Here is a 57,671-nt window from a genome sequence, read left to right as displayed (position 1 = left end):
TTATAATTGCTATTATATGTAGTACGTATGGCGGAGGAAAGTTAATCATTTATCCGAAAGTCGAATCTTTTTTATTTCAGCAATACGATGGGATGATGTTTGTCGTATTTACGATGTTTATTAGTTTACCAATCATAATGGAAGGAAGGGAATGGATATGGTGGCGCATGCAGAAATAAACAATTTATCATTTGTATATGCTGATGAAAACGAAAAAGCGTTACAGCATATTTCTCTTTCTATTCAAAAAGGAGAGTTTATTGCACTTGCCGGAGGGTCAGGATCTGGAAAGACGACTTTATTAAAACATTTTAAAAAGGAATTACTTCCAATCGGTAAGCGTAATGGAGATACATATTATGATGGTACTTTATTAGAAAATGTACCGGATTTGTTATCTGCCCAAGAAATTGGTATGGTATTTCAAAATCCAGAGAATCAGCTCGTAATGGATACGGTCATTCAAGAATTAGCATTTTCTTTAGAAAATATCGGGTTACCATCACATATTATTCAAAAGAGAATAGCTGAACTTATTAGCTTCTTAGGATTTCAAGATTTATTGCACCAATCTGTTCATACGTTATCTGGCGGGCAAAAGCAGCTCGTCAATTTAGCTGCGGTATTAGTTATGCAGCCGAAATTATTATTACTAGATGAACCAACGGCGCAATTAGATCCAATTGCTGCGAAAGAATTTTTAGGGTTGTTAAAACGTATTAATGAAGAACTTGGCATTACGATTGTTTTAAGTGAACATCGTTTAGATGAGGTGATACCACTTGCTACGCGTGTTATTTGTATGAATAATGGTCAAATCGTGTATGACGGTAGTCCTAAAGCGGTTATAGCGAATATGTGGGAAGTAGAAAAGTTCCGTCCATTTATTCCGCAAATTCCAAGATTGTTTTTAGAGTGGAATGCGAAAGATATTCCGTTTACAGTGCGAGAAGCACAAATGAAAATGAATAATTTTTCAGTGATGTCATATGTAAACGAGCCAGTAGCACAAAGTGAAAAGCAAGAAGTCATTTTACATGCAGAGCATATTTCTTTTCAATATGAAAAAAACAGTCCGCTTATTTTACGAGATTTAACAGTTTCGATTGAAAAAGGGAAATGGGTGGCTCTTGTTGGGAAAAATGGTACGGGTAAGTCCACACTGTTAACGATTTTAGCTGGATTACAAAAAGCGAGAAGAGGGAAAGTAAAGTGGAATGGGAAAGTGATACATAAAATTGATTCGAAAGAACGATTTAAAAGGATCGGGTATGTATCACAGCATCCGTATTATCATTTTACATTTGATACAGTGTGGGATGAGGTTTATGAACGAGCGCGTGAATTATACGGAGAACAAGGAAAAGAAATAGCAGAAGATAAGCTAAAACAGTTTTGGTTGTATTCGCTTAAAGAGCGCCATCCGCATGATTGTAGCGGGGGAGAGCAACAATTACTCGCGTTATGTACAACATTATTATCAAAGCCAACTTTATTATTACTAGATGAACCGACAAAGGGATTAGATCCGTGGAAGAAAGAAAGAGTAGGAGAGCTATTTAGGAAATTGCAAAAAGAAGGGACAACAATTGTAATGGCAACGCATGATATTGAGTTTGCAGCGAAATACGTGGATCAATGTATGATGTTATTTGACGGAGCAGTTAATATGAATGATGCACCGAAAGAATTTTTTAGTGGTAACTTCTTTTATACAACATCTATTAACCGATTCATTCGAAAAAAATTGCCATATGCATTAACGTGGGAGGATGTGTACGAAGCGTGTCCAAACGATATGTTGCATTCATAATATGTATTTTTGCAGTAATAATAGGCACATTACTCTTTACTACACTTATCATGGACGGTTATTACCTGTTAAGTAGTTTGTTTTTATTAGTTGTTATTATGTTACCTTTCTATATCCGTTTTGAAAGGAAGGCATTTGTTTCACGTGAAATTGTTCTCGTTGCCGTATTAGCGGCAATTGCAGCAGTTAGCCGCGTACCATTTTCTATTTTACCAAGTGTACAACCGACTTCTTTTGTAATTATCGTTTCTGCAATTGTGTTTGGAAGCGAAACTGGATTTATGATCGGGGCAACAGCGGCCATCGTATCTAACATTTTTTTAGGACAAGGTCCGTGGACACCGTGGCAAATGTTTTCATGGGGTATGATTGGTTTTATAGCAGGCTTACTTCGCAATACATTTTTAATGAAAAAGTTATGGGGGAGACTACTATATGGGTTCTTCGTGGGCTTTTTATTTGGCTGGATCATGAATTTCTGGGGGCTTCTCGGTTTTATACGTGAAGCAACGTGGGAAGCTGTCATTTCATATTATATAGCAAGTTTTTATTTCGATTTGAGCCATGCGATTTCGAATGTTGTGTTCTTACTATTATTTAGTACTTCTTGGATTACGATTCTTACAAGATTTAAAAGGAAATACGGCATATTAGATAAGCATAACATGGCATAGAAAAGCATACTCATATAAGGTAGGGTCGCGACTTACATATTCGTTTGCCTCTTTCATGCTTCTTACATATTGTAAGGAGCATTTTTTATTTGTCAAAAAATCGATTCAATATACGTCGGCTATTATATAAAATTATTTGTATAATAATAGGTGAGAACTATTTTCAAAAGGGAGGTGTATAGTTAATGAAGTTAGTTATTCCGAAGCAACATGGTGCATGGGCCATGCTTGTTATACCATTTCTATTAAGTGTTATTCTTGGGAAACCTACTATGTATCATATCCCATTGTTTTTAGCTTGGTTCTTTATCTATTTAGCTACGTATCCATTTCTTATGTACATAAAACAAAAACGAAAAAAAGAGTATTTACATGCTTCGATTGTATATTTTATCATCGCTTTCGTATTTGGGATGATTTCTCTATTATATGAATGGCGCATTCTTTTATTCGTAGCGGTAATGATTCCCTTATTTATAGTAAATATGTATTACGCTCGTCAAAAGAATGAAAGAGCATTACTAAATGACATTAGTGCAATTATTGTTTTCTGTATAGGTGGTTTAGTTAGTTATTATTTTTCAATGAAGCTTCTAGATAAAACAGCAGTATTTATTGCGCTTATTTCATTTTTATATTTTTTAGGAAGTACGTTTTATGTGAAAACGATGATTCGTGAGAAAAATAATCCGAAGTATCGTTTTATATCTTGGGGTTATCATATCGTGTTAACGATTATCGTATTTGCTATCAATCCGTGGTGTTCTCTTATTTTTATACCAAGTGTCATTCGAGCAATTATATTGTATGGCAAAAAAATTTCAATTATAAAAGTAGGGATTTTAGAAATTGTTAATTCTGTATATTTTTTAATCATAACGGCAATAATTATGAAGTATGCCATTTGAAAAAGCTTCCCATCAATTGATGGGAAGTTTTTTCAATCTTGTTCTAAAATGTGAACGGTGTAATCGCAGCGTTGAATAGCTTGTTCGATCGCATAAAGGGATTGCTCAATACGAGCGCGATTAAAATCTTTTTCAACAGTCTGTAGTGCTTCTTCTAAACAATGTTTTGCTTCTTGTAACGATTGAAAAGAATCTTGTACATATCCGCGAGCATTTTGATGCATTTCATAATCCTCCTTGAATACTCATATATATATAGTATGAACAGTAAGGAAAAAAATATAATTTGTTATATTTGTTTGACAATTAAAGTGAAATTACGTATAGTAGGTTTTAAGTGAATATTTTCTTATCCAGAGAGGTGGAGGGACTGGCCCGATGAAACCCAGCAACCGCGATGCAGGTGCTAATTCCAGCAGAACATATTTGTTCTGGGAGATAAGACGAAGATATATACGTAACTTCTTCTTATCGGAGAGGTTTTTTTGTTGCAAAAAAACCGATTACGAAAATTTATATTAAGAAGAAAGGGGTTGCGCATTACTGTGACACTCGAAAAATACGTAAAACTGCGTAGTACAGTTTATGAATATATGATAGAGCAAGATAAGCCGATATCATTGTTAGATATTCAAGAACATATCGTTTCGCATCATGAAGGAAAATTCACGAAAAAGATGTTACATCAATTTTATTTATCAAGGCTATTAGATGAACTGAAACTGGATGGGAAAATTACATTAGCTGATGAATATCTCTATACTGAAAAAGGGGTATTTTATAAGGCGAGAAAAGGGAGCTAAGCTCTCTTTTTTTTGAAGTATGTAGAGTAAAAGACTGCTTAAGCAGCCTGATACAGGGAATGGTGTTGAGTGTGTAGTGTCAAAGATTGAATGTGCCTGAAAGAGGCACTTCATATCGGCTGCAAATGAAAAGAGACACCTTCGCCGAATAGGTGTCAGTCGTTTTGTCACATAGACTTGCTATTTGACAGTTATTAGAATAACATGCAGGGGTTGTGGAAGTCAAAAGGGAATTAAAGGAAGCGGTGCTATTATGTACGCTTACTTATTACATGATATAACGAAATGGATTCCTAAATACATTATGGATAAAGGTTATGAATATTATGAAGAAGGACATGTAGAAGATGTTGAAATACAAGACAAAAAAGTATTTGCTTTCGTTACTGGAAATGCAGGAAACTATGAAGTGATTATTGATCTTGAAGATTTTACAGAAAGTAGCTGCGAGTGTCCGTATGAGAATCTTTGCAAGCATATGGCGGCAGTTGTTTATGATATTCAAGATGCTGGTGAGAGTAAGGTGAAAGAGAAACTGAAAGATTTAGAAAAGGAAGAGTTAATCACAGTATTAAATCGTTTGTTGCAAAGTTCGAAAAACGTGCAAATTGTAGAGAAGATGTTAAAGAAGGGGAAACTTTAACTTATAGAGGGAGTTGTTTGGCAGTGAATGTACTAATTGTATACGCTCATCCTAGTCCTTCAAGTTTTAACGCGGCGATTTTAAAGCATGTGCAAAAAGGACTACAGGAAACAAATCATTCAGTTACTGTACTTGATTTATACAAAGAACAATTTGATCCAGTCCTTGTTTTTAATGAAGAGAAGAAAAGGCGTGATTTAGTAAATGAAGAAGAAACAGCTCGGTACAGAACGTTAGTGGAAGAAGCGGATACTCTTCTCTTCATTTATCCAATATGGTGGTGGGGGATGCCGGCTATTTTAAAAGGGTTTATTGATCGCATATTCGTAGCTGGATTTGCTTATAAATATGAAGGTGCTCTGCCGAAAGGGTTATTGAAAGGTAAGAAGGCGTGGGTAATTAATACATTAGACTCACCGTTATGGTATGTCGCACTATTATATCGATCAGCAGATTGGATTATGATGAAGAGAGGTGTTTTACGTTTTTGCGGAATTCGCGATATAAAACGGTCAGTTTTTCAATCTGTGAAAACGAGTAAACGAGAGAAGCGGGAAAAGTGGTTATTACAAATAGAAGAAAAGGCTCGTACATTATGAATGAAATGGAACGTATTATAAAATGTTGTGGGTATGATAACGAACTTTTACGAACGTATATTACGTGTTTACTTCAATTGAAAAAATGTAGCGCAATATTTCAGCAAATTCAAATAGAGTTAAGAAATGATTATTTAATAAGGGGAATTTGTGAAAGAGAAGTTGATGAAGTAGTACGGGGAAGTAAGGAATATGAAATACATTTTCTTCCTAAAGTATTACAGTGGAATTTCTTGAGGGAAAATCCACATCTGATTGAAAAAGTATGTGAAGATTTTTTTTCATGCGAGGCATTACTTCTTACGGATATAGAGTGGAGAGGTATTATAAATTGCATGGGAAATAAATAATTTATTATGTAAAAAAGCTAGTATAAAACTAGCTTTTCGTTTAAATAAATAGGAAACATAGACTTATGATAAATCCTGCATATAGTAAGTTGACAACGCAAAATCCCATAATATCACGAGCGCCTAAACTGGCTATCGCTAATGCCGGTAATGCCCAGAAAGGTTGAATTAAATTCGTCCAAGCATCGCCCCAAGCAATTGCCATTGCTGTTTTTGCAGCAGGTACACCAAGTTCAGCACCAGCTGGAATCATAATTGGTGCTTGCACTGCCCATTGACCGCCTCCTGATGGAACGAAAATATTAACGATGCCAGCACTTAAAAAAGTAAAGAGCGGGAAAGTCGTTTCGTTTGAAATGCTAATAAAGAAATTAGAAATAGCTCCTCCAAGTGAAAGTCCTTCACTATTTGCTCCAATCATCATCCCCATAATTCCTGCATAAAACGGAAACTGAAGTAAAATGCCAGAAGCACTTTTCGTAGAATCTGAAAAAGCACGAATATATTGAATTGGAGTGCGGTGAAAAATAAGACCAGCAATTAATAACATAAAAATCACGATATCGAGAGTAAGGTTAAAACCTTTCGTATAAAAGTAATTGAAAATATAAATGAGACCTAACAATCCAACGCAAAGTGTAATAATGATACTATTTTCCATTTTTTCAGCGAACGTATTTTTTTCTACTTCTTGAGCCGCAGCTTCCTCATGGAACACGCTAGGATCCACTGTAATCGTATGCTTTTCATCTGGATGCATCGCCTTATTAATGAGAGGCATCGTAACTAAAAAGATAATAACTGGAACGAGAGCGTATGGTGAGAATAACGTTTCAGTTATAGGAATCGCTTCTTTAATACTTCCAGCTGTCGTTTTGATTAACGTTTCGCCGCCTGTTGCTAACGTAAGAGGAATAGAAGCAGAAAGCCCCGCATGCCAAATGAGAAATCCAGAGTAAGAAGAAGCAATGGCTAGTCTATAATCTAATCCTTCAAGCTGCCTCGCTACTTCCTTTGCGTATAAAACAGATACAACAATACCAAATCCCCAGTTTATGTATGCCCCTAGTAAACTTACGATTGAAATGGCAATAATACCTTGTCCATTCGTTTTTGGTAGTCTTGCCGCTTTCGTTAATCCTTTTTTAATGAGAGGAGCGTTTGCTAAAGCAGATCCTGTCACGAGTACAAGTGCCATTTGCATAGAAAAGGCAAGAAGTCCCCAAATGCCATTACCCCAGTGATTAATCATTTCCACAGGTGTTTGATGCGTTGCAAACATGCCGAAGAAGATAACAAAAACAGTTAATAAACATGATAAAATAAACGGCTCTGGCAAGAAACGTTGCACTAAGGCGACGCAACCATTAGTAAAAGAACGAAACAAAATAGATTAACCTCCTTATGTATATTTATTACAATTATTCGAGGTTGATTCGTTCATAACCTTTTAGAATTAGAAAATTCTGATATTTTTAGAGGGATTGAAATATTGTCAAGAAGAGTAGTACCATCATCATCTGACAGAAAAAGTTGCTTTTCCTCAATATGAAATATTGCATATAAAAATGAATTGATGCAAATGCAAAAGCTTATTATAATGAAAGCATAAATATACAACACATCTTAATACAGCAAAGAGGAGGAAGTAATATGGAAATCGCAATGGCAGTATTAAAATTTTTAGGTGGAGTAATTCCGTTAGTTCAAGAACTTTTAAAAGCGTTTATGTAAGTTTATTAGTTAGCTATCATGTATCCATCATTATTATATCTTACTAAAAAAAGAATGGGGTGATTTTTCTGAACATTAAGAAAAATACCAAGAGAAGAAAGTTCCTTACATGTTTATTAGTTAGTCTATGCACTCTTAATTATTCATCTATTTCTTTCGCAGAAACACAAGCGGGTAATGCAACTGATATAACTAAAAATGCTAGTAGCATTGATACTGGTATAGCAAGCCTTAAATATAATAATCAAGAGGTTTTAGCTGTAAATGGTGATAAGATAGCGAGTTTTGTTCCGAAAGAAAGTATCAATTCAAATGGTAAATTTGTAGTAGTGGAACGCGAGAAAAAATCACTTACAACATCACCAGTCGATATTTCAATTATTGATTCTGTAGCAAATCGCACGTATCCAGGAGCTGTACAACTTGCTAATAAAGCTTTTGCAGACAATCAACCGAGTTTATTAGTGGCTAAGAGAAAACCTTTGAATATTAGTATAGACTTACCTGGCATGAGAAAAGAAAATACAATCACTGTCCAAAATCCGACATATGGTAATGTGGCTGGAGCAGTAGACGATTTAGTATCTACTTGGAATGAAAAGTATTCTACAACACATACGTTACCTGCAAGAATGCAGTATACAGAATCTATGGTTTATAGTAAATCACAAATCGCAAGTGCTCTTAATGTTAACGCTAAATATCTTGATAACAGTCTAAATATTGACTTTAATGCGGTTGCAAATGGAGAAAAGAAAGTGATGGTGGCCGCATATAAACAAATATTTTATACTGTAAGTGCTGAACTACCTAACAATCCATCTGATCTCTTTGATAATAGTGTTACTTTTGGTGAGTTAACTCGTAAAGGAGTAAGTAATTCGGCTCCACCTGTTATGGTTTCAAATGTAGCTTATGGTAGAACGGTTTATGTAAAATTAGAAACAACATCTAAGAGCAAAGATGTACAAGCTGCTTTTAAAGCTTTACTTAAGAATAACAGCGTTGAAACGAGTGGACAGTACAAAGATATTTTTGAAGAAAGTACCTTTACTGCTGTAGTATTAGGCGGAGATGCAAAAGAGCATAACAAGGTTGTTACAAAAGATTTCAATGAAATCCGAAATATCATTAAAGATAATGCTGAATTAAGTCTTAAAAATCCAGCATACCCAATTTCATATACAAGCACTTTCTTAAAAGATAATGCAACTGCTGCTGTTCATAACAATACAGATTATATCGAAACGACAACTACAGAATATTCAAGTGCTAAAATGATACTTGATCATTACGGTGCTTACGTTGCTCAATTTGATGTATCTTGGGATGAATTCACATTTGATCAAAATGGAAAAGAAGTACTAACACATAAAACATGGGAAGGTAGTGGCAAAGACAAAACGGCTCATTACTCTACAGTTATCCCTCTTCCACCAAATTCAAAAAATATAAAAATCGTTGCAAGAGAATGTACAGGTCTTGCATGGGAATGGTGGAGAACAATTATTAATGAACAAAATGTTCCGTTAACAAATGAAATAAAGGTTTCAATTGGAGGAACAACATTATACCCAACTGCTAATATTAGTCATTAGGTTGGAGCAAAGCGCCCTGGTTATAGGGCGCTTTTTTACTTGTTTGAAAGAATATCGGTGTTTTTAGATGTATCATAATCAATTCGCAAATCTTGTAATCATATTTTTTTATGGCTGTATCAATGTTATTAATGATTGCATTCCCCATTATTAAATCCCCATAAATGTAGCCTATCTTAGGTTGATAGTGATGCATGGTGCCTCCATGTATATAAATGCATTTTGTCGAAATTATTAAAAAGGGGAATTTTTCTATTTGAAGAACTAATAATTGATTGTCAATATGTATTAGAAATCTCAATCTAAACTAAAGGAGAACAAAATGGGACAAAACAATAAGGGCTTTTCTGAAACAGGATTGCGCAAAATGCGCAATATATTGGCGCAGCATGTCGATTCTGGAAAGATTCCTGGGCTCGTCGCCTTAGTCAGCCGAAACGGCGAGACGCATGTCGAAGCGCTTGGAACAATGAGGCATGATGGTGGTGCACCAATGCGTCGGGACACGATTTTTCGATTGGCGTCCACTAGCAAGCCAATCGCAGTTTCACCAGTAATGGTTCTGCTCGATGAGTGCAAACTGCATTTAGACGACCCAGTAGACAAATGGCTACCGGAACTCGCCGACCGGCAAGTGTTGAAACAGCCCGATGGCCCGCTAGAAGAGACCGTCCCAGCACGGCGTCCTATCACTGTACGAGACTTGTTGACCTCCACATTCGGGCTCGGAGTGGATCTCACGTTGATGGGTTCTCCAATCATGAACGCGTTCTTTGAGAGTGGGATATTCGACACGCCAGGGCAGGATATGCCCGATCCAGATGAGTTTATGCGTCGCCTAGGTGGACTTCCGCTAAGCTATCAGCCCGGAGAGCGGTGGCAGTATCATATCAGTATAGAAGTAATCGGCGTTCTTGTTGCCAGGGTCACGGGTCAGACGTTCGAGTCGTTCTTGCACGAACGCATATTCGATCCGCTAGGAATGAAGGATACTGGATTCTACGTACCTCAGCTCAAGATTGATCGGCTTCCACCAGCCTTCAACCCCAATCCGCAGACAGGTGAATTCATCGTGTGGGATGAGGGGGCGGATGGACGTTATAGCAAACCTCCAGCATTCCAAGCAGGCGGTGGTGGACTGCTTGGAACCGTCGACGATTATCACGCGTATTTGCAGATGCTTTTGAATAAAGGGATGCACGGTACTAAACGGATCCTGTCTAGGCCCGCAGTCCAGCTGATGACCACCAACCGTCTTACTCCGGAACAACAAGTATACCGAGACGATTTGGCCAAAAATAACGTCCATTTGTCGTTCGGACAAGGGATCCAAGGTGGCTGGGGCTTTGGGATGGCGGTGCGTACCTATCTTGGAGACTACGCGTCTATTGGTCAATTCGGCTGGGATGGTGGAACCGGTACTTCAGCTTACGCTGATCCAGATAAACAGTTTATTGGAATTCTGTTCACCCAGGTTGGGATGTCCACTCCGGCCCCATCGCATCTTATCCAAGACTTCTGGACTATGGCCTATCAAGCAATCGAAGACTAGGGTACGTTTAAAGGAAAACCCCAAGACGGATAGATAATCATAGGCTTGATGGCCACGATCAACACCATGGTTAAAAGTTAGGATAGGACCGTGTTGGAAGTACTGCGGTAACAGTTGGGCATTGTAAATAATAGCACAACAAAAAATCCTCTTGGATGCAAGATGATTTTTTTATTGGGAATAGTAAGGACGAGAGGAGGTGCATTACATATGGGAAAAGGTAGAAGTAATAATGCTGGTAAAAAGCAACCGAATTTCGATGATTCATCTAATTTCGCTAAACAAAGCCAACCGACAGAAAAGAAGAAGAAGTAAAAAAAGGATCTCTCTTTATCAAGAGAGATCCTTTTTTAATATATTGACGTTTCGGCACAACATATCGATTGCTCAACCAAATAGTCATTATAGTCATTCATGCAAGGCTTAAACTCCTTCGAATGGAAGTTAATTTAATATTATTGTCCTGCTTTTTATAATGCTTCTTCACGTTTACCTTATTTAAAAAGCCAATAAAAAAAGACACGTTTCCTAAATAAACGAGCTCTTAATGGAGTATTATCTTTATTTTGAGCATTTAATAAAATTCTCCAATTTATATTTTACTCTAATAGTCTATGAAATTTAAGTAATTAAATGTAAAATTTATATAGAAGTTAAAAATATCGGTTACGTTATTCTACAATCGGGTCAAATTATAGAGTAAAGGTTGTACTATGGCTAAAAATATTGATAAACACGAGGAGAGGATTACATTGACTATTTATGAGCAATTCATAGAGGCTCTTAAAGAAAAGATAGGCGATACTGTAACATCTGCAGAAATAAAGGACAGATTAATAACAAAATTTAATACAAAACCGGGGAGTATTAATCCTGCTGATTATTGTTATAACCGTTATAACAAAGGGAGAGCTGTTAATAAAAATATATTTATATATATAAATAAAAAACTTATAGATATGTAGGTGAAAATTATCCTTATACAGGATTAGTTTTTCACAAACCTAAAGGGACAGATTGTGAATATGTTGTAGGTGAGTGGGATAATGGGAAACTTCTTTTTTATAAGGATAAGGATAAAATAGGAATCTCACAAATTAAAAAATTATATGAGGCATACTTTGAAATGTTACGATTTGAAATGAATGTTCTTGGTTGTAAGGCGACTGAATTAAGGCATCTTATAGGTCGTTTAGGTGAATTTTTTTGTGTTCTTTATATGAATGGTGAGCTATCCAAAGTGACGAATCAGCATGGATATGATGTCATCAAAGAAGGGAGAAGAATAAGTGTTAAAACAACTGCCCAAGAAAAAGGTTTTATTACGATCAATCAAAACACATTCGACCAATTCGATGACTTCTTCGTAGTTCAGTATAAAGATGATGATTTGAAACTATTATTTTATGGGCCAAAGGAAGAGATTCCATCGCTTAGACCATATGGGAATACATATGAGGTTGATATAAATTCTTTAAAGAGAGTAGAAAAGACACTCCTATAAGGGTGTCTTTTTCTATAGTTTTTTAGCAGAAGCAAGCAGCTTCAACGATGATTATTCAGCTTTGTAATTGTTATAGGAATCATATGAAACAAAAGACACTTGGTAAAAGGGCTATAATTGAATTTGTAACCCTTTTTTGTTACTCATTAGAAAATATTAGTGCCCAGTGACTAATATTTTCTATACATACCCATCAAGCTAAAAAAGAACATATACCAACATAGCCTTATAGAGCTGCATTTAACTTTATTTAAAGCTTCATGTATCAGTGTTCTTCTATACATTCACTTTATTGTTGAATATGCAGGTATGATCCTCATTGCTCTTACGTTTTACCTGTTTTGAATTATGGGTTAGAAAATTAAGAAATATTTATTGTGTATATTGTGTTAAATATTGTAAAACGAAATGGTACCAAAAAAACCAAATTGGTACCAATGGTTTAGGGGCGGATTATGAAGCAAAGAATATTAACAGAAACAATTCATCAAATTCAAACGAAGGGGTTTACATTTACAATTAGTGACTTAGCAAAACAATTAGCTGTGAGTAAGAGGACAATCTATGAGCACTTCTCTTCAAAAGATGAAATAGTAGATGAAGTTATTCGTAATGTAATAGAAAGTATTCAAGAAAAGGAAAAAAATATCGCTGAAGATGATACGTTACAAACAGTTGAAAAAATAAGACTCATTTTAATATGCATTCCACAACAATTTCAATTCATGGATGCACGTTTATTAGTAGAACTAAAAAAACATCATTATAATCAATGGTTAAAATTAGATCAGTTTTTACGTGAAGGTTGGTCTACTGTAATCTGTTTAATAGAAGAGGGAATGAGAGAAGGAAGCATAAGAAAAATTCAAATTCCGTTTTTTATTGAAGTATATTTAGGGGCACTGAATCGCATATATGATCCTATGTTTATTGAAAAGAGTGACTATACATTGGGAAGTATGCTTGAATCGATTATGGACATGTTACTGTACGGAATTTCTAATTCGAAATAGAAGGTGGGAGAATAGTGCAGTGGATTTATTTAAGTTTAGCAATTTTATTTGAAGTAGCGGGTACAACTGCGATGAAATTATCTGATGGATTAACGAAACTAGTACCAAGCATTCTTATTTTTGTATTTTATGTAGTAAGTTTTGCATTTCTTTCATTTGCATTAAAAGGGATGGAAATGTCCGTTGCATATGCGGTTTGGTCAGGTATGGGAATTGTAACGATTACAACAATTGGTTTTATTTATTTTGGAGAAAGTATCAATATAATTAAGATACTAGCAATTCTTTTTATTTTAATTGGAGTCGTAATTTTAAATTTTAATAGTGCAGCACATGAAGCGAAGAAAAAAGAAATAGTGGAGGAACGTATACATTGAATCGATTAAAGTATTTTTTCTTTATTACTGATCTTGGATTTGTTGTATATTGGCTCATAACAATTTTTCATATGATTCCGCAAGAATATTTGTTTAAAGATTATGAAGACCCAATTTTAGTAGCATGGAACTGGTCTTTTTTACCCTTGGATTTGTTAATCTCGTTAACGGGATTTTTAAGTTTGTATTTGTATTCTAAACAAAAACATATTTGGAGCCACTTTGCGTTTTTATCATTAATTTTAACTTTTTGCTCAGGGTTACAAGCTCTAGCATTTTGGACAATCCGTTTAGATTTTGATATGTCTTGGTGGATCCCTAATTTATATTTATTAGTCTATCCATGCTTCTTTTTAAAAAGTGTTTGGAGAGAGTGTGGATGGTATGAGACTAGCATGAGAAAAGAAAGAAAAGAATTCATGTAATATAGGAAAGATAGGACCTTTAAGCACATTCTAATTCTAGATGCTACAACATTGCAGCTTCTAGATAAGTTTTTTCGCTAGCCGTACAGTAGTAGTCAAAACAATTTTCGAAATGAAGGTAGCCGATGATGCCTATGGTAAGGAAGCATCGGCTTGTATTATGTATATTGAGTGAGTTCACGTTTCTGGAATAATTGTAATAGCGACGGTCCGAACCGGAGCCTCTATTTCGTCATCTTTACTTTGGCTATTGTAGTATTTAATCATTAATTCGTTAAGTTCGTTTTGAAATTTTCCAAAGTGTTCCTTACCTAGCTTTAATTCTACTACAGAAAAAGTAGACTTATCTTCTTGACTGTTTTGTTCCTCTAATTTCTTAAGGTAACTTTGATATTGTGTCATAAGTGATAACTGATAATAGGAAATGTAGTTTAACTTTTCATCATCAGATAATCTTTTCCATTCACTTCCTTCAATTTTTGCATCTTCTTCATTGATTGCGTAATATTTTTCAGAAACAGATTTTACCTTTTTTTCTTTAATTACATGGACGATACCAGAATCAACCATAGTTTGTAGCTGTCTATATAGTGTTGCTTGTGGTACATTTTTAATGATTTTTACCATTTCTAATGGTGTTAGCCCATCTTCTTTATTTCTCATTAACACTTGGCAAATTTTCATTCTTACCGGATGCATTAAAATTTCAACTTTATTACTCATTATATCACCTTATGTATTGTTTTTTATTCTCATTATAAATAATGAGAATAATGATTGCAATCCATCCGTTTTTATTTTATCATTATCAATAATGATAATGAGATTTAAAAGGAGTGATGACAATGAAAATACATTATGGATTGAATGATCTTAAAGACATTGATATTATGGCTTTTCTACCCATTATATTGCCAGTTATTGCAGTGGGAGCACTTTTAGTTTTAATTGCATTCATTGATTTATATCGACATAGGAAAACAAGAAAAAATGTACTTGTATGGACGTTAATTATTCTTTTCGTTAATATATTGGGACCTATCTTGTACTTTGTTATAGGGAGAAAGGACAGTGAGAAATTATGAAATTAGAGATTAAAAATGTAACAAAATCATTTAAAGGAAAAATTGCTGTCAATAATTTCTCGATGGAACTGCAAGCGGGGGAATGCGTCGGATTAATTGGACCAAACGGAGCAGGGAAATCCACATTAATAAAAGTAATTTCGGATATTACTAATCCAACTGCTGGTGAAGTTTTATTGAATGGGATAAAAATATCAAAAATGAAAAGTGAAATTGGTTATCTACCTCAATATCCTAATTTTTTTCATTGGATGACAGCGAGAGAAACGCTTACGTTTATGGGCCAACTTTCGGGGTTGAAAAAAGAAGAATTGTCAAAGTCGATTCCAAAAATGTTGGAGAAAGTTGGACTAAAGGAAGAAGAAAATGCAAAGGTTAGTACATTTTCTGGTGGAATGAAACAACGACTTGGTATTGCACAAGCATTATTGCATAAACCTTCGCTTATTGTCATGGATGAACCAGTATCCGCATTAGATCCGATCGGCCGGCGGGAAGTATTGAATCTGATTGAAGAAATAAAAAAAGATACAACCATTTTATTATCAACCCACATCTTAAGCGATGCAGAAGAAATCTGTGAACGATTTGTCATTATAAAAGATGGAACAAAAATAGAAGACACAACGATTACGGAGCTTTTACACCGTAATCGTGAAAATAAATTAATTATTGAAATAACAGATAAAGATCAAAATTGGATTGAAGTTGTAAAGAAATTACCGTATGTGAAGAATGTAGAAGTGGTTGGGCTTAAAATCAAAGTGAAGGTTGAAAGTATCGAAATAAACAAAAATATGTTACTGCAAAATGCACTCGAACATAAAGTGGACATCGTTAAATTTAAAATGAGCAACGATACTTTAGAAGAAATTTTCTTGAAATTGGTGGTGTAAAAATGAATAACTCAATGGTATTGATAAAAAAAGAATATGTTCAAATGTTACGTGATTTTAAGATTATTTGGCTACCAATTGTTTTTATATTTTTAGGTGCAACACAGCCGATAGTAACTCATTATTTGCCATCAATTCTAGAAGCGTTAGGTGGAGGCCAGGGAATTACAATTGATCTGAGTATGGCAGCGCAAAAAGGGGGCGAAGTATTAGCGACTACTTTGGGATCCCAGTTTGATCAGCTTGGACTTATGATTCTAGTGATTTCTATGATGGGTGCAATTCAAACAGATAAAGCTAATGGTATGTTGGCCTTTATTTTAACAAGGCCCGTTACTGTTACTTCATATGTAGGTGGGAAAATAGTGTCAAACTATTTAATGGTAGCGTTTAGTGTAACAATTGGATACGTAGCTTCTTATCTATATGTAAATTTTCTTTTTACTGCCGTTCCATTTGCACACCTAATTACTGGATTACTATTTTATCTAATTTGGGTTCTTTTTATCGTATCTTTCACAACAATGATAAGTGCTATTTTTCACAGTCAAGGTATTATTGCATTAATTTCAATTGTTTTCCTTTTAGCCTGCAGAGTAATCGTCGGTTTGAATCCAATAATAGATCAGCTTAATCCAGCCGGTATGAGTAAGTATGCAATGGAAACGTTAGTCACGGGGGTAGTAAATTCAAACGCAATAATTAATGGATTACTAACTATAGTGTGGATTTTATTGACACTCTTCGTAACGTATTATTGGATTGCTAATAAAAAGTTTCATTATGAATAACCGTAATAAGGGTAGTGGTTTCAAATAAAACAACGCAATAAGAGAAGCTTCCACTATTGTGGAAGCTTCTCTAAATGATGTGCAATATCAATATACATATTGGCGTAAACTGAATGTATTTCATTACTTGGCGTAGCGTTAGAAGAGAAGTGGACAATTACCATATTTGCTTGCGGATCGATGTAAAGTGTTTGTCCGTAACTACCTAACACTTCGAAAGCACCTTGTTCATTATGCGGAATCCACCATTGATTATGATAAGAAATAGAAGCACCAGTGCCAATTGCAAGTTCACCTTTTTGGACATTTTTTATACTTTCTGTAATAGAGGAAGGGAGGATTTGTTTTCCATTATATTCCCCGTTATTTAATAGTAATTGCCCGAATCTCGCCATATCTCTAGCAGTTGCATTTAAACCAGCACTTGCTTGTTCTACTTTTGTTTCATCTGTTACGTAATATGCGTTTTCTTCCATACCAATTTGAGACCATATTCGTTCGCTAACATTTTCCGCTAATGATTTACCAGTGATAGTTCGAATAACCCAAGCGAGCGTTTCAGCAGATCCGTTATCGTAAGAAAAACCGGAACCGGGCGGTGCGGTTTCTTCCGCTTCTCGTAACATATCATAAATTTTCATTGGACCGTCGTAGTTTTTACCTCGAGGTAAAATATTGCTCGCTAAATATAGTTGTGCATCTTGATTTTCTAACGCTGGATGTTCATATCCGTGAGTAGGGTATTCTACAGAAACTTGCATGTCCATTAATTGCTGAAGTGTAGCTTTACCGAACGGTGTATTGTTTAATTCTTTTATATAAGTGTTAGCTGTTTTCTCTAAGTCAATACGATTTTCTTCAGCGAGAGATTGTATCATTGCACCCGTAAAGACCTTTGCTAATGACGCCATGCCGTGAGGTTCATTCTCGTTATATCCATTGAAATATTGTTCATAAACAAGTTGCCCATTATGTACAACGACAAAAGCATCCGTTTTGTTATCGTCTAAAAGTTTTTTTAAAGGAGTTGTATTTCCAAATCTACGCTCCACAGCAAAATCGTCTAAGTTTTGCAATGCGGAAGGGAAGTGAGCAATTTGGTCAGGATTGTTTTTTACGTCATTAATTAAAGTGAATTCTTTCATATGTGTGTAAGACCAACGTAAGTAAGGATCATCTAACCAATTTTTTTTCGTCACGTTATTTTTTGATGGGATTGTTTTATTGTGTTTGAAGTATGTAAAACCGAGCCCTGTAATTACAAATATGAATGTGATTATGAGTAAGAGTAGGGGAGATTTTTTTAGTTTCATAGGGGTCCCTCCTTATTATTTCTATTATAAGTATACGCTTCTATTGAAAGAAATACAAAATAAGGAAAGTAAACAGAGAAGTTTACTTTCCTTATTAACGTTAAGCGGAAATTTGTCCGTCTGTACGTTGTTTCTTGAATTTTTGTTTTCGTCCGTGTAATCCATAATAGAGAAGTAAAGTGAACGCAACGATAATAGCTGCGATAAAATACATATTATGGTAACTTGATTTCGCTGCGACGATACCTAAAATGAAAGAACCAAATCCAATACCACTATCAAAGAATGAGAAGTACGTAGCTGTTGCAGAACCACGTCGGTGGTTTGGAGCGGCAGAAATTGCAATTGTTTGGAAGCTTGGAATTAATGTTCCATAACCTAAACCGATTAATACACCTGCGCTTAGGAACCAAAACGGAGTTTGCGCTTGACTTAATGCGAACATCCCAATTGTGAAAATAATAATAGCTGGATAAACAAGTACGTTTTCACCGTAGCGGTCAAAAATCTTTCCTGTAAATGGACGAGAAATTACAACAACAAGTGCATATACAATAAAGAAATAACTTGCAATATCAGCTAAACCGAGCTCTTTCGCATAGATAGGAATAAAGGATAAAATACCACTATAAGAAAAGGCTAAAACAAATCCTGTAAGAGCAATCGGAATAGAGGATGGTTCAATTAAGTCTTTCCATTTCATTTTTTCTCGTTTTTGTTTGCTTACTGGTGCTTCATGCGGAATATTTACAAGTAGTCCTAATAAAAATGCAAGCAATGAAAATACGGAACAAACGATAAATAATACAGTAAACGAAAAATGAGAAATAATTGTTAAACCTAAAAAAGGACCAATTACCATCGGCAGACTCATGAATACGCCGAAATAGGCAAGTGCTTCGCCCCGTCTATGAGCTGGCGCAACATCAGTTACAATCGTACCAGTTGCTGTCGTCGCCATCCCAAACCCAATACCATGTAAGAAGCGAAGGGCTAGTAATAAAAATAAACTTTGCGCACCGAAATACATAACAGTAGCGGCTAAAAATAGTGAAAGTGAAATAAATAATATTTTCTTTCTTCCTAAATCATCGAGCCATTTTCCTGTGAATGGTCTACATAAAACAGATGAAATAAGAAAAACAGTTGCAACTAAACCAATTTCCTCAGGTTTTCCTTTTAGGCCGTCTATTACATAGACAGGCAAAGTAGTCATAAGCATGTAAAATGTTAAAAAGAGAAATAGACTACTAAAACAAGTTCCGAGGAAATCCTTCGTCCAAAGTTTTTCACTTTGCATCGTCATCCCTCCAATTTAATCTAAGTTTTTAATAATTTGTTGTAACACTTGAAATGCTTGATGTAAATCATCTTCGCTAATACCTTCTAGCGTCTTTTCTTCGAAAGTATCAACTTCTTCTTGCCATACCGGGATCATTTTTATCGCTGTTTCTGATAAAGAAATGAGCTTCTCACGGCGATCTTTTCCTTCTGTACGAATAATCCATCCCATCGTTTCCATACGTGTTAACGTACGAGTCATCGTTGGTGATTCAACATTTAAATACTGGCACAATTCTGTTTGCGTACAAGAACCGGTTTGATTAATGCGGAAAATAACAGCCCATTGCGCACTAAATAATCCAGTGGGAGATACACGTTCATTAAATTTCTTCGTAAACTTGCGAGAAGTCTGGCTGACAATGTGAAAAAAATGTTGTTTTTCGTCCATGTATTTTGATCCTTTCAAATTAGTTACCTAGCTAACTATATACTTTTTTATAATAATTGTCTAGTAATAGACATGTTGATTTATGTAAAAAATTCGTATAGCTTTTTTGTTGAGAACATATATTCTGCATGTTATTCTTTAAGTAAGTAAAGAATTTTCTTTCTATTGAAAAGAATGGGGGAACTTGTGATGATTAAGCCTGCAACAATGGAGTTTGTTTCACTAGCGAACGGAGAAACGATTGCGTATCAGGAAGTTGGAAGGCAAAATACAGAAATTCTTGTACTCATTCACGGGAACATGACATCGTCACAACATTGGGACTTAGTTATTGAAAAGCTGCAAGATCAATACCATATTTACGCTCTTGATTTAAGAGGATTTGGTCAATCAACATATAATAAATCGATAGATTCATTACAAGACTTTGTAGAAGATGTAAAACTAGTTATCGATCAATTAAAACTAGAGAAGTTTTCATTAATGGGCTGGTCAATGGGCGGTGGTGTTGCGATGCAATTTACAGCGAATCATCCAACGTTTGTCGAAAAGTTAATTTTAGTAGAATCAGTAGGAATGAAGGGCTATCCAATCTTTAAAAAAGATATTAACGGGCAACCGATCGTAACGAGTCTATTAAAAACAAAAGAAGAAATCGCGCAAGATCCAGTACAAATTGCACCAGTACTAGATGCGATAAAAAATATGAATAAATTATATTACCGTACAGTATGGAATTTATTAATATATACACATAATCAACCTGAACCGGATCGTTATGAAAAGTATTTAGATGATATGTTAACGCAACGTAATTTCGTAGATGTGAATTATGCGCTCATTACATTTAATATTTCGGATGAACATAATGGGGTTATAGAGGGAAATAAGCAAATTCATCGTATTAAAGCTCCGACACTCATCATACAAGGTGATAGAGATTATGTCGTACCGCAAGTAGTCGGTGAAGAATTAGCAAAACATTTGCCGAATGCAGAATTAAAATTGTTAGAAGATTGCGGTCATTCTCCGTTTATTGATTGTTTAGATGTATTTATAAAACATGTAGAGGGTTGGTTAGAACAGAAATAATCCCCGAAATGAACGGTGTTGCATATACTATAACATTGTAGGTAAAAGGGGAGATTATCAGTGCATCATCCGCTCTTAATTGCGCATTCGCCATATAATCATCACTTATATACAAAAATAATGATAGATCCGATGTATATGCAAGTTTCATGAGCTATAGTTCCTTTACAAATGCAGCAGCCATCAATAGCTCATGCACATCACCACTTATATGGACCATCATTTTATGAAAATCCATATTTCAAGCACTTTCATTACAATGTGAAAGCACAAGTTTGGGAAGGATAGGAAGCTAAAAGATTCATTCTTTTAGCTTCTTTTTTATTGCGGATATTCGTACACGCATTTGCAGAAACAGTTTATAATGAAAAGTGGAAAGCGTGAGAAGGAGAGGGAAAGGGATGTCAATGCGTTTTACTTTTTGGATTATGGTTGGGATTGTAGCAATCTCGGGTTTGTCACAAGGTATGCTCTTACCGGCCATTGCAATGATCTTTGAACAAGAAGGGGTTAGTTCAAGTATTAACGGTATTCATGCGACGGCACTATACATTGGGATATTAGTGATCTCACCGTTTCTTGAAAAACCGATGCAAAAGTTTGGAATGAAGCCAATTATCGTTATTGGTGGGTTTCTCGTTATTATTTCATTATTCTTTTTTACACAAACATTTTCGTTTTGGGTATGGTTTATCCTTAGATTTTTAGTTGGAGTCGGAGATCATATGCTTCATGTCGGAACACAAACATGGATCACGACAACATCAGACCCGAGTAAAATAGGGAGACAAGTATCGATATACGGTGTATTCTTCGGAATTGGTTTTGCCGTCGGTCCGTATTTAGCAAGCACAGTTCAGTACGCTCTTGCAACGCCGTTTATTATATCTACTGTACTTTGTCTAATAGGGTGGCTGTTACTATTACCAACAAAAAATGCATTCCCAGCACAAGATGAAAGAGAAGTGAAGAGTGAATCATCATTTTCTCGTTATAAACAAGTTGTTGGATTAGGATGGATTGCGTTACTTGGACCACTTGCATATGGCGTACTGGAAGCAATGTTAAACAGTAACTTACCAGTATACGCGCTTCGAAAAGGATGGTCTGTTTCAGAAGTATCCTTCTTATTACCAGCATTTGCAGTTGGGGGCATTATTACACAAATTCCGCTCGGTATATTAAGTGACAAATACGGAAGGGACCGTATATTAACGTGGACGTTCAGCATAAGTACGGGCATTTTTCTACTGGCAGCCGTATTTGATCAATATTACTGGATCGTCTTTGCCTGCATGTTGTTGGCGGGTATGGTCATTGGATCGTGCTTCTCATTAGGGCTTGGATTTATGACAGATTTATTACCGAGACACTTATTACCAGCAGGTAATATATTATCTGGAATCGCCTTTAGTTTAGGAAGTATACTGGGACCTGTATTAGGAGGCGTATTTATAGAAAAAATACAGTATACAAGCTTTTTCATTGCAGTTATGATTATAATAGGCATTCTCGCAATGTTATATATGATCTACATGAAGAATCAATTCGCATCAAGAAAAATAGAAAGTAGGTTAGGGCATGACAAAACAACCTAATAAAAAGAAATTTGAAGTACTCGAAAATGAAACAATTACAGACTGCTTAGCACGTATGGAACAAGAAGGCTATGCACCGTCTCGTCGCATGGAAGAGCCAATCTTTCATGAAGTGAAGAAAGACGGCAAAACAGTAGTTGAACCGTGCGGTAGAAAGATTGTTTTTGAGGGGAAATTGAAGTAATACACATAGCAAATTTTCTTTATAGTATAGAGCCACCCAATTCATTTGAGTTGGGTGGCTTGTTTTTTTTATAACTAATCAATGACAAAATAAGCAATGTAGTCTTCGTTTGTAATTGAAGAATACTTAATTTCTAGAACTTGGGCAGTGGGATATAAATTATAAAGCTATATATTTATCCCGCTATTTGCGGGTTGTAAGACCCCCACTGATTAAAGTTTCACTTTATACCTTTGTAGGAAAGAACAATTATACAAAAGTAGGATGATTTCAAATGTATTTATTTGTAGTATAAAGACAAAATATATTTTTGAAAAATCGTAATATAGGTGAGGGGGAAGACATAATGATACAAAGCATATTTGAAACTCATTTACATGTAAGAAATTTAGAAAAGGCGATAGATTTCTATCAAAATAAGTTAGGTTTAACATTAGCAAAGAAACTATTAAAAAGACGAGTTGTGTTCTTTTGGGTAGGAGAAAATAAAAAACAAATGCTCGGATTATGGGAAGTACATACTAATGAAGAGTTTGAGACGAAACACTTCGCTTTTCGTGTAGATTTAGATTTTTTAAAGAATGCTAAATTGTGGTTAGAGAAGCGTGGAATAGAGGTAGTAGGGAGTCAGGGAAAAGGAAATCGAGAACCAATTGTCCAAAGGTGGATGCCAGCTGCAAGCGTATATTTTCTAGATTGTGATGGAAATAAATTAGAGTTTATTTCTATGTTACATGATGATCCAGATGAATTAGAATATGCAACGTATTTAAGTGAATGGGATGCGGAGCATCAAGAAAAATAAAGTTTAATCAGTAGGAGTTTTATAGCTTTGTATTATGTTAAATAGATAGAGACAAATAAAATCCTTCAAGAAAAGACATGTTCTTGAAGGATTTTTTATGCTTTATATATTTATATTGTTTGTAACTTATTAATTATATTCATGATTAGATATTTCAGCGCGTTGAATATAACCATCAGAGAAGCTGAAATAAAGATAATAGCTTCCTCGATTATATATAAAGCCTTCGCTAGTCATATCCCCTCCGATTTCATCTGGTTCACCAAACCACTCTTTTAATTCATTGATAGTTATATCCATTTTTACCCATATATGTCTTGCGTCCGAAGGGTACATGTCAATATTATAATTTCCGTATACCGCTGTATTAGGTGCATCACATTCTGTACATGGTGCTTTTTTCAAAACATCAGGCACTCCATATTCTTTTTTTACATCAGATATATCTTTACCCAATGAATTTAATTTAAATGGACCAAACGTCCCATTCTCTAAAGCTGTTGTTAACATTTGTTTCATTTCTTCTTTTGAATTGATGTTGAAATTATAATCTCTATTTTTTGCTATTGCATTATAGAAGAATTGTGCATATTGCTCACGCTTCACAAATGTGTTTCCGTTAAAATTACCTGCCTCGTCACCTTGTGCTATACGGTTACTACGCAGTGTATTTACAGCTTCATAAGCCCAATGACCTTTTGGCACGTCTTTAAATTTTCCTTGTTCTTTTGATTCTAAATGAAATGCTTTTTGTAATATTACTGCCATCTCATATCGAGTTAATACATCATCAGGACGAAATGTACCTGTTCCATCACCTGTCATAATTCCAGCTTGCGCAATGGCTTTAATATCTTTTTCAAACATATGATTTGTAATATCACTAAACATATTTCCTTGTTTATCGTCTGCGATTAACCCTAAATGTCGATTGACTAAAGAAGCTACCTGTCCTCTAGTGATGTTGTCCCCAAAACCAAATTTCCCATTTCCATACCCCTTATAAATCCCTGCTGCCGCTAAGTAATCAATAGCATCTTTTGACCAGTGGTCCTTTGGTACATCTGTAAATACAGTATTCGCATTGCTAGCTACCTTATAGCTATTCGTAGTTGTTTGAGCATTTACTGTACCTACCATAGTTGTAGTTGCTAATGCTGCGGTGATTATGAATCCGAAAAATTTTTTAGCTTTGCTTGTTTTCTTTCCCATTTGCGAAAGCCTCCCCAGTTTAAATTAACTTTATTAAATATACGTATTACACATTTAATACAACTAAATGCATGCATCGTAATTATAACATGTAAATTATAATTATTTGTCATTTATTTCCGTAATATGGATAAATTTTTGATAATATAACTTAAAATGTAATATTTGGATAATGGATATTCAGCTCTATTTAATAATGGTATATACAGTAAAACGTTCTGTTTTCCAATCTGCGATAGAAAACAGAACGTATATTTGGTATAATCAAAGTATACTATATGAAACGATGTACATGAGTTTGATATTTATGAAATAAGGTAAGTACTACATAATAATAACTACGCTTTAGGATTCAGTTCATGTTATACAAATCAATCGTTAGAAAGGAAAAGAAGTAATGAATCAAATTTCATTTGAAGATTTATTTGAAGAAGAAAACAAACCAGAAAAGGTTGAGGTAGCTGATATACCAGTACCTTTATCGCCATTACAAAAAGATATATTGGAATTAGTGGATTCTGAAGAAATAAGTGCACTTGAGCTATGTGAACAATTAATACGATCCGGCAAAATATCAGATGAAAGATTCACAACGAATAAGCCGAAAGCATATGGACAAATATGCTTAGTATTAGAAGATTTTGTTAAAGAAGGAAAGCTTATTTTTGTCAAAAGTGATGAGAAAAGAGATAGGGTTTATAAATTAAAAGAAGAAATTTCTAACATATAAGTTGTCCAGAGGTAAATGAATGTTTTCTAAGAAGAGAGTTCAGTAGTCAAAGAAAAAGGTGGTATCAATCAAGAAAGATTGATACCACCTTTTTCTTTTTTAACATCTTACATACTTACGTTTGAAACCAAGTCTGCCTCTATCAAGTTCTTTCTGAATACTTTCGGAAGCATTTAGCAAACTGCTTTTTTTATTATCACGTTTTACTTCAACTATACCAACTTCTTTTGCAATCTTGACTGCCTTTTCGTGTAGTGGCACATATGAAATTGCTACAGTGTTTAGAAAATTATTCATAGCGGATTTTCTTCGTTCTGGTGAATCATGGATCGTATTTTTTACCATTTCAAGCATAGTGGAAATTTTGCTTTCAGAAAACTCATTGTCTTTGCGATTTCCTAAAAGCCAGCAGTAGCAACTCCAGCCCGCTGACATTCGTAGCTCGTCTCCACTTGCAATCCATTTATCAGCAACATCTTGTGCAATATTTGATTCTGATAAAGTTACTGCTACCACATAATCGGACAACATATAAAAATATGCTCCGTCTATCCAGCGATCAAAATCAGACTCACTCATAGCTTTCGGATCCGCAATAATGCCTGCAAAGTACATAGCATCGTAGTTGCCTGTCGCATAAAGTTCTTCAGCTAACTCTTGATTTAATTTTATTTTTTTAGCGATTGGTTTCATAGCACCTGTAGCTACGCCGAAAACTGGCTCGTGCGCACCGTTAGATATGTATATTTTTTTCGTTCTTTCCTTACCGAGGGATTCAAGCTCTTGCATAACTGTTTTTAAATCCATAGCTGTGCACTTCCTTCCTTCATATAAAAATCATTTTAATTGCGATCATCTAGTTTAAATTTTTTATCATGTTTTCCATACTTCCTAATTTTAAATCTTATGTGAGTAGGATGTCTACTTTCTATAATTTATCGATAATTCAGTTAGTGATTTTGAAAGTCTAGCTATCTATAATTGTAAGGGTACTATATGAAAGTAGACGGGAAGGAAATACAGAAGTATAGCTTTTTACATAGATTGTTGGGATGAAAATAATATTTTACCTTTGGCTCTTTCTCGGTATTATCATGTTATTATTTGGTAAGGGGATAAATGGAATTTAAAGTTAAACATGTGAGGTTGGTTATAAATGATAAAGAAAATTACTAGAGTAGTATTAACTGCAGTTATGCCAATTGGTATTATTTTAGATAATAAAGATGAAGCAGGTCTCGTTTGGAAACAAATAGAGCGTGGGTCTATTATTGAAGTGCAATATGGTAAAGACCGCAATGATATTGTAGGCGTACAATTAGTAGGAGATCGTGAGCCATACGAAATTAGTGATAAGTTTGATCGGAATACGATAAACGAGATTGTCGAAAACGTTAAAGGGAATTTGTAATAGATGTACTTCGCTAGTATAGGATTTATTATTATAAAATGATGAATCGCATATGTGAAAATTTAGAATCAACGGCATTTTTTATATGAAAATGCCGTTGATTTGTGTTGAAAAGTAAATGCTATTCTATAGTCTTGTAGAAAAACACGTATGAAACATAAATGAATTATTCTTCTTTTAGCTGTTATGATCGCCGTAAGGTTATTATCCAAAATAAAAGAGCACAAGCACTAACAGATACACCTAATATGCATACTCCATCCCAACCATATTTTGCATACATATTTGTTGAAAGAATTGCACCTGTTGCACTACCGATAGAGTAAAAAATCATGTAACTGGCAGTGAGTCGACTTCTCGCTTCAGGACGCACTGTGAAAAGCATACTTTGATTGGTGACATGTACAGCTTGCACCGCTAAATCTAAAAGGATAATGCCGAAAATTAGTAATAATAGAGAATGGTTAATAGATTTAATTAGGAGCCATGAAAGTACTAATAATGATAAGGCTATGCCAGTTGTTCTTTGTCCGAATCCTTTATCAGCTAATTGTCCAGCTTTAGTAGCAGCTAATGCACCTGCAACTCCAGCAAGGCCGAATGCGCCAATAGCTGTATGCGAAAGGTTATGTGGTGTAGCACTTAGAGGCAATACTAAAGAAGTCCATAAAATACTGAATGAAGTAAAAATAAGCAATGCTAATATGCCGCGAATGCGTAAAAGTCGTTCTTCCAGAAATAATAAGAGAACAGAGTGTATTAACTTTCGGTAAGACATAGTTGTCACTTTTTTATGTTCAAGAGTTGGTAAGTTCCGGTGTAACAAAACAGTTACGAAGAGTAAAAGAATAGCGGAGGTGAGATAAACGGATCGCCATCCAGCTAAATCTGTTAATGTGCCTGCAAATGTACGGGCAAGGAGAATACCTAGTACAACGCCACTTGTAACGAAACCTACTATGCGTCCACGTTCAGTTGGATTAGCTAAAATTGATGCATATGCGACGAGTGTTTGCGTAACAGTTGCAAGAATTCCTACTAAGGCCATACCTATAAAAAGTACGGTGCTTGAGGGAGCGACCCCGATTATAATTAAAGCGAAAACAGATAAAAGCATTTGGAGAATTATTATTTTCTTTTGGTTTAATAAATCACCGAGTGGAACTAATAAAAGTAAACCGAGTGCATAACAAACTTGAGTGATAGTAATCACAATACCGATAGTTGAATGACTAATCTTAAATTCATTTGACAATGAATCAAGTAGTGGATGAGCAAAGTATATGTTTGCTACAGCCATCCCGCAAGCAATGGAGAATAATAGAGTCATATAGCGGGACATGATTGCACTAGCAGGTGAATGTAACTGAGTATGATTATGTTTTAGAGTGTTCATCATGTTTTCTTTGCTATTCATAAAATCAGCTCCTTTTTGTATCATTGAAAATAACATACCGAACGGTATGTTATTTTATAAGTAAAATATAATCTTGAAGAAATATTTATGTCAAGTTTATTTTGATTTTAATACGATTTTTTTGACACTTCGTTTATAATCTAATACGATATATAATATACTGATTGGTACATAAAAGGTGATGTGTAGTTTTAATAATTAGATGTAGAAAGGAGATGGTTTTAAATGGCACGACTACGCGAATTTGATGAAGAGAAAGCTTTAGATGCTGCTATGCAACTTTTTTGGGAGAAGGGATACGCAGCTACCTCATTAAGCGATTTAACTGCTAAAATGGGAATACAAAAGCCGAGTTTATATTCAGCCTTTGGTGATAAAGAGGGGTTATTTGAAGCAACATTAAGGAGATACACAAATTTACATGCGGCTAATATACGAACAAAACTTCAAAACGAACAATCCGTAAAAGAAGCAATTCGGACGTTTTTTGAAAATATGGTGGAAGAGGAATATAAAAAAGAGTTCAGTAAAGGCTGTTTTTGTATTAACACAATGGTCGAACTTGCTCCTCATAATGAAAAGTTTGAAGTACTGACTAGAGAACATCAAATGTATCTTGCAGTTGTTTTTCAAGAATTAATTATGAAAGGAATTCGATCAGGAGAACTACAAAGTGATTTGAACGCTAAAGCAGTAGCGCAAACATTAGTCACTTCCTTAATTGGATTATCAGTATTAATGAAATCACGCCCAGAACGTTCTGTTATAGATAATTCGGTATCGATAATAGTATCGTTAGTAAAATGATCTTTGGGTGAGGTGTTAATCAGCAAATTAGATATTAAGAAAGTCGATTCCTTATTAAAATAAGAAATCGACTTGTTATAATTATTTATTTTGTAAGTTGTCTTTCCAAAAATTATAGCTATTATCAATAACGTTTTTTAATTTGAAATAGTTTTCCCAAGTATCTTGCACGTGGTAGAGAGTTTCGCCTTCGTCTATAAAAACATCACTGTAATCATTTATATATTTCCAGTCCTCGTCATGGTTAAAGTAGTACTTTGCGAATTGGTTGCCCTCATCATTTAACATGTCGTCTGCTAAAACGCCATCCCAGTTCATATAAATTTCTGTGCCAGTCATTTGTTTAAGTTTAAACTGATTAATTTCGTCTTGAGATTCTTCTTCAAATTCTTCACTAAATAAATTATGTTCAAGTATCCATCCTAAAAACATACCAGTATGTACAAAAGCTTGATCAATTGGTAAGTCCTCAGGAAAATCACCTTGATAATGGTACTTCGCTTTATCATAAACGATCGTATTTAACAATTAGGTCATCCCCTTTTATATATAATCTAATAAACTTGTACGGTTTGTTTTAATATTTCAACTATGTTTTCAAGCCATTCTACCGGTGTGATTTCTAGCCCTTCAAAATATATCCCATCTGCTGAATATCGAATGTACGCTTGCTTTTCTTCAATGCTATAATCACTTTTTAGAAATTTAGATAGAAAAACAATAGAGTCTTGTAAATATTCCTTGTGTGCCTCTTCTAATAATTCTTTAAGTGCTTCTTCGTAGAAAGTATCTTGATGGAAAGTGCCAGCTAGAAATTGGAAAACTTCATCATCTTCCATATTTTCTATTTGTAGCATACTCATACTCATCCTCCTTGTTTCGTATGTAGTGATATTTCACAATTAATTAATCTAGAATAATTAATTGTGAAAATAAACTTTCTATGTCTTTAGCATCTTTCTTGAAAAATTTAAGTATGCGTGCCATAACGTAGTAATTTTCCCCGCCACGCTCTGATACTAGAACATTCTTTTCGTTTTCTTTTGTAACTTCATTTTCTAATACAGAGTAGATGTGTTTGAAATCGCCTTTTTCAAATACTACACAACATGTTAATAATGCTATGCTGTAGTAATAGCCAATCACATCATACATAGCAAATTGATTGTTTGGCATTAAATCTAATTGGTAAGAGTGTACTGTATTGGCAACGAGTCTAGTTATTCCTTCAGATTCAATAAAAGGTTTCATACGTAAGCAGTGATTTTTATTTAGTGGTGCATGAGCAAAAGATTTTAACTTATTAACTAGTTTCTTTACAATTTTTTGGTCTTCTTCATTTAATGTATCAATATTAGTGAGTAAAATATGAGCAATTTCTTCCATATAAAAACTCCTTTCAATGTAAAAACTATATTATAGCAAAAAATTGAAAAAGTTAGTATTTTCAAATGGGGAAATTACATTAAATCAGGATCTAATTAATAGATACATAGTAGTTATGAAACATCATAAAGTTCCTTCTTATTGAAAAAAATCAGTAAAAGGTATCCTAATCTATTTTTTGAGAAGTAGTAGGGTGTAAGGGGATAAGTGCTTTTGACGGCGATTGCAATTGGTTATAAAATAATGTCTGTTAAGGGATTTTATAGAAACTATCATTCACCTGCTGGGGATAAAATGAAGTGTTTATAAAAAGGCGGAATAAACATATTTTTATACATAGTAGATTCATAGTCTTTCACTAATGAGAAAATAAAGGGAGGTTGAGATACTTACACGAACAGTGTAGGGTGTCGATTACAGCAATGAATAAAATAATAAAAAAAAGAGTAATTGCGTTATCAACTAGTTTAGTAATATTAGGTGGCGCGCCTTTAGCGATATCAGCAGAAGAGAGTAAAACTGATCAACTTCGTATCGCACAAGGGGAACATGGAACAAACGGATTAAGCTATTCTCATTTCAATCTAGAAACTCCTGATCACATGCAAATTAACGAAGCAGAAGTATCAGAAAACGAGAAAATACTTCTAGAAGAATATAAGCATAAACATGATGAAACAGAAGAGTTACATAAAATGAAAGAAGCTAAAAAAGGTCAAGTAGCAGAAGATGAAGCTATTTCAAACATTGAAAAGGCATTTGAACATGTAGACGGTCGAAATGATGGCTCTACTCGTGAAATGAAGCCGGTTGAAAAGCCAAGAGCTATTCAGTATAGTGCATCGATGACTACAAAGAAATATGGAACACTTGCAGGTACTCCATTTGTAGAGTGGATTGTTCCAGCAGGAAATCCTGATATTCGCCCTGCTAATCCGATGAAAGCACGCTACATTACAATTCACGAGACTGCAAACACAGCCCGTGGTGCGAATGCTGAAAATCATGCGAAATATTTGTATAAACAAGCAACGGAAGGTACGTTCCGAACAGCTTCATGGCATTTTACTGTAGACGACAAACAAATCTATCAGCACTTACCAACAAATGAAAATGGTTGGCATGCAGGAGATGGTGATGGCTCAGGAAATAGAGAGTCTATCGGTATCGAAATTTCAGTTAACCAAGATGGAGATTACAATAAAGCGTTAGAGAATGCAAAGAGACTTGCAGGTTATTTAATGAACAAAGAAGGTATTAGTGCGGATCACATTTATAGGCATCAACAATGGAGTGGAAAAAACTGTCCTGATATTTTAATTTCTCGTGGGAATTGGACTGGCTTCGTACAAGGTATTCAATGGTACGCAAATGTTAACGCACAAATTGATTCGCCTTTACAAGAAAGAAATGAGCTATTTGATTCAAATGAATATAATCCAGCTGAACCTAATATGGAGCTTGTAGTGAATGGTGACGGTATAAACGTACGTAGTGGCGTAGGACTTGAGCATCATATTGTTCGTAAAGCTTCAAACGGAGATCGTTACAAAGTGTTAGCAGTTAAAAATGGTTGGTATAAAATAGGTAATGATGAGTGGATTTTCTATAACCCAAGTTGGATTAAGATAAACTATAATGTGCCAAATAAAGAAGTGCAAAAACCAAAAGATGATATTACAGGTGGATGGTTTGAAGGGCATATTCGTAAGCTGAACAGCCTCGGAATTATGCACGGTGAAGGAAATGGTGTATTTGCGCCTTATCGTAATGTAACGAGAGCTGAGTTTGCGACATTAATCTCAAATGCTCTAAAGCTACCAGAAGGAAATAAGTCATTTGTAGATATTAACAAAGCGCATCCATCACTTCATAGCGGTATTAAACGTAGTGCAAGTGCAGGAATTATTAACGGTCGTGGCGGAGGGATTTTTGATCCTAACGCATCTATCACACGTGAAGAAGCATCTATCATGATTGACAACGCATTACAGTATAAAGGTGTTACAGGTAAATTAGTCGCATTACCATTTACAGATCAACATTTGATTACATACCAACAGCCAGTTCAGCGGTTATATAGCTTAAAGGTAGTTACAGGTGTTGGAAATAATGAGTTTAATCCTAAAGGGACAACAACTCGTGGTGAAGCAGCTGCCTTTTTAGTGAAGATGTTAGACTCTATGCAGAAATAAATGAATTGTATGTAGTAGTTTGTACTGGTACAAGAAAAAGTAATAAGGATTTTAAAGGAGCTATTCAAATGGAACAGCTCCTTTTTATATTAGCCACTATTAAGCCCCTTCCAAGCCCCTCATAAGCACCTACCAAGTAATAAATTACTAAGAAAAAACAATACAAAACAAAAACAACTACAAGAACAAAAAGCGCGAAAAAATAAAACCGTCGTTGTAGTAGTTAAAAAAAATTAGAATTCAAATGCAAAAACTAAGCCCTCATCCCTATATGTATATTGAAGGGTTGAAATCTGACTTTATATGAATACAAGGGGAGGTAAATATATGGCGGTGTACCGTAATGTGCAGGTGAACTTTTGGCAAGATGAATTCATATTAGATTTAACGCCAGAGGAGCGTTATTTTTACATATATTTGTTAACTGGTACGAAAACGAAGCAATGTGGAATTTACGTATTACCGATGCGAGTGGCAGAGCTTGAAACAGGCTACAGTATGGAGACTGTTGAGAAGTTGTTAAGTAGATTTGTGGAATACGGGAAGATTTTATATGATGGGGAAACGAAAGAGTTATACATCATAAATTGGCTACACTATAACCCTATTGTAAACACGAATGTAGAAAAGTGTGTGTTGCGTGAGCTAAAGACTGTAAAAAATAAAGAGTTCATACATATGTTTTTACGTAAATGTTTGGAAGAAGAATGGAAGATTCCATTGTTATTGCAGCATTTTGGTATGCCAGAAGAAGAGGATACTAGTAGTTCGGAAGTAGTTTTTGAAGAGAAAGAAGAGGTAGAAAGTATAGAAGAGACCGTTCCATATAGTGAAGTTTACAAGTCTTATGAACAACATATTAGCAGTTTATCCCCATATATCGTGAAGGAATTGAAGAATTGGATACAAAGACTTTCAGGAGAGAAAGTATTAGAGGCGCTTAAAATTGCGTTTGAACATAATAAGCGAACGTTTGCTTATGTGAAGGGGATTTTGAGGAATTGGTGTAAGAAAGGACGGGGAGATTTCAGTGGAAGAAAGGAAGGAGAAGTCTGTTTACATGATCCATAGCATAAGAAAAGATGGATTTTTCCTATTCTAAAAGGTTCTTTCAAAATAGAAGCGAATAGTTTGAGAAAGGAGGGGGTTATATGGAAGTCGTCGTAAAGAAGAAACGAACTAGGGGTAAGAGAATTTTTATTTGGTCTAGTAGTATCGTTCTTTTGTTAGTTATTTGTACAGCGATTTTTTTGAACATATATACGCTGAGTTCTGTGCCAAAGATAGATGGAACGATAAAGCTTGAGGATTTACAACATGCTGTTATGGTGAAGCGAGATAGTAAAGGGGTACCGCATATTAAAGCGGAAAATGCACATGATTTATATTTTTCGCAAGGGTATGTACAAGCGCAAGATCGTTTGTTTCAAATGGATTTAAGTAGAAGGCAAGCTTCTGGGATGTTAAGTGAAGTTGTAGGGGAAGCAGCTGTTGATCGAGATAAGTTGTTTCGGACGCTAGGTTTAAGACGAGCAGCCGAAGCATCTGTTAGTCAATATGATGGAGAAGTAAAATATGCCCTGCAGTCATTTGCTGATGGGGTGAATGGTTTTATACGTGAGGCGAAAGAGGAAAAGAAATTGCCGGTCGAGTTTATTATATTAGGTTATGAGCCCGCTGAATGGTCAATTGTTGATACTTTAACGATTGGAAAGTATATGGCGTTTGATTTAGGCGGACATTGGCACGGACAGGCGTTTCGATATTGGGCGCTGAAAAATCTACCGAAAGAGCAAGCAAATGAACTATTTCCTACATATCCGAAAGATGCGCCTAGATTGCTAGCTGAATTGAAAAATACAAATGTGGATGTAGCACAAAGTTTTGCAAAAGCGATTATTCCACCAGAGTTTAATGGTAGCAATAACTGGGTTATAAGCGGTGAGAAGAGTGCGTCTGGTAAGCCTATTTTAGCAGATGACCCTCATTTATCTCTTGCGACGCCTTCTATTTGGTATCAATCGAAACTTGAAATGAAAGATTTGAATGTGAGTGGTGTTATTTTCGCTGGAGTGCCAGGTGTTATATTAGGACACAATGACAAAATAGCATGGGGCGTTACGAATACAGGTCCTGATGTGCAAGATTTATATATTGAGAAGCGAAATCCTAATAATGAAAATGAATTTCTGTATAACGATAAGTGGGAAAAAGCTACTGTTGTAGATGAATCTATTAGAGTAAAAGGCGGAAAGACAATACCGTATAATGTTACGGTTACGAGGCATGGTCCAGTCATTTCAGAGTTTGCAGATAAAGGGAAAGAGAAAACGAAAACAGTATTCGCTTTGAAATGGACTGCTCTGGAGCCTTCCGCTGAATTAAAGGCTGTATTAAATATGAATAAGGCGAAAGATTGGAATGAGTTTGAAACGGCTCTTCAAGATTTTCATATACCGACCCAAAACTTTGTATTTGCATCAAACGACGGCACTATTGCTTATAAAGCGAATGGAAATATACCAGTACGTAAAAAAGGAGATGGTAGTTTACCAGTGCCAGGATGGACAGATGAATATGAATGGGAAGGGTATATCCCGTTTGATCAACTTCCAAAAGTAATCAATCCAAAACAAGGGTTTATTTCAACTGCGAATAATAAAATTGTTGATGATAATTATCCGTATCATATTAGTAATACGTGGGCGCAGCCATATAGACAAATGCGTATTCAAGAGTTTTTACAAGAGAAGGAAAAGTATACGGTGAAAGATTTAGAAGAGTTACAGATGGATCAAAAGAATTTATACGGGAAAGAGTTTACTCCTATATTTTTAAAAGAATTAAATAAAGCATCTTTAAATGAAGTAGAGAAAGAAGGCGTAAAACAATTAACAAAGTGGAATTATTACGATAGTAAAGATGAAGCGGCACCATTAATATTCCATTTGTTAATGAAAGAGATTTCAAATACGTTATTTTCAAAAGAAATACCGAAAGATGTGATGGAGTTATTTGAAGGGAAATCACAAGTTGTTGATGAAATGATTCGAAAAGAAGTAGCAGGAGAAAATAGCGCTTGGTTTACGAAGTACGGAGGCTTCACGAAAGTTGTGCATACATCGTACGAGAATGTAATGAAGAAATTACAGAAGGAGTATGGACCTGATGTTGCGGAGTGGAAGTGGGGCGATTACCATCAACTTGCTTTTACACATCCAATCTCAAAATCATCTAGTATGTTAGCGCTACTTGCATTTAATCGTGAGAAACCAGTTCCAATTGGCGGAAGTCAAGTTACCGTTCAAGCAGCGAGTTACGGAGATAACGGTATTGTCAATCACGGGGTGTCTTGGAGATTCGTTATTGATACGAAAGATATGTCAAACGGTTATCATATCGTAGGGCCAGGACAATCAGGACATTTTAGAAGCGATTGGTATCATGATCAAATAGATGATTGGGTAAATGGAGAGTATCATACGACTTCATTGAATACGGATGGAATAGAAGGGAAAGTGTTAACTTTACAGCCGAAGTGATAATATTTCCACTGATGAAAACTTATAAATTAGAACATAACCCACGCCTTAGATAATTTTAAAAGCCTACTATCAGTTAAGTGGATAGTAGGCTTTTGTATTTTAGAGAATAAGATTCAATGATTTTATTATTACAAAACAGTAAGTGTTTTAACATTTACTTATACGATAACGGGCCTTATTTACTCTGTTACAAAGGAAACCACACAACGTGTTCTGTTTCTTTGTTACTCATTTTTATACACCGCAAAACATTTTGTTATTCAATAATTCCAATTTCTAGAGCCTTTTGAACAGCTTCTTCTTTGTTACGGACTCCTAGCTTTGTATAAGCTGTGGAAGCATAATTTCTGACCGTACCATTCGATAAATATAACCTTGATGCTATGGTAGTGTATCGAAGTCCTTTTGCTACTAGCTGCAATATTTCTATCTCCCTAGCTGTTAGCTCATAAGCGATTGCTTTTGATTGTGGTGTCTCTTTTTGCTCATCAAACTTCTCAAATATTTTGTGAGACATTCCCTGATCAATCAGTGTCCCACCTTTGTGAATAAGTCGAATCGTATTAGCTAGTTCCAACGTTTCAATAGATTTGAGTAAAAAACCATCCGCACCGTTGCGAAATGATTCCAACGCCTGTTCGGTATCCTGAAAAGTTGTAAAAATCAATACGCGGATATGTGGCCATTGTTGCTTAATCTTTTTGGTTGCTTCGACTCCATCCATGTGCTGCATATCCAAATCCATAAGTATAACATGGGGTTGAAGGCGCCCACATAAATCGATGGCTTGATTGCCATCCTCAGCCAAACCGACTACATTTAAATCTTCATATCTATCGAGTAGTGTCCTCAAACTTTCCCGAACAAATGGCTGATCGTCTACAATTAACAAACGAATAAGTCCATCTTTTATTTCAGCTTGTCGTGGTAGGGTACAAGTAACAAGCATACCTTCATCTGGCTTTGTATATACAGACAATTGACCTTGCAAATTCATTGCCCGCTCTTTCATCGCATTCATACCAAAGCCTTCCTGCCATTCTACATTTCCTTTTCCATTATCTTGAACTTCTAACCGCGTATATTGTTGTTCAAACTGCAATGAAACTATAATTTCAGTCCCTTGACCATGACGTACTGCATTCGTAAGGGACTCTTGTAAGCAACGAATGAATGCGATCTTCGCTTGCCGAGACAATTGATATTCCTCTCCGAATGTCCTAAAACTTACATTTACCTGGGCGTGCTCCTGAAATTCGGCTCCAAGATTTTGTAGAGATTGAATCAAGGAAGGCGATTGACACGGAGAATCCATTTGATGTAGGTAACCTCTCACGTCCTCGATGCTTTTACGTCCCATTTCCAGCAGAGAATCTAGCCTCTGTATACCCATTTCAGTAGCAAGTTCGGTGCGCAACGTTTCCATTCCCATAATAATAGAAGTATAAGCGTAACCAACTGTATCATGAAGCTCATTCGACAGTCTGTTTCGTTCCTCTGCCAGTGTAATGCGTTCAATCTGAGACATATACTGCTCAAGTACTGCGTTTTGTTTACGAATTGCTTCATTTTGCTTATGATTGACGATTAATAAATGAAAGGCGAATCCCATTACATAAGCGAATCCATAATAGATGACCATAACCCAATAGCTATTACTTGGCGCAACCGCATAGAAAATTCCAGTTGTTATAAAAATTGTTGTTGGAGCTGTCCAATAATAGGACAAATGCTTACTATTTGCTGCGATAAGAAACACTGATATAAGAAAAATATTGTAAGCCTCTGGAAATAAAGAGGTTAAATATATACATAGTCCACCATAAAGCAATATTTCTGTGAATAAATAATATTTATAATTGAATAGTAAGGCTACCCATGGAACAGAGAAGGAAATAATTTCCCAAAGAATAATAATCCAAAGTGGTAATGTTAAACCATCCTGAAAATTTAATGTAGCTAGAATGATAGACACACTAGCAAGTAGACGGATTCCTAACATAATCCAATCATACCAAAACCAATATTTAACCATATCAAACAAGTCATTTACCCCCTAAATAACCTACCTTTTTACTTCCTATATTATAATTTAATCCTTTCTGCCTTATTATACTTTTTATTTTAAAACTGCGATACTACTCACAGACTGCAAATTTTTATTGATTTAGTTGCCGAATCATACTACGTGTATAGCCTCCAATTTTCTTTGTCAAACCATCTACTATTCTAATACTTATGGCGGTAAATACTATACCCATAAACATTACAAAGAGTGACTTGGTAAAAGTATCTATCTGTATGAATATAATGTTCATTTCGATGTATCGATACAGTAGTGGCGCCAACAGCAACATAAGTGGCATTACATAAAAAATGGTTGCACTAATGAGACTAATAATGCCAACCGCAAATTTCTGCATTAACCAATAGACAGCAGACCAAGTGCGACGATCTGTAAGCACTAATTTCACCTGAGCCCAGTTCGATGTATCCATTGTTATACTTCTATCGTAAGAGTCTGTTGAAATATCTGTATAAATTTTCGTTTGTATGCGCTCGAATTGGATAAAGGGTGTGGTAGTCTGTAGTACGCGCATAAGTAATGGAATCCCAACAACAGTAAATGAAAGGGTTAAACTAAATAGCAGAGCTATTAGATAAAAACAAAAATAAAACAATCCTGTAACGAAAGTTAGCAATAAAAAATAACCATTCTGGATGAATCTTGATTTCATAAAGTTCATCGCTCCTATCTATGTAATAACCGAATCATACTGCTTTTTTTGTCATTCTCACCAGTGTAAAAGTGTCATATGACATTTCTAAATGATGCTAAAAAGGGGAGAGAAACCTACTCCTGGTTAAAAAAAGCTGCTTTTATTAATCCTCCACGAAACAATCCCGTTCTTGCAGATGCAAGAACGGGATTGTTTTGTACTTTTATTTAATATGAGATGGACTTGTTTTTCGAATATGAAAAATAATATCAAATTGCTCAAGCAATGAAGTATCAAAGTATAATGAACTGTTCGGGAGGATTTGTCCCCCTATACTTAGTAATGGTCTTTTTGCTTTAACCCATTTCTCTGCTTGTCCTTTAAGGTGACGGTTATCCAATAAAAACATATTATATGGTACTTTTCCGAGGGTATAATTGAAACTATTTACATTTTGTGGAATCCTATCCGTTGTAAGCTTCCCCCCGGTGGAAGGATTATATTCGCTGTATAAGGTGAAATTCCCCTCCGTAGTTGTACTACCAATTGTGACATAATTATTGTCTAAACGTTCCTTTAAAAACTGCCCCGCAACATAAGGGTATAATTCCTCATCGATAATTCCTTTAGCTATATGAATATTGTGTGCCCAAACCATCGTTTTACCACCAAATGTCTCTTGTGCCCACATTGCATGATCGGCCAAGTATTGCTCATGTAGTTTTATTATACTTGGATAGTCGTTAGGAAGTAGCATTGTGGTAAATTTCTCTATTGCACTTGCCGTTGCTTTCACCCAGATGTACTCGGATGAAACTATTTCTGTGTTGGCTTGCTCATTATCATCTTTTACTAATTGGGCTACTCTTTCAGCGTTTGCTTTGAACTTCTCTTTCATTTCAGGAGCAAGTTTCATATATTCCTGTATACTTCCAGTAAAAGACGACAATTCTTTATAATTTTCTTCTACTTCTGCCAGCAAATCTGGTCGATGTAGCCTTACATAATCAATTACTTTATTAAAGCTACCTTGGTCCAATGCTTTTAAGTCGAGCCCAATAAATTGGATCTTTTTTTTATTGGATGGATCAGCATTATAATCTTTCATCCACTCAATCATGGCTATAATTTCATCAGTAGGATATAACAAGTTTAAAAATTCCCTAGGATTTCCTTTTCCTGTTTGGATATATTCATTTAGCTTTAAGCCGTTTCCCCAATCTTCTTCCATTGCGAAATTCGTAAAACCCATCTCAGTAACCAAATATTTCACAAGGCGAAACTTCATAGTGAAAATTTCAGAGCTTCCATGAGTGTTCTCTCCTAATCCTACATATTGTGCGCTCCCAATCATTTTCTTAAGTGGTTTTAAATCCTCAAATGGTCTTGACGGCTCTATCGTTTTTAATGGATTAGCCTGTGATTGTATTGATTTAACTATATTTTTTTGGATTGATTGACCTGAATTTTCGACTGCTGCCGTTTGAGCGTTTCCTACTTCCACACATCCTGTGACTAATAAAGCTGTACTAACCATTGCAATCATTCTTTTCTTATTCATTTTTGCCCACCTCAATTGAATTATTTTCAAAAGCAAGATTGATTTATGTACTTGCACGAATCAATTGCCTTAATTCAATTGTTATTTATTCCATATCATATTTTCTAGTTACATATTGTCATAAGGTTAATTGACACAGGTCATAGGCTAATCATTACACTTTTGTACTATCGGCTATGACAACTTATAAATAATAATTATATTGTTGACTCGCAAGTAAGACTAGATTATGAATTTGGGAGGGATTTTAAAGGTGAATGAATCTGTATGCCAAAATATTTTTATTCTAAGTTGTAGCTGTTGAAATGACAGGAAGTAAATTCGATAAACAAATGAATAAAAGAGGAAGGACGGATTACAATGATATTACACGCAGAATCATTCCACAATAAAGATAAAATCCAACGTGCTAAAATAGGACTTCAACTCTTTCTAAGTATCTTATTCATTACTTCTATTATCCTAAATGTAGTAGTAATGATTACTAAAAGTATGCCACTTATTGTGGTATATATGTTTACTCCAGCATTTTCTTCTATTTTGACTCGCATAATACTGAAGGAAGGGTTTAAAGATGTATCTTTTAGTCTCGGTAACTTAAAGATATGGAAGGGGATTGGTTTTGCTCTGTTCATACCCATGGTTATTTGTGGAATTACTTATTCTATTGCCTGGTTGAGCGGATTTGCGAGGTTTCAGCCCCCGCAAGGTGGTATGTTAGAACCAATCTACAATATACTTGGACTTCAGTATTTACCGATACCATTAAGTTTCATTTCTATAGTAGTATTGAGCGGCGTTTTAGGAAGTTTGCTTAACTTAATCCCAGTTTTGGGAGAAGAAATGGGTTGGCGAGGTTATATGCTCACAAGGCTAGTCGATGCCGATTTTTCACGCCCAATCCTTATTAGCGGATTGATTTGGGCAACGTGGCATGTTCCAATTGTTATTGCTGGTCTATATGTAGAGGGAACATCTGTCTTTCTTTCAGTACTTGGCATCTATTTTTGTATTGTGCCATTCAGCTATATTACAGCTTATTTACGACTTATCACAGGTAGCGTTTGGCCTTCGGTTATTATCCATACCACTTGGAATGCCATTATTCAAGGACCTTTCGCACGTGCAAGTACAGGATATCAAACTGAGATTTGGATTGGAGAATCTGGCTTGATAACCGCTATTATTATCTTAATTACTGCAATAATTACGTCTCGAATAGTAAATCTTACTAAATAGCATACGGATGTGTTTTAAATTCAATTAGTGAAATATAACAAGGCGAAATAAGATGCGCCTAAAAATATTAGAAAAATATAGTTAACTTATGCATAAATACCATAATTAGGCAGGTGTTATATATAAATATAATGGAGGTGCAATTATGAATATTCAAAGACATGAAAGTAATACAAATGAAGTAAATGTAAAAGTAATATAAACAAAAAACGAATATAGATAAAAATTTTTTGATACATTTATGAGCATAAAAATTTATTTATACGAAAAGATAGATGTGGTTAGGTTATCAGAAAAAGTTCAATAACTTCAATCGTAAAAAGATAAAAAAGGAGCGGAAATACGCTCTTTTTTTATTTATCTCACTATTTTTAGGAGGTTAGTATGAATAAGATGTGAATAAAGGATGAATAGCATTTTTATCGATAAAAATTTATTGGATTTTTTGTGGAATATATATGAAACGTTGTATAAAATAATCAAGAAAGCCAAAAATTATAGGGGGAAAGTTGTGAAGAAAAATAAGAGTTTAATAAGTTTTTTAGGAGTGTTTATTATGCTGTTTTCTTTTTGTTTTCAAGGAAATGTACAGGCAGATGTAAATACTGTTCAATCTGGAAAAATCAAATCAGGAAATGTAACGGTATGGGAAGTTGGAAATGTGGCGAAAGTGTTAGCTGATGTAGAACGCTTGAATTTAAATACAGTAAATGTACCGATTCAGGTAGATATTCCCAACGTGACTTCTACGAACATGGTAATTAATCAAGCGCAAAAGCAACAGGCTATTATTTTAATTCAAGAATTATTAAAGCGTAATATTCAAGTTATTGTGGAACCGTTCCCATATATTCAGCAAGGAAATGTTGGGGAAACGGAATGGAATCCAAGTAATATTAATGATTTCTTCTGGAATTGGAAAACGGTTATTCTACAAGATATTTTTAATTCGATTACAAGTAAATACAATGTGTACGGGCTCAAGATTGCTTCTAATTTCGTAAATATGGAATATGCAGAAGGATATTGGAGCGATACGATTGATTTCGTCCGTCAGCAGTATAAAGGAAATGTTTTGTATCAAATGAATTGGTGGTTAACAGCGAGTTGGGATCCTTCTTATGAAGCGAAGTTTGTAGAGAAAATAAATCGTCCGTATTTAAAGAAGGTAGATATTGTTAGTATCGATAGTTGGTTTGAAGTTTCTGGAAAAAGAAACCCATTATTTGAAGAAGTGAAGCAAAGTTTATTTGCGACGACAGTGTATAATCGTGGGCAGAATGTTGTTCAGCAATTGGAACAATTACATAAAGCAACAGGGAAACCGGTTTATTTTGGTGGGTTTAACGTTCCGGCACGTGAACTTGGACTACAAAATCCGTGGAATCCAGATGTTTCTAATGTGTTTTCAAAAGACGTACAATTAAACGGATGGCGCGCTTACCGTGATGTGTTAGAACCGAAACCATATTTTAAAGGTTTTTCAATTTGGTTTATTGGTTCTAATAATAGTACACATGCGTATCAAATACATAGTAAAGAAGCAGAGGCAGTTATTAACGGCTGGTACCGAAAATAATTTTTATAAAATAGGTAAGTTTTGAAGTTTACCACATATATTTCTAGTGAAAGGCCTTTCACCATCTTATCACCTAGGGGGCAATCATAATGAAATTTTTGTCTTACCTTACAGTAATTTTGGTGATTCTTGGCGGTTTGAATTGGTTATTTGTAGCGTTAGATTACAATGTAGTTGAGAAATGGTTTGGTTCTATGCCGGCGCTTGTGGACACTATTTATTGGCTCATTGGTCTTTCTGCAATTTATCAAATTTTTGATCGGTTCTTTACGGACAATTAGCTATTATTCTTTTATTACTAGAGTGTTAAGTACGATTATGTACTTAACACTTTTTTGTATGTTTATAAAAATAGTTTGCATATGCAAGCGATTCCATTGCTTCTTACGCCGTAATACTAGAAAACAAATTGACCGTATATTATATTTTAGGTTATAATTCAGAAAGTTTAAAAATTAATAAAAATGAGAAATAGGGGGGTTATCATGGTGATGGAGAGAGTGTATAATTTTTCAGCTGGACCATCAATACTCCCTTTGCCAGTTTTAGAAAAAGTGCAAAAGGAGCTTGTAAATTATAACGGGACAGGCATGTCTATTATGGAAATGAGTCATCGATCTTCTTATTTTCAAAGTATTATAGATGAAGCGGGTAGCTTACTTCGTGAATTAATGAACATTACTGATGAGTATGAAGTATTGTTTTTACAAGGTGGTGCGTCATTACAATTCTCTATGATACCGTTAAATTTAATGAATGCGTATAAAAAAGCAGGGTACGTATTGACTGGCTCATGGTCTAAAAAGGCACTGCAAGAAGCTGAAAAAGTAGGAGAAGTACAAGTGATTGCTTCTTCTGAAAATGAGAAGTTTACTACAATTCCTAAACTGGATGGTTTACTAGGCGATGAAAAACTAGATTATGTACATATAACAACGAACAATACAATTGAGGGTACGAAATATGTGGACATTCCATATGTAGATAAAGTACCACTCGTTGCGGATATGTCCTCAAATATTTTATCAGAACGATATGATGTTTCGAAGTTTGGTCTTATATATGCGGGAGCGCAAAAAAATCTAGGGCCAGCGGGCTTAACCATTGCAATTATAAAAAGAGATTTAATTGGAGGAGCAAATCGTTATTGTCCTACAATGTTAAACTATGAAACTTACAGTAAAAATAACTCCTTATATAATACACCGCCGTCCTTTAGTATTTACGTAACAAAACTTGTATTAGAGTGGTTAAAAGAGCAAGGCGGAGTAACTGCGATTGAAGAACAAAATAAAATGAAATCTTCACTTCTTTACAATTTCTTAGATGAATCAAAATTGTTTACTTCACCAGTTGATCCTGCGTATCGATCACTTATGAATATTCCGTTTACAACGCCGTCAGAAGAGCTTAACAATCAATTTTTACAAAAAGCGAAAGAGCGTGGTTTTGTTACGCTAAAAGGACATCGCTCAGTCGGTGGTATGCGCGCAAGTATTTATAATGCGATGCCAGTAGAAGGTGTGCAACAATTAGTAAATTATATGAAGGAATTTGAGCTTGAGAATAGATAGGGAGATGGGGATATGTTTCGTGTTCAAACGTTAAATCAAATTGCAGAAAAAGGTTTGCAAGTGCTTGGCGGAGAGCGCTATGAAGTAGGGGAGAGAATGGACCACCCAGACGGTATTTTACTTCGCAGCTATTCTTTACATCAAGAAGAATTTTCAAAAGACTTAAAGGCGATTGCAAGAGCTGGTGCCGGTGTAAATAATATTCCTGTCGAGCGATGTACAGAAAAAGGGATTGTCGTATTTAATACGCCAGGGGCAAATGCTAATGCAGTAAAGGAACTTATTATCGCCAGCCTTATTATGTCTTCACGTAACATTATTAATGGCGTAAGCTGGACGAAAAATTTAGAAGGTGAAGAAGTACCGCAGCTTGTTGAAACAGGAAAAAAACAATTTGTTGGATCAGAAATTGCAGGGAAACGTTTAGGTGTTATTGGTCTTGGTGCAATTGGTGCTTTAGTTGCGAACGATGCGTTAGCTTTAGGAATGGATGTTGTCGGATACGATCCTTACATTTCAGTTGAAACAGCTTGGCGCCTTTCTACACATGTGCAAAGAGCATTTAGTTTAGATGAAATTTTTGCAACATGTGATTATATAACACTGCATATTCCTCTTACGAATCAAACGAAGGGGATTATTGGTGAACATGCTATAGAGAAGATGAAAAAAGGTATGCGTCTATTCAATTTCTCAAGAGGAGAACTTGTAGATGAAAAAGTTCTTCAAAAAGCGTTAGAAGAAGAGGTTATTGCGCATTACGTAACGGACTTTCCGAATGAAAATGTGATAAAGATGAAAAATGTAACAGCGACGCCACACCTTGGTGCATCTACATCTGAATCGGAAGAAAATTGTGCGGTCATGGCAGCGCGCCAATTACGTGAATATTTAGAGACAGGAAATATTCGTAATTCAGTAAACTATCCAAATGTTGAGCTGCCGTATATCGGAAAGAAACGTATTACAATCATGCATCAAAACGTTCCGAACATGGTAGGACAAATTACAGGATGTTTAGCAGAACATCATATTAATATTGCAGATATGATTAATCGTAGTAAACATTCTTGGGCGTACACGATGATTGATATCGATAACGGAATTGATGATATAATAAAAGAGAATATTGTGGAAAATATAAGCAAAATTACAGGTGTTGTAGCCGTTCGAATGATTGTGTAAAGGAGAGAGGGAATTGGCAAAAATCCGACCGTTTCGGGCCATTCGTCCAGTAGAAGAAAAAGCAGCACAAGTTGCAGCTTTACCGTATGATGTTTTAAATAGTGAAGAAGCAAGAGAAGTTGTAAAAGGAAATTCATTTTCTTTCTTACACGTTGATAAAGCAGAAATTGATTTAGACCCAGCGCTTTCACCGTACGATGATCGCGTATATGAAAAAGCGGGTGAAAATTTAGATCGTTTTATACGAGAAGAAGTGTTCATTCAAGACGAAGAACCAGCACTATACATTTATGAACTGACGATGCAAGGTAGAAAGCAGTCCGGTCTTGTCGTTTGTACGTCTATTGATGAGTATGAAGATGATACAATTAAAAAACATGAAAGAACGCGTCATGAAAAAGAACTAGATCGCATTCGCCACGTAGATGTGTGTGACGCAAATACAGGTCCTATCTTTTTAACGTATCGTACAAAAGAAGAAGTGAAACGTTTCATCGCAAGCTGGAAAGAAGAACATGCACCAATCTATACATTTACAGCAGAAGATGGCGTAGAACATGTTGCTTGGAAAATAACTGATGAAGAAGTAATTGCAAGTTTAGTAAACGTATTTGAAGATATTCCTAATCTTTATATTGCAGATGGACATCACCGCTCCGCATCTGCAGCAAAAGTTGGGCTCATGCGAAGAGAACAATATCCGAATTACACGGGAGAAGAGGAGTTTAATTTCTTCCTATCAGTTTTATTCCCTCACGATGAATTATCAATTTGGGACTATAACCGAGTTGTAAAAGATTTAAACGGCTTATCAGAAGAACAGTTTTTAAAACAAATCGCACAATATTTTTATGTAGAAGAAGCATCTGTTTCTCCGTATAAACCAAATGAGCCAAAAACATTTGGTATGTATGTAAATGAGAAGTGGTATAAGCTCACAGTGAAAGAGGAAACGTTCGATGCAAACGATCTTGTGAAAGGTTTAGATGTATCTATTTTGCAAGATCATTTATTAAGCCAAGTGCTTGAAATACATGATCCGCGATCTGATTCACGCATCGACTTTGTCGGAGGAATCCGTGGATTAGAAGAATTAGAACGTCTTGTAAATAGCGGTGCATATAAAGCGGCGTTCTCGTTATATCCGACATCAATGGAATCTTTATTAGCAATCGCAGACGCTGGAGAAGTTATGCCGCCAAAATCAACGTGGTTTGAACCGAAACTGCGCAGTGGGTTGTTTGTACATTCTTTAAAATAAATATAGACTTCATTAGTTTGAAAAACCGAAATGATTTTAGTTTCGGTTTTTCTTATTTTAAAAGAGTTTTTGAGGAGGGGGACTAATGAAATTGCAAGTAGGCGAAAAAATCACCTTTGAACGAACTTTTACGAAAGAGGATGTTGCGTTATTTACGGAAGTATCGAAAGATGAAGGCGTTCATCATGTTACACCAGATGAGCAGGGGAGATTTGTTGTACAGGGCCTGTTAACATCAACACTACCTACAAAAGTAGGCGGTGATTATAACGTATTAGCTCGCAAGATGGATTTTGAATTTTTACGTCCTGTTTTTAGCGGTGATACCATTCGTTGTGACGTAACAAGTGAGCAATTTGAATCTGATGAAAAAAATCGTACAAAGATAATTGCTATGCTTACATATAGAAATCAACTTGAAGAGGAAGTAATGAAGGGGAGATAAGGCTAGGTAGCATAAAATATATCACTATATGTGGAGTGGTTAATGCAAACATGTGGGTTGAATGGTTTTAAATGATGAATTTGCGGTGATAGCGGTGATGGAGGGGAAAGAATATGTTGAGTATAAAGATAAAGTAGAAAATATAATGAATTGAACCCGAAAAGTAACGCAGTAATTGGAGGTGGTACACTAAACTAGACATTAAGTTAAGTAGAAAATTGCAACGATATATATTTCCTTGTGCTCTAGAACACAAGGAAATATTGAGCAAAGGAGTTAGTTGTTTTATGTGTATGGTTTAACCAAAAAATTGTAAGTATATAACTCACACCATTATGTAGTTACCTTGAAGCATCTACAGGTATTCTTGTCATCCCTCAAGAACCACTTAGCTCTCGAAGTTGAGTAATTTTATGCACAATTAAGTGAACGTTTTTCTACATAGATTAGTTGACATTTATATATAGTTCATCCATTTCTAAATGTATTTTTGCTTTGCTGTTTTTCAAATATAACGGATAAAATTTCGTATTCACGAATTTAGTGCATAATGGTCGTTGGATAAATTGAAATACCACGTTCCTTTAGAATTTCAGACATATTATCTTTCTCAAACTACTTTTCTTTAACATATCTCATCTATTATGCTCCTTAGTTGGTTTTCCGGAGTTTATTATAGTTTGAAAAAAACTGCACGAGAACCTATATTTATACTGTTTTGGTGCAGGTTCGCTACAATATAAAATACACAACAGTAAGGATTAAAACCTACTTTGTAATTGCAAATGAAACTTATGTATATGTGAAGTAAGGGGAAAGAGGGTCTGCGCATAATTAATCACCCTTTTTTATAACGTTTCTTTGCAGAGGTACGTTATAAAAAAGGGTTGTTAATTGAAAGATGAAAAATAACTTCTATTAATCATTCATATTTTATTAAATTACATTGATCTAATTATAAGTTAGCTGAAACTGTACTTATTCCAACCTGGATAGTGTTAATAACAGTATATAATTTGTGGTATTAGTTTATAGGAGTAGAAACTAATTTTCATTTGATGTATTTACTTGATGATTGGTTATAGTACTATACTTCTTATTCATAACTATATAAATCCAACCAATAATTGATAAGATAACTGGATAGAAAATAGCCCAACCACTAAATGAGTATACAATAATACATATAATTAGAGATAGGAAGGCCATCCACCAAGCTATATCTCGCACTTTTAATAATTTAAGAGCAGCTAGCATTGTAAAAATATATGAGGTAATAAATATTACACTAGGACCTTTAAGAAGCATTTCTAAATTTGGTTGTGCCATACCATAAAAAATTAAAATACAACTAAAAATTCCTCCTAAAACTAGTAATACCCTAGTTGGAGTTTGAAATTGAGAATGTAACTTAGCAAAGAAGGAAGGGAAATGTCCTTCTCTAGCTTGAGCGTAAATCATCCTTGAAAAACCTGCAATGTTTGCATGTACAGCACTAAACGAAATGAAAATTGCTAAAATAGTTGTTATATATGTACCTATCGGTCCTAATCCTTTTGATATTAGAATACTAAGGGAAGCTATCTGGTCCTTATCACCATATGAGTGGGTCCCTATTGTTACAAAAGATATTGCAATGTACATAATGGAGATACAAATTGCTCCTAAAAATAAACTAATGGAAATATCTTTAGCGGGTCTTTTAAATTCTTCAGCTAATGGGGTAATCATTTCCCATCCTACAAATGAGAAAAAGATAATTACAGAAGAAGCGCCAACGGAAGACCACCCGCTTGGTACAAATGGTGTAAAAGAGCTTAATTTTACATAAGGTATAGAAACGATAACAGCAACAACTATTAAGAGTGAAATAATACAAATTACAAACACACTAACTTTTGATGATAGCTCTATCCCTTTTATATGTAGGAGTAAAGAGGTAATTAAAATTAATGCTGCAATTCCTATAACACTAAGATTGCTTATTGGAAAAACATATCCAATATAATGGGCACCTGTTAAAGCAATAATCGGTACTCCAATAGGAATTGATCCTAACATAATCCACCCTAGGATTGCACTCGTATTTGCATTAAATGCCATCTGAACATAAGCTGTAATTCCTCCAGCACTAGGAATCATTTTAGCAAGACGCGCTAGAGTTGCTACAATTGGAAAAGCTAAAATAGACATAATAATCCAAGATAAAATTGAAGCTGGTCCAGCGCTATTTGCAGTAATTGAAGGTAAAATAAGGATTCCACAGCCTAACACAGCTCCGATGGTTAATGCGGTCCCCTGTATCCAAGTAATTGAACGTTTCAATGATTGTTGTGTCAAGATTCTCAGCCTCTCTTTCGTTAATTGATATTAATTATATAAAGTTTGAAAAAAAGATAACATGCTATAATTTATGTATTAATTATAATTTTCTTAAAAAATTTAAGAATTATTAAATGTTTTCTTAATTAATCAAAGGGAGGTCCAGCAATGGATGATACAGATTTAAAGATTCTTTCTCATCTTCAGGAAAATGCACGTTTAAGTATGGTTGAAATAGGAAAACTAGTAGGTTTGAGTTCTCCTTCTGTTACAGAGCGAGTTAGAAGACTAGAAGAACAAGGGGTAATTATAAGTTATCGCACGATTGTTAATCCGAAAGAATTAAAAAAACATATTACTGCGTTTGTTTTGATGGAACCAAGGGATTGCAACAAATATAAAAAGTTTGCAATGGAACATTCAGATGTGGTTGAATGTCACCGTATTGCCGGTATGTATAGTTATCTAACAAAGGTAGTGACGGAATCTGTACATACACTCGAAGACTATATTAATTTGTGCTTAGAGTATGGAAAGCCTACAACCTTAATAGTGCTTTCTTCTCCAGTAGAACATAAATCATTTTTTACAGAGAGTGAAAAACTTTAATTACATATGAGCGATTATTCAAAATAAAAAGCATTAAATTAATACCTAATAGGAAATAGAGTCCTATTAGGTATTAATTTTCAGAAAATTATTTAGAAAATTTAGATAAAAAATAATATTTGACATATTCTTACTATTGGTGGAATAATGAACATTGTATTTTAGAAAAATTAAATTCTTAGTTAATTGGAGGTAGGATTATTATGAAATATGCAGTGCTCACAAATGACTTACAGTACGATTTGGTTAATAAAAATGAGGATAGAATTGCAGCTGTGGAGGCGTTTACGCCTAAAATGGTGTCTTTCTTAGATACTATGAGAGAAAATGATGTTTCTATTATTCACCTGCAGTTAATTAACTTAGAAGATGATCCGAAAGCTGAACGATATGGTGATTTTTTACCAGTCACAAAGGGATCTAAAGGTGCAGAAATCTTACCTGAGTTTCTTCATGAAAAAGATATTATTATGGAGAAAAATAAGGATAGTGGTTTTTTTGAGACAAATCTTGATGAAACCTTAAAAAATTTAGGAGTAGATACAATTATTATTACGGGTATGCAAACTCAAATTTGTGTACAAACAACTGCAGCGGATGGATTTTTCCGTGGTTATAATGTAATCGTACCAGAAGATGCAGTTGTTTCAGCGAAGGCTGAAGATAAAGAACGAGCTTTAAAATGGTTAGGTTCATATTGTGCAAAGATTATGAGTATCGAGGAAATCTGCAATTCGATTTCTAAAAATGAAGATATTTCTTTTGATGGAGTTGCAATTCCGTAAGTAAATACGTTGTAATATCACTTGTTCTATGTAGCAAGTGATATTATTTTTCAAAAATAAAAATGAAAAGGAGTTTTAACACATGAAATTAACTAAAGATTTAGAAAATATAATTTTAGATCATGGAACAGGAGGACTATTGAGTCATGATTTAATTAGTTCAATTATTACTGCAAAACTAGAAGATGTTCACCTTGGAAAAATGGAGGATAGTGCCATCCTTGAGGTAAGTAGTAGAAGATTAGCGATGACAACAGATTCTTTTGTTATTGATCCTATCTTTTTTGGTGAGGGGAATATAGGTAAAGTAGCAGTTTGTGGAACGGTTAATGATTTAGCGGTTAGTGGTGCAAAACCACTTTATCTATCATTGGCGTTAGTACTAGAAGAGGGGTTTCCAATTAAAGATTTGGAAGAAATATTAGATTCTATAAGAGAGACCGCGAAAGAAGCTGGAGTGTATATTGTTGCTGGAGATACAAAAGTTGTTAAAAAAGGTGAAGTAGACAAAATTTTTATTAATACAACTGGAATTGGAGTTTTTGAAGGAGAGGTATCACCATTTTCGGTAAACTCTATTCAAGAAGGTGACGATATCATTATAACAGGACAACTAGGAAACCATAGTATACATATCCTTTCCATAAGAGAAGGATTAGGGTTTGAACAGAGAATAAATAGTGATTGTGCACCATTAAATCATATGATTTCAGAGTTAAAAAACCATTTTGGTGATTCTATACATTGTATGCGAGATATTACAAGAGGCGGGTTAGGTACAGTTTTAAATGAAGTTTCAGAAACAATTAATACTGGAATAAAAATACAAGAAAAAGATATTCCGATGTTAGCAGAAACTATTATGGCTGCCGACATGTTAGGTGTTAATCCTATGTATCTAGCTAATGAGGGTAATGTTTGTATGTTTGTGTCTCCAGAGGTAAGTGAAGAAGTCGTGAGAGTACTAAAAAATACTAAATATGGTAAAGAAGCTGCGGTAATTGGTAAAGTTACTCAAACACAAGAAAGACAAGTGCTAATGGAAGCAAAATCAGGTGAATTAAAACTCATTGAGTTATTATATGGGGCAGAATTACCTCGATTATGTTAGGAGACAATTTATGAAAAAGGTAATAAATGTGTTTATAAAAAAGTATCAAGTTAAAGGCATTGTGCAAGGTGTTGGTTTTAGACCTTTCGTATATAGAATAGCAAAAAAGTATCATCTAAACGGATGGGTGTTAAATGATTCAAATGGAGTGCTTATAGAAGTAGAAGGGGAACAAAATAATATTACGCATTTTATTCATGACATAGAATTTAATTCCCCAGAATTGGCTTATGTGCAAGAGGTTAAATTGATAGAGGAACAAGAATCCAATAATCGTTATAGCTCTTTTGATATTTTGAGTAGCCAAAAACATAGCAGTAGGCAAACTTTAATATCTCCTGATACTTATGTATGTAATGAATGTTTAGAAGAATTATTTGATCCAACGAATAGAAGGTTTCGTTATCCATTTATTAATTGTACAAATTGTGGACCTAGATATTCAATAATAAAAGATATTCCTTATGATAGACCGTATACTACAATGGCAAAATTTCCTATGTGCAAAGAGTGTGATAAAGAATACAAAGACATATTGGATCGGAGATTCCATGCACAACCAAATGCTTGCTGGAAATGTGGACCACAAGTTCAATTGAAAACAACAGATGGTACAAATGTCCCCACTGATAATCCAATAGAGAAAACTATTGATTTGTTAAAAAAGGGGAAAATACTAGCCATTAAAGGGTTAGGTGGATATCACTTAGTTGTAGATCCAATGAATCATGAAGTTGTAAAAGAATTAAGAAAAAGAAAAAAACGGGATGAAAAACCTTTTGCTTTAATGTCATCTCAATTAGATGATGTGAAAAATTTTGCTGAAATAACAAAAAATGAAGAAGCTTTATTAGTATCTAAAGAACGGCCAATTGTGCTATTGAACAAAAAGGAAAATGAGTATATTTCTTCAGATGTTGCACCTAATAATAATACCTATGGGGTAATGTTAGCCTATACACCACTTCATCATCTCATTTTAAGAGGGAATTTTATTGCATTAATAGCTACGAGCGCCAATGTTTCTGATGAACCAATTGTATATAAAGATGGAGATGCAATTGAGCAGCTAAAAGGAATTGCAGATTATTATTTAGTACACAATAGGGAGATATTTACTAGAGTAGATGACTCTATTGTTAGAGCAATTGATTTAGATGATGAAATAACAAAACTACACATAATTCGTCGCGCTAGAGGTTATGTACCAAACCCTATTGATTTTAAAGAAGGATCACCTAATGTACTTGCTTTAGGAGCAGAATTAAAGAATACGATTTGTTTAACTAAAGACGAAAAAGCTTTTATTAGTCATCATATTGGTGATTTAAAAAACTATAAAATTTATGAATCGTTTAAAAATACTATAGCTCACTTACAAAAAATCTTTGAAATCAGTCCTTCTGTAATTGCAAGTGATCTTCATCCTGATTTTTATAGTACAAAATATGCATTTGATCAAAAAGTTTTACCAGTTATACAGGTTCAGCATCATCATGCCCACATGGCTTCTTGTATGGTTGATAATCAATTAGATGGTCCTGTTTTAGGAGTTATTTTAGATGGTACGGGTTATGGTGATGATGGGAATATTTGGGGTGGAGAGTTTTTAATCGGTGATTTTCTTAATTATCAAAGAGCGGCATATATCGATTACTTTCAGCTGCCAGGCGGTGATAAAGCTGTTAAAGAACCGTATAGAATTGCTTTAGGAATATTGACGCAAATATATGGTGAACAAGTCAAAGAATTACCAATAAAGATAATTTCAGAGCGAAATAATTTTGAACTAGATGTACTTATAAAAATGATTCAAAAAGGAATTAATTCTCCTCTTACTTCAAGTATGGGAAGGCTTTTTGATGCTGTTTCAGCACTATTGGGTGTCCGTGAAACAGTCCAATATGAAGGGCAGGCTGCTATTGAGTTGGAGCAAGCGATTGATATCAATAATTCTTCCAATCCTTTATTATCTTATGAAATAGTTGCTTCGAATGGAATTAGAAAAATTGATATAAAACCTATGTTTAAAGAGTTGGTATCTTTGATACTTAAAAATAAGTATACCAAGGGTGAATTAAGCTATCGTTTTCATTATACAATGGTTCAGATGATTACAGAAACCTGTAAACAAATTCGTCAAGAAACAGGGATTAATAAACTAGTTCTTAGTGGGGGAGTATTTTTAAATAAGTTTTTACTTGTAGAAACCTATAAGTCACTTAAGGCTTGTAAATTCGAGGTTTACACGCACAAACAAGTACCTACCAACGATGGGGGAATCTCTCTTGGTCAAGCAGCAATAGCAGCTCATCGCTATAAAGATACGCATTCAGTATAAAATTTAGGATAGAAATTATATAACTTTTCATTATTCTTTGTGAGTATAGCAAAAAAGAAAAATTAGGAGGTGCTCTTTTATGGTAGTTAGTTCAAAAATGGATATATTTAATGAACTGGAATCCCAAGTTCGAAGTTATAGTAGAAGCTTTCCAACGATTTTTACTAAGTCTAAAGGGTATAAATTATGGGATGTAGATGGAAAAGAGTATATTGACTTTTTCTCAGGTGCTGGTGCTCTTAATTATGGACATAATGATGAAAAAATGAAACAGGTATTAATAGATTATCTTTTAGAAGATGGTATTATTCATAGTCTTGATATGGGAACAAGTGCTAAAGTGAATTTTTTAAAGCACTTTAACAAAATTATTTTGGAACCACGTGATTTAGACTATAAAATTATGTTTCCTGGTCCAACAGGTACAAATTCTGTTGAAAGTGCACTGAAAATTGCTCGAAAAGTGACTGGACGAACAAATATCATAAGTTTTTCTAATGCTTTTCATGGAATGAGTTTAGGATCACTTTCGATAACGAGTAATCATTTTAAGAGAAAGGGTGCTGGAGTACCACTAAATAATAGTATTATCATGCCGTATGAAAATTATTTAGATTCTCTTAATTCTTTATCATATTTAGAAAAAGTATTAGGCGATAGTGGAAGTGGAGTGGATTTACCTGCTGCAATTATTCTAGAAACAGTTCAAGGTGAGGGTGGTTTAAATACCGCTAGCTCCCAATGGTTAAAGGGAATTGACAGACTGTGTAAAAAATATAATATATTATTGATTGTTGATGATATTCAAGCAGGTTGCGGACGTACGGGTACATTTTTTAGCTTTGAACCTGCGAACATTAAACCAGACATAATTTGTTTGTCAAAATCTATAAGTGGCATTGGCCTTCCGATGGCTATTACACTAATTAAACCAGAATATGATAAGTGGGAACCAGGAGAACATAATGGAACGTTTCGAGGGAATAATCTAGCATTTTTAGCAGCTACAGAAGCATTGAATTATTGGCAAGATATAGAGTTTATTAATGCATTAAAATGGAAAAGTGAAAAAATCACTAGCTTTCTTAATGGGATTTGTTTGAAATACCCCCAGCTTCAAGGAGAAGTTCGAGGGAGAGGCTTTATGCAGGGAATAGCGTGTAATACTTTTGGAATAGCTAAAAAGATTTGCTCAGTTGCATTTGAAAATGGTCTAATTATTGAAACATCTGGACCTAGTGATGAAGTTATTAAGTTGTTACCTTCTTTAACAATAGACTTAGAAGGTTTAAGTAAAGGATTGGAACTGTTAGAGGATAGTATTTCTACTATTTTAAAAGAGGTAACTCATTAAGTTTGAACGACTCGCACTTAATAACCTTGCGGACCATTTGCAGTAGTTGCGGTAGAAGAAGGAAAAGAAGCGGCCCACAAAGTGGATCAAACATTCTCATCTACTATGAGAGATATAGATAAAATAATAAGTCAAATTCAAGAGGTTTCTGCATTAACAGAAGAGATATCTACCGGCACAGAAGAAGTAAGTGCATCTCTTTCACTAGTTTATCATTCTAAACGTTATATCATATTTTAAAATTCAAAACACCTTTCATTCACCATTAAAGAAAGGTGTTTTGAATTTGTTTTTTGGATTGCTTTTATAAATTGCACGTTGATGATGATATTTTTTAAATATAATCCCCTTATTTTACCTAAAATCGATAGGTGAGGAGAGAATTAATAAATGAGGGAATAATATATAAGGTAGTTGAATTGTAATGATCTATTCAACTATTAAAACAGCAAGTGAAATTTCTATTTATGAAGAAAACACTTCTAAATATCCAATTTCATTAGAGTTTTGGGATAAATAATATATAACCTATATAGAAGAGCTAACATCTTGTTTTATAGTAGTAGATAGTTCTAAAGTAGTACTTTAGGATTCATAAAGAAAAGTTCTTTTTTTCTGAATAATGTATATATATTCATGATTTTTTATTATTAAACAAAATGTTTTTATGTTTTATTAACTTATTACTTTCTATCTTCAATAATCATTTATTACAACAGCTTTCACGTCCAAAATAAGATGTTCCAACAAAGGACAATATAAGTATTATTATAATGATTTTCCAATATAATCAATGTGTTAATGAAAGTAACTCTGTGTTATTTTTGCTTTTCTATTAACTAATACAGCTTCAAAAAAAGGACATAATTGTTACATACTAAGTGTAATTTATTACCCATTCAAAATTCTGTCTATTCAATCTTTCTAAAAATAAAAAAAGATTGAACTCATAAATATACAAGTTATAATGAGGGCGTCGAGAGATAATTTATAACCTCTAGGAAAATATCAAACCTCGTTTTGGTTCAAAAATTCTAAAGAACTTGCCAGTAAGTTGAAGGGTTGTGGATCAAATGGAAAGTTTATTCAACTCAAGAAAGAAAGCGCTATCAAATGGATCTTATTTTGAATTGATCATTCTAATAACTTAGATTCAACAGCAATTAAAAATAATAAATTATGGGGGTGCTTATATGAACATAAATGTAGCATCTATTAAAGAAAAAAAGGTTGTTAAATACAAAAGTTGTTTTGATGTGATTGGGCCCATAATGATAGGTCCTTCAAGTTCACATACTGCAGGTGCTTTGTCTATTGGAACAGTTGCTAATAAATTATTTCAAGGTCTTCCAAAAAAAGTTGTGGTAAAGTATTATGAATCATTTGCTGAAAC

General features: G+C 34.5%; 54 protein-coding genes, 3 pseudogenes and 1 riboswitch (2 of these 58 running past the window's edge). Of the genes and pseudogenes, 41 read left to right on the top strand and 16 right to left on the bottom strand.

What is annotated here, in order from left to right; genetic code table 11:
- The 4 genes from ACYVEC_RS25110 to ACYVEC_RS25095 form a co-directional block, all read left to right on the top strand.
- Positions 1-179: the end of an energy-coupling factor transporter transmembrane component T gene (locus ACYVEC_RS25110; protein ID WP_063220936.1), read on the top strand. 700 nt of this gene lie to the left of the window's left edge; the window shows 179 of its 879 coding nt (coding positions 701-879); its start codon lies off the left edge, out of view; the stop codon is at positions 177-179.
- Positions 152-1,813 (top strand): ABC transporter ATP-binding protein, encoded by a 1,662-nt coding sequence (locus ACYVEC_RS25105; RefSeq protein ID WP_142332894.1) that lies wholly within the window; start codon positions 152-154, stop codon positions 1,811-1,813. The genes ACYVEC_RS25110 and ACYVEC_RS25105 overlap by 28 nt, the downstream gene beginning before the upstream one ends.
- Entirely contained in the window at positions 1,786-2,487 is a 702-nt protein-coding gene (locus ACYVEC_RS25100) for an ECF transporter S component (RefSeq protein ID WP_000044891.1), read from the top strand. Before ACYVEC_RS25105 ends, ACYVEC_RS25100 begins: the two co-directional genes overlap by 28 nt.
- A 185-nt stretch (positions 2,488-2,672) precedes the next feature.
- The gene (locus ACYVEC_RS25095) at positions 2,673-3,395 is read left to right on the top strand and encodes a YwiC-like family protein (RefSeq protein WP_063220938.1); all 723 of its coding nucleotides are present in this window, start codon (positions 2,673-2,675) and stop codon (positions 3,393-3,395) included.
- Between the two features lie 32 nt (positions 3,396-3,427).
- Here the strand turns inward: ACYVEC_RS25095 and ACYVEC_RS25090 are convergent, their stop codons facing one another.
- Positions 3,428-3,619 (bottom strand): hypothetical protein, encoded by a 192-nt coding sequence (locus ACYVEC_RS25090; RefSeq protein ID WP_000554029.1) that lies wholly within the window; start codon positions 3,617-3,619, stop codon positions 3,428-3,430.
- 122 nt (positions 3,620-3,741) lie between these two features.
- Positions 3,742-3,840, top strand: a riboswitch (SAM riboswitch).
- A 40-nt stretch (positions 3,841-3,880) separates the two neighbouring features.
- Between ACYVEC_RS25090 and ACYVEC_RS25085 the strand changes: the two genes are divergently transcribed.
- The 4 genes from ACYVEC_RS25085 to ACYVEC_RS25070 all read left to right on the top strand — a co-directional run bounded on the left by ACYVEC_RS25085 (position 3,881) and on the right by ACYVEC_RS25070 (position 5,790).
- A complete protein-coding gene (locus ACYVEC_RS25085) occupies positions 3,881-4,198 on the top strand; it encodes a hypothetical protein (protein WP_060631563.1) in 318 nt (105 codons plus the stop codon).
- Positions 4,199-4,451: 253 nt separating this feature from the next.
- The gene (locus ACYVEC_RS25080) at positions 4,452-4,841 is read left to right on the top strand and encodes an SWIM zinc finger family protein (protein ID WP_063220939.1); all 390 of its coding nucleotides are present in this window, start codon (positions 4,452-4,454) and stop codon (positions 4,839-4,841) included.
- 23 nt (positions 4,842-4,864) lie between these two features.
- Positions 4,865-5,440 carry an NAD(P)H-dependent oxidoreductase gene (locus ACYVEC_RS25075; protein WP_063220992.1) on the top strand — a complete coding sequence of 192 codons (576 nt, stop codon included), beginning with the start codon at positions 4,865-4,867 and terminating at the stop codon, positions 5,438-5,440.
- The gene (locus ACYVEC_RS25070) at positions 5,437-5,790 is read left to right on the top strand and encodes a hypothetical protein (protein WP_063220940.1); all 354 of its coding nucleotides are present in this window, start codon (positions 5,437-5,439) and stop codon (positions 5,788-5,790) included. Before ACYVEC_RS25075 ends, ACYVEC_RS25070 begins: the two co-directional genes overlap by 4 nt.
- A 40-nt stretch (positions 5,791-5,830) precedes the next feature.
- On the opposite strand, the gene ACYVEC_RS25065 is transcribed toward ACYVEC_RS25070, so the two are convergent.
- Positions 5,831-7,177, bottom strand: coding sequence for a short-chain fatty acid transporter (locus tag ACYVEC_RS25065; protein ID WP_063220941.1), 1,347 nt, complete (start codon positions 7,175-7,177; stop codon positions 5,831-5,833).
- A 406-nt stretch (positions 7,178-7,583) separates the two neighbouring features.
- Here ACYVEC_RS25065 and alo point away from each other — a divergent pair, with 406 nt between their 5' ends.
- From alo to ACYVEC_RS25035, 6 genes and pseudogenes are all read left to right on the top strand, one after another.
- Positions 7,584-9,122, top strand: coding sequence for an anthrolysin O/cereolysin O family cholesterol-dependent cytolysin Alo (gene alo / locus ACYVEC_RS25060; RefSeq protein WP_063220942.1), 1,539 nt, complete (start codon positions 7,584-7,586; stop codon positions 9,120-9,122).
- 322 nt (positions 9,123-9,444) lie between these two features.
- On the top strand, positions 9,445-10,674 hold the full coding sequence (locus ACYVEC_RS25055; RefSeq protein ID WP_063220944.1) for a serine hydrolase domain-containing protein: 1,230 nt from the start codon (positions 9,445-9,447) through the stop codon (positions 10,672-10,674).
- 752 nt (positions 10,675-11,426) lie between these two features.
- Positions 11,427-12,178, top strand: a pseudogene (locus tag ACYVEC_RS25050) (DUF7225 domain-containing protein).
- A 455-nt stretch (positions 12,179-12,633) separates the two neighbouring features.
- The gene (locus tag ACYVEC_RS25045) at positions 12,634-13,191 is read left to right on the top strand and encodes a TetR/AcrR family transcriptional regulator (protein ID WP_098555748.1); all 558 of its coding nucleotides are present in this window, start codon (positions 12,634-12,636) and stop codon (positions 13,189-13,191) included.
- A gap of 14 nt (positions 13,192-13,205) precedes the next feature.
- Entirely contained in the window at positions 13,206-13,568 is a 363-nt protein-coding gene (locus ACYVEC_RS25040) for a DMT family transporter (RefSeq protein WP_063220946.1), read from the top strand.
- Positions 13,565-13,993 (top strand): YvaD family protein, encoded by a 429-nt coding sequence (locus ACYVEC_RS25035; protein WP_063220947.1) that lies wholly within the window; start codon positions 13,565-13,567, stop codon positions 13,991-13,993. The genes ACYVEC_RS25040 and ACYVEC_RS25035 overlap by 4 nt, the downstream gene beginning before the upstream one ends.
- Before the next feature lie 177 nt (positions 13,994-14,170).
- Here the strand turns inward: ACYVEC_RS25035 and ACYVEC_RS25030 are convergent, their stop codons facing one another.
- Positions 14,171-14,716 carry a transcriptional regulator gene (locus ACYVEC_RS25030; RefSeq protein WP_063220948.1) on the bottom strand — a complete coding sequence of 182 codons (546 nt, stop codon included), beginning with the start codon at positions 14,714-14,716 and terminating at the stop codon, positions 14,171-14,173.
- 122 nt (positions 14,717-14,838) lie between these two features.
- On the opposite strand from ACYVEC_RS25030, the gene ACYVEC_RS25025 reads away from it, so the two are divergent.
- From ACYVEC_RS25025 to ACYVEC_RS25015, 3 genes are read left to right on the top strand one after another with little or no spacing between them, the layout of a single operon-like run.
- Positions 14,839-15,078 (top strand): PLD nuclease N-terminal domain-containing protein, encoded by a 240-nt coding sequence (locus tag ACYVEC_RS25025; RefSeq protein ID WP_000690914.1) that lies wholly within the window; start codon positions 14,839-14,841, stop codon positions 15,076-15,078.
- Complete coding sequence (locus tag ACYVEC_RS25020; RefSeq protein ID WP_063220949.1) at positions 15,075-15,974, top strand: ABC transporter ATP-binding protein; 900 nt, start codon at positions 15,075-15,077, stop codon at positions 15,972-15,974. Before ACYVEC_RS25025 ends, ACYVEC_RS25020 begins: the two co-directional genes overlap by 4 nt.
- Before the next feature lie 2 nt (positions 15,975-15,976).
- Positions 15,977-16,765, top strand: a complete 789-nt coding sequence (locus ACYVEC_RS25015; protein WP_063220950.1) for an ABC transporter permease subunit — start codon at positions 15,977-15,979, stop codon at positions 16,763-16,765.
- Between the two features lie 53 nt (positions 16,766-16,818).
- Here ACYVEC_RS25015 and ACYVEC_RS25010 read toward each other — a convergent pair whose 3' ends face one another.
- The 3 genes from ACYVEC_RS25010 to ACYVEC_RS25000 all read right to left on the bottom strand — a co-directional run bounded on the left by ACYVEC_RS25010 (position 16,819) and on the right by ACYVEC_RS25000 (position 19,810).
- On the bottom strand, positions 16,819-18,078 hold the full coding sequence (locus tag ACYVEC_RS25010; RefSeq protein WP_063220951.1) for a serine hydrolase domain-containing protein: 1,260 nt from the start codon (positions 18,076-18,078) through the stop codon (positions 16,819-16,821).
- A 100-nt stretch (positions 18,079-18,178) separates the two neighbouring features.
- On the bottom strand, positions 18,179-19,378 hold the full coding sequence (locus ACYVEC_RS25005; protein WP_063220952.1) for an MFS transporter: 1,200 nt from the start codon (positions 19,376-19,378) through the stop codon (positions 18,179-18,181).
- Between the two features lie 15 nt (positions 19,379-19,393).
- On the bottom strand, positions 19,394-19,810 hold the full coding sequence (locus tag ACYVEC_RS25000) for a MarR family winged helix-turn-helix transcriptional regulator (protein WP_063220953.1): 417 nt from the start codon (positions 19,808-19,810) through the stop codon (positions 19,394-19,396).
- 189 nt (positions 19,811-19,999) lie between these two features.
- On the opposite strand from ACYVEC_RS25000, the gene phaZ reads away from it, so the two are divergent.
- The 5 genes and pseudogenes from phaZ (at position 20,000) to ACYVEC_RS24975 (ending at position 23,489) form a co-directional block, all read left to right on the top strand.
- Positions 20,000-20,902: an intracellular short-chain-length polyhydroxyalkanoate depolymerase gene (gene phaZ / locus ACYVEC_RS24995; protein ID WP_460508860.1), complete on the top strand. Its 903-nt coding sequence runs from the start codon at positions 20,000-20,002 to the stop codon at positions 20,900-20,902.
- A gap of 60 nt (positions 20,903-20,962) precedes the next feature.
- Positions 20,963-21,190 (top strand): annotated as a pseudogene (locus ACYVEC_RS24990) (hypothetical protein).
- Positions 21,191-21,303: 113 nt separating this feature from the next.
- Positions 21,304-22,500 (top strand): MFS transporter, encoded by a 1,197-nt coding sequence (locus ACYVEC_RS24985; RefSeq protein WP_098555751.1) that lies wholly within the window; start codon positions 21,304-21,306, stop codon positions 22,498-22,500.
- Positions 22,484-22,684 (top strand): NETI motif-containing protein, encoded by a 201-nt coding sequence (locus ACYVEC_RS24980; RefSeq protein WP_000166303.1) that lies wholly within the window; start codon positions 22,484-22,486, stop codon positions 22,682-22,684. The genes ACYVEC_RS24985 and ACYVEC_RS24980 overlap by 17 nt, the downstream gene beginning before the upstream one ends.
- A gap of 346 nt (positions 22,685-23,030) precedes the next feature.
- The gene (locus tag ACYVEC_RS24975) at positions 23,031-23,489 is read left to right on the top strand and encodes a VOC family protein (RefSeq protein ID WP_063220956.1); all 459 of its coding nucleotides are present in this window, start codon (positions 23,031-23,033) and stop codon (positions 23,487-23,489) included.
- A 129-nt stretch (positions 23,490-23,618) separates the two neighbouring features.
- Here the strand turns inward: ACYVEC_RS24975 and ACYVEC_RS24970 are convergent, their stop codons facing one another.
- On the bottom strand, positions 23,619-24,701 hold the full coding sequence (locus ACYVEC_RS24970; protein WP_063220957.1) for an S-layer homology domain-containing protein: 1,083 nt from the start codon (positions 24,699-24,701) through the stop codon (positions 23,619-23,621).
- Positions 24,702-25,098: 397 nt separating this feature from the next.
- Between ACYVEC_RS24970 and ACYVEC_RS24965 the strand changes: the two genes are divergently transcribed.
- Positions 25,099-25,431 (top strand): DUF3895 domain-containing protein, encoded by a 333-nt coding sequence (locus tag ACYVEC_RS24965; RefSeq protein ID WP_063220958.1) that lies wholly within the window; start codon positions 25,099-25,101, stop codon positions 25,429-25,431.
- 99 nt (positions 25,432-25,530) lie between these two features.
- Here ACYVEC_RS24965 and ACYVEC_RS24960 read toward each other — a convergent pair whose 3' ends face one another.
- Positions 25,531-26,238: a DNA alkylation repair protein gene (locus tag ACYVEC_RS24960; RefSeq protein ID WP_063220959.1), complete on the bottom strand. Its 708-nt coding sequence runs from the start codon at positions 26,236-26,238 to the stop codon at positions 25,531-25,533.
- Positions 26,239-26,638: 400 nt separating this feature from the next.
- Between ACYVEC_RS24960 and ACYVEC_RS24955 the strand changes: the two are divergent.
- A pseudogene (locus ACYVEC_RS24955) lies at positions 26,639-26,842 on the top strand (hypothetical protein); the annotation flags it as partial.
- Positions 26,843-27,026: 184 nt separating this feature from the next.
- Here the strand turns inward: ACYVEC_RS24955 and ACYVEC_RS24950 are convergent.
- Positions 27,027-28,259 carry an MFS transporter gene (locus ACYVEC_RS24950; RefSeq protein WP_063220961.1) on the bottom strand — a complete coding sequence of 411 codons (1,233 nt, stop codon included), beginning with the start codon at positions 28,257-28,259 and terminating at the stop codon, positions 27,027-27,029.
- A 225-nt stretch (positions 28,260-28,484) separates the two neighbouring features.
- Between ACYVEC_RS24950 and ACYVEC_RS24945 the strand changes: the two genes are divergently transcribed.
- Positions 28,485-29,066: a TetR/AcrR family transcriptional regulator gene (locus ACYVEC_RS24945; protein ID WP_063220962.1), complete on the top strand. Its 582-nt coding sequence runs from the start codon at positions 28,485-28,487 to the stop codon at positions 29,064-29,066.
- 81 nt (positions 29,067-29,147) lie between these two features.
- Here ACYVEC_RS24945 and ACYVEC_RS24940 read toward each other — a convergent pair whose 3' ends face one another.
- The 3 genes from ACYVEC_RS24940 to ACYVEC_RS24930 are packed head-to-tail and all read right to left on the bottom strand — an operon-like array spanning position 29,148 to position 30,452.
- Complete coding sequence (locus ACYVEC_RS24940; protein WP_063220963.1) at positions 29,148-29,594, bottom strand: DUF7832 domain-containing protein; 447 nt, start codon at positions 29,592-29,594, stop codon at positions 29,148-29,150.
- Positions 29,595-29,620: 26 nt separating this feature from the next.
- Positions 29,621-29,923 (bottom strand): contact-dependent growth inhibition system immunity protein, encoded by a 303-nt coding sequence (locus ACYVEC_RS24935; protein WP_063220993.1) that lies wholly within the window; start codon positions 29,921-29,923, stop codon positions 29,621-29,623.
- A gap of 49 nt (positions 29,924-29,972) precedes the next feature.
- Positions 29,973-30,452 (bottom strand): hypothetical protein, encoded by a 480-nt coding sequence (locus ACYVEC_RS24930; RefSeq protein WP_063220964.1) that lies wholly within the window; start codon positions 30,450-30,452, stop codon positions 29,973-29,975.
- Between the two features lie 422 nt (positions 30,453-30,874).
- Between ACYVEC_RS24930 and ACYVEC_RS24925 the strand changes: the two genes are divergently transcribed.
- From ACYVEC_RS24925 to ACYVEC_RS24915, 3 genes are all read left to right on the top strand, one after another.
- A complete protein-coding gene (locus tag ACYVEC_RS24925) occupies positions 30,875-32,647 on the top strand; it encodes an S-layer homology domain-containing protein (RefSeq protein ID WP_063220994.1) in 1,773 nt (590 codons plus the stop codon).
- A 327-nt stretch (positions 32,648-32,974) separates the two neighbouring features.
- Positions 32,975-33,718 (top strand): DnaD domain-containing protein, encoded by a 744-nt coding sequence (locus tag ACYVEC_RS24920; protein WP_098557003.1) that lies wholly within the window; start codon positions 32,975-32,977, stop codon positions 33,716-33,718.
- An 80-nt stretch (positions 33,719-33,798) separates the two neighbouring features.
- Positions 33,799-36,189, top strand: a complete 2,391-nt coding sequence (locus tag ACYVEC_RS24915) for a penicillin acylase family protein (RefSeq protein WP_460508848.1) — start codon at positions 33,799-33,801, stop codon at positions 36,187-36,189.
- 259 nt (positions 36,190-36,448) lie between these two features.
- Here the strand turns inward: ACYVEC_RS24915 and ACYVEC_RS24910 are convergent, their stop codons facing one another.
- The 3 genes from ACYVEC_RS24910 to ACYVEC_RS24900 all read right to left on the bottom strand — a co-directional run bounded on the left by ACYVEC_RS24910 (position 36,449) and on the right by ACYVEC_RS24900 (position 40,473).
- Positions 36,449-38,236, bottom strand: coding sequence for a helix-turn-helix transcriptional regulator (locus ACYVEC_RS24910; protein ID WP_098557000.1), 1,788 nt, complete (start codon positions 38,234-38,236; stop codon positions 36,449-36,451).
- 115 nt (positions 38,237-38,351) lie between these two features.
- A complete protein-coding gene (locus ACYVEC_RS24905; RefSeq protein ID WP_098556999.1) occupies positions 38,352-38,930 on the bottom strand; it encodes a sensor domain-containing protein in 579 nt (192 codons plus the stop codon).
- A 205-nt stretch (positions 38,931-39,135) separates the two neighbouring features.
- On the bottom strand, positions 39,136-40,473 hold the full coding sequence (locus ACYVEC_RS24900; protein WP_098556997.1) for an erythromycin esterase family protein: 1,338 nt from the start codon (positions 40,471-40,473) through the stop codon (positions 39,136-39,138).
- A gap of 360 nt (positions 40,474-40,833) precedes the next feature.
- Between ACYVEC_RS24900 and ACYVEC_RS24895 the strand changes: the two genes are divergently transcribed.
- From ACYVEC_RS24895 to ACYVEC_RS24865, 7 genes are all read left to right on the top strand, one after another.
- On the top strand, positions 40,834-41,712 hold the full coding sequence (locus tag ACYVEC_RS24895; protein ID WP_063220970.1) for a CPBP family intramembrane glutamic endopeptidase: 879 nt from the start codon (positions 40,834-40,836) through the stop codon (positions 41,710-41,712).
- A gap of 511 nt (positions 41,713-42,223) precedes the next feature.
- Positions 42,224-43,291, top strand: a complete 1,068-nt coding sequence (locus ACYVEC_RS24890; protein ID WP_142332857.1) for a glycoside hydrolase family 113 — start codon at positions 42,224-42,226, stop codon at positions 43,289-43,291.
- Between the two features lie 89 nt (positions 43,292-43,380).
- On the top strand, positions 43,381-43,572 hold the full coding sequence (locus ACYVEC_RS24885) for a DUF378 domain-containing protein (protein WP_000670803.1): 192 nt from the start codon (positions 43,381-43,383) through the stop codon (positions 43,570-43,572).
- 210 nt (positions 43,573-43,782) lie between these two features.
- The gene (serC, locus tag ACYVEC_RS24880) at positions 43,783-44,865 is read left to right on the top strand and encodes a 3-phosphoserine/phosphohydroxythreonine transaminase (protein ID WP_098557005.1); all 1,083 of its coding nucleotides are present in this window, start codon (positions 43,783-43,785) and stop codon (positions 44,863-44,865) included.
- Positions 44,866-44,877: 12 nt separating this feature from the next.
- A complete protein-coding gene (locus ACYVEC_RS24875) occupies positions 44,878-46,050 on the top strand; it encodes a 3-phosphoglycerate dehydrogenase family protein (RefSeq protein ID WP_063220972.1) in 1,173 nt (390 codons plus the stop codon).
- Positions 46,051-46,063: 13 nt separating this feature from the next.
- The gene (locus ACYVEC_RS24870; protein WP_098556994.1) at positions 46,064-47,311 is read left to right on the top strand and encodes a DUF1015 domain-containing protein; all 1,248 of its coding nucleotides are present in this window, start codon (positions 46,064-46,066) and stop codon (positions 47,309-47,311) included.
- An 85-nt stretch (positions 47,312-47,396) separates the two neighbouring features.
- The gene (locus ACYVEC_RS24865) at positions 47,397-47,756 is read left to right on the top strand and encodes a hotdog family protein (protein WP_098556993.1); all 360 of its coding nucleotides are present in this window, start codon (positions 47,397-47,399) and stop codon (positions 47,754-47,756) included.
- A 1,044-nt stretch (positions 47,757-48,800) separates the two neighbouring features.
- Here ACYVEC_RS24865 and ACYVEC_RS24860 read toward each other — a convergent pair.
- A complete protein-coding gene (locus ACYVEC_RS24860; protein WP_063220975.1) occupies positions 48,801-50,096 on the bottom strand; it encodes an APC family permease in 1,296 nt (431 codons plus the stop codon).
- A 150-nt stretch (positions 50,097-50,246) separates the two neighbouring features.
- Between ACYVEC_RS24860 and ACYVEC_RS24855 the strand changes: the two genes are divergently transcribed.
- The 6 genes from ACYVEC_RS24855 to sdaAB all read left to right on the top strand — a co-directional run.
- Complete coding sequence (locus ACYVEC_RS24855; protein ID WP_000342843.1) at positions 50,247-50,687, top strand: Lrp/AsnC family transcriptional regulator; 441 nt, start codon at positions 50,247-50,249, stop codon at positions 50,685-50,687.
- Positions 50,688-50,890: 203 nt separating this feature from the next.
- Positions 50,891-51,472 carry a cysteine hydrolase family protein gene (locus ACYVEC_RS24850; protein ID WP_080468248.1) on the top strand — a complete coding sequence of 194 codons (582 nt, stop codon included), beginning with the start codon at positions 50,891-50,893 and terminating at the stop codon, positions 51,470-51,472.
- An 82-nt stretch (positions 51,473-51,554) separates the two neighbouring features.
- Positions 51,555-52,583, top strand: coding sequence for a hydrogenase expression/formation protein HypE (gene hypE, locus ACYVEC_RS24845; protein ID WP_075309174.1), 1,029 nt, complete (start codon positions 51,555-51,557; stop codon positions 52,581-52,583).
- A 10-nt stretch (positions 52,584-52,593) separates the two neighbouring features.
- Entirely contained in the window at positions 52,594-54,924 is a 2,331-nt protein-coding gene (gene hypF, locus ACYVEC_RS24840) for a carbamoyltransferase HypF (RefSeq protein WP_063220978.1), read from the top strand.
- Between the two features lie 79 nt (positions 54,925-55,003).
- Positions 55,004-56,278, top strand: a complete 1,275-nt coding sequence (gene ectB / locus ACYVEC_RS24835) for a diaminobutyrate--2-oxoglutarate transaminase (protein WP_336448634.1) — start codon at positions 55,004-55,006, stop codon at positions 56,276-56,278.
- 1,193 nt (positions 56,279-57,471) lie between these two features.
- Positions 57,472-57,671: the 5' end (the start) of an L-serine ammonia-lyase, iron-sulfur-dependent subunit beta gene (sdaAB, locus tag ACYVEC_RS24830; protein WP_223698435.1), read on the top strand. The gene runs 499 nt beyond the window's last position; only the first 200 of its 699 coding nucleotides appear in the window; the start codon lies at positions 57,472-57,474; its stop codon lies beyond the right edge, outside the window.

Source organism: Bacillus sp. MN7755, from assembly GCF_054771475.1.
Note: the sequence above shows the minus strand (reverse complement) of the source record. Positions and strands in the feature narration are given on the sequence as shown.

Coding starts and splice junctions, on each gene's coding strand:
- ACYVEC_RS24850 (WP_080468248.1), top strand. CDS start 50,891: ATGAAATATGCAGTGCTCACAAATGACTTACAGTACGATTTGGTTAAT.
- ACYVEC_RS25090 (WP_000554029.1), bottom strand. CDS start 3,619: ATGCATCAAAATGCTCGCGGATATGTACAAGATTCTTTTCAATCGTTA.
- ACYVEC_RS24925 (WP_063220994.1), top strand. CDS start 30,875: ATGAATAAAATAATAAAAAAAAGAGTAATTGCGTTATCAACTAGTTTA.
- ACYVEC_RS24950 (WP_063220961.1), bottom strand. CDS start 28,259: ATGAATAGCAAAGAAAACATGATGAACACTCTAAAACATAATCATACT.
- ACYVEC_RS25010 (WP_063220951.1), bottom strand. CDS start 18,078: ATGAAACTAAAAAAATCTCCCCTACTCTTACTCATAATCACATTCATA.
- ACYVEC_RS25080 (WP_063220939.1), top strand. CDS start 4,452: ATGTACGCTTACTTATTACATGATATAACGAAATGGATTCCTAAATAC.
- ACYVEC_RS25015 (WP_063220950.1), top strand. CDS start 15,977: ATGAATAACTCAATGGTATTGATAAAAAAAGAATATGTTCAAATGTTA.
- ACYVEC_RS24985 (WP_098555751.1), top strand. CDS start 21,304: ATGTCAATGCGTTTTACTTTTTGGATTATGGTTGGGATTGTAGCAATC.
- ACYVEC_RS24885 (WP_000670803.1), top strand. CDS start 43,381: ATGAAATTTTTGTCTTACCTTACAGTAATTTTGGTGATTCTTGGCGGT.
- phaZ (WP_460508860.1), top strand. CDS start 20,000: ATGATTAAGCCTGCAACAATGGAGTTTGTTTCACTAGCGAACGGAGAA.
- ACYVEC_RS25030 (WP_063220948.1), bottom strand. CDS start 14,716: ATGAGTAATAAAGTTGAAATTTTAATGCATCCGGTAAGAATGAAAATT.
- ACYVEC_RS24930 (WP_063220964.1), bottom strand. CDS start 30,452: ATGGAAGAAATTGCTCATATTTTACTCACTAATATTGATACATTAAAT.
- ectB (WP_336448634.1), top strand. CDS start 55,004: ATGGTAGTTAGTTCAAAAATGGATATATTTAATGAACTGGAATCCCAA.
- serC (WP_098557005.1), top strand. CDS start 43,783: ATGGAGAGAGTGTATAATTTTTCAGCTGGACCATCAATACTCCCTTTG.
- ACYVEC_RS24935 (WP_063220993.1), bottom strand. CDS start 29,923: ATGCTACAAATAGAAAATATGGAAGATGATGAAGTTTTCCAATTTCTA.
- ACYVEC_RS25025 (WP_000690914.1), top strand. CDS start 14,839: ATGAAAATACATTATGGATTGAATGATCTTAAAGACATTGATATTATG.
- ACYVEC_RS24975 (WP_063220956.1), top strand. CDS start 23,031: ATGATACAAAGCATATTTGAAACTCATTTACATGTAAGAAATTTAGAA.
- ACYVEC_RS24965 (WP_063220958.1), top strand. CDS start 25,099: ATGAATCAAATTTCATTTGAAGATTTATTTGAAGAAGAAAACAAACCA.
- ACYVEC_RS25095 (WP_063220938.1), top strand. CDS start 2,673: ATGAAGTTAGTTATTCCGAAGCAACATGGTGCATGGGCCATGCTTGTT.
- ACYVEC_RS24920 (WP_098557003.1), top strand. CDS start 32,975: ATGGCGGTGTACCGTAATGTGCAGGTGAACTTTTGGCAAGATGAATTC.
- ACYVEC_RS24900 (WP_098556997.1), bottom strand. CDS start 40,473: ATGAATAAGAAAAGAATGATTGCAATGGTTAGTACAGCTTTATTAGTC.
- ACYVEC_RS24970 (WP_063220957.1), bottom strand. CDS start 24,701: ATGGGAAAGAAAACAAGCAAAGCTAAAAAATTTTTCGGATTCATAATC.
- ACYVEC_RS24980 (WP_000166303.1), top strand. CDS start 22,484: ATGACAAAACAACCTAATAAAAAGAAATTTGAAGTACTCGAAAATGAA.
- ACYVEC_RS24855 (WP_000342843.1), top strand. CDS start 50,247: ATGGATGATACAGATTTAAAGATTCTTTCTCATCTTCAGGAAAATGCA.
- hypE (WP_075309174.1), top strand. CDS start 51,555: ATGAAATTAACTAAAGATTTAGAAAATATAATTTTAGATCATGGAACA.
- ACYVEC_RS25070 (WP_063220940.1), top strand. CDS start 5,437: ATGAATGAAATGGAACGTATTATAAAATGTTGTGGGTATGATAACGAA.
- hypF (WP_063220978.1), top strand. CDS start 52,594: ATGAAAAAGGTAATAAATGTGTTTATAAAAAAGTATCAAGTTAAAGGC.
- ACYVEC_RS25105 (WP_142332894.1), top strand. CDS start 152: ATGGATATGGTGGCGCATGCAGAAATAAACAATTTATCATTTGTATAT.
- ACYVEC_RS24875 (WP_063220972.1), top strand. CDS start 44,878: ATGTTTCGTGTTCAAACGTTAAATCAAATTGCAGAAAAAGGTTTGCAA.
- ACYVEC_RS24945 (WP_063220962.1), top strand. CDS start 28,485: ATGGCACGACTACGCGAATTTGATGAAGAGAAAGCTTTAGATGCTGCT.
- ACYVEC_RS24960 (WP_063220959.1), bottom strand. CDS start 26,238: ATGGATTTAAAAACAGTTATGCAAGAGCTTGAATCCCTCGGTAAGGAA.
- ACYVEC_RS25045 (WP_098555748.1), top strand. CDS start 12,634: ATGAAGCAAAGAATATTAACAGAAACAATTCATCAAATTCAAACGAAG.
- ACYVEC_RS24905 (WP_098556999.1), bottom strand. CDS start 38,930: ATGAAATCAAGATTCATCCAGAATGGTTATTTTTTATTGCTAACTTTC.
- ACYVEC_RS25055 (WP_063220944.1), top strand. CDS start 9,445: ATGGGACAAAACAATAAGGGCTTTTCTGAAACAGGATTGCGCAAAATG.
- ACYVEC_RS25005 (WP_063220952.1), bottom strand. CDS start 19,378: ATGCAAAGTGAAAAACTTTGGACGAAGGATTTCCTCGGAACTTGTTTT.
- ACYVEC_RS25000 (WP_063220953.1), bottom strand. CDS start 19,810: ATGGACGAAAAACAACATTTTTTTCACATTGTCAGCCAGACTTCTCGC.
- ACYVEC_RS25020 (WP_063220949.1), top strand. CDS start 15,075: ATGAAATTAGAGATTAAAAATGTAACAAAATCATTTAAAGGAAAAATT.
- ACYVEC_RS24895 (WP_063220970.1), top strand. CDS start 40,834: ATGATATTACACGCAGAATCATTCCACAATAAAGATAAAATCCAACGT.
- ACYVEC_RS24915 (WP_460508848.1), top strand. CDS start 33,799: ATGGAAGTCGTCGTAAAGAAGAAACGAACTAGGGGTAAGAGAATTTTT.
- ACYVEC_RS24865 (WP_098556993.1), top strand. CDS start 47,397: ATGAAATTGCAAGTAGGCGAAAAAATCACCTTTGAACGAACTTTTACG.